Consider the following 57,671-nt stretch of genomic DNA (forward strand, 5'->3'; position numbering starts at 1 on the left):
TCAAGCACCATGCTGGCAGCGTGCAGCTTGAACTCGCGGGTATAGACCTTTCTTTCGTTCATGGAACCTCCAAGTTGGCGAAATCATATCGCCCTTAAGAGGTGTCCGGAATTATTAGGCCAGTTCAAGCTCGCTCCCACAGGTTTTGTGAACGACACAGAACCCCTGTGGGAGCGAGCTTGCTCCGGGCGGCGATCCGACGATGCTTCTGACTTAGCCCTGGACTGGAACGCCCTTGAGGTACGGCGCCGGCTCGGCCCCCAGGTTGTTGAGCATGCGCTCGCTGTACCAATCGACGAAATTCACCACGCCGAACTCATAGGTCTTGGAGTACGGGCCTGGCTGGTAGGCGGTGGAGTTGATGCCGCGCTGGTTTTCCTCGGCCAGGCGACGGTCCTGGTCGTTGGTGGCGTCCCAGACCTGGCGCATGCGCTCCACGTCGTAGTCCACGCCTTCGACCGCGTCCTTGTGCACCAGCCACTTGGTGGTGACCATGGTTTCCTGGGCGCTGATCGGCCACACGGTGAAGACGATGATGTGGTCGCCCATGCAGTGGTTCCACGAGTGCGGCAGGTGCAGGATGCGCATCGAGCCCAGGTCCGGGTTCTTGATGCGACCCATCAGCTTGGCGCAGCCCTGCTTGCCGTCCATGGTCATCGACACGGTGCCCTTGAGCAGCGGCATGCGCACGATGCGGTTGCGCAGGCCGAAACTGGCGTGGGCGTAAGGGATCTTCTCGGCTTCCCAGGCGGCGGCGGAGGCGGCCACGTGGTCCTTGAACGCCTGGTCGGCCCGTGGGTCGGTGACGTCGTCCCATTCCAGCAGGGTCTTGAGCAATTCAGGGTGCGAGGCGTTGCAGTGGTAGCACTCGCGGTTGTTTTCCAGCACGAGCTTCCAGTTGGCCTTTTCCATCAAGGTGGTTTGCACCGCCACCTTGGTGTTTTCCATGTCGTACGGTTCCATGTAGTGGTTCAGTGTCGACAGGAAGTCATCGATCGCCGGCGGGTTCTCGGCCAGGCTGATGAAGATGTAGCCGCCAGCAGTCTTCACGTTCACAGGCTTGAGGCCGTACTGCTTCATGTCGAAGTCGGCGCCCATCTCGGTACCGGCGAACAGCAGGCGACCGTCCAGTTCGTAGGTCCACTGGTGGTAGTGGCAGACCAGCTTGGCGACCTTGCCCTTGTCGCTGGTGCACAGCCGCGAACCGCGGTGGCGGCAGACGTTATGGAACGCATGCACCACGCCCTCGGCGCCGCGAATCACGATGATCGGGTTCTTGCCGATCTGCAGCGTCAGGTAGTTGCCCTTGGCCGGGATCTCGCAGGTCATGCCGGCGATCAACCATTCTTTCTGGAAGATTTCCTGCATGTCGATATCAAACAGGCGCTCGTCACTGTAGAACGGTTGCGGCAGCGAAAAGGTACGCTCGCGCTCTTGCAGCATTTGCGCGGTGGCCTTGCGTGCGGGTTCCTGCGGATCGCCCAGGCTCAGGGTAGTGGTGACGTCCATCGTTTTGTCCTCATGGTCCTCTACGTGACCATCAAAAAAGTGGCTGATCGGTTGTGCTACGCAAGGCAAAAAAATCTGTTTGTCTGTTGGGGCGAGTGTGGGGCCGCGCAGGGGCGCAACCTTATCCATGGGCGACATGGCCCAATCTGTTCCCGACGCGCAAGCCCCGGTCGTTGGGGGCTGGTCGCGATAAGTATGTGAATGTCGCAGATAGGTAAATGGTCACTCAGGTGCCTGCGCACAATCGCCCTCATGAAGGCCGACAGTCGGCCGTGGAGATCAGCATGTCCAATAATTTCCTGAACCCGGTCACGACCCAGACCTGGGCCAATGGCCGACATATCGTGCGTTGCGTCAAAGTCATCCAGGAAACCTGGGATGTGCGCACCTTTTGCTTCATGGCCGACCAGCCAATCATGTTCTTTTTCAAGCCGGGGCAGTTCGTCACCCTGGAGCTGGAAATCGAAGGCCAGCCGATCATGCGCTCCTACACGATCTCCAGCTCGCCGTCGGTGCCCTACAGTTTCTCCGTGACGATCAAGCGCGTGCCGGGGGGCAAGGTTTCCAACTGGCTGCACGACACCCTGCACGAGGGCCAGGAACTGGCGGTACATGGGCCGGTGGGGCTGTTCAACGCTATCGATTTCCCGAGCCCGAAAGTGCTTTACCTCAGTGGCGGCGTGGGCATTACGCCGTGCATGTCCATGGCGCGCTGGTTCTACGACACCAACGCCAATGTCGACATGACTTTCATCCACAGCGCCCGCTCGCCCAAGGACATCATCTACCACCGCGAGCTGGAGCACATGGCGTCGCGGATCGACAACTTCAGCTTGCACCTGATCTGCGAAAAGCATGGCCTGGGCGAGCCGTGGGCCGGGTATCGCGGCTACCTGAATCACAAGATGCTGGAACTGATGGTGCCCGACTTCCTCGAGCGCGAGGTGTTCTGCTGCGGCCCGACCCCGTACATGACTGCGGTCAAGCGCCTGCTGGAAGCCGCTGGCTATGACATGAAGCGCTACCACGAGGAGTCCTTCGGCGCGACGCCGCCGGAAGCCCGTGCCGACGCGGTGGAGCAGGCCGAGCAGGCTGCCGACGCGCCAGAAGTCGATGCGGCTGACCTGCACCTGGTGGAGTTCACTTCATCGGGCAAGAGCATTCGCGTGGGGCCGGGAGAAACCGTCCACGCCGCTGCCGCCAAGCTCGGCATGATGATCCCCAAGGCCTGCGGCATGGGCATCTGCGGCACCTGCAAAGTACTGAAGCTGGGCGGGGAAGTGGAGATGGAGCACAACGGCGGCATCACCGAGGACGACGAGGCCGAGGGTTATATCCTGTCGTGCTGCAGCGTGCCGAAGGGGGATGTGCGGATCGATTTCTGATTTGCTCGCTCAGGCAGGTGTAAATCCCTCTGTACCTGGAGGGATTTACTTGTGCCTAGAGGGATTTCCTGTGGCGAGGGGATTTATCCCCGTTGGGCTGCGAAGCAGCCCTAAAACCTGCAATCGCGGTGTTTCAGGCAGACCGAGTTGACTGCTTTGGGGCTGCTTCGCAGCCCAGCGGGGATAAATCCCCTCGCCACGGGTGTCCCGGCCCGGTCTTGAGTGTATTTCTACTTAGCCCGCCATCACTTCCCGAATATCCGCCGCCAATTCCCGCACCCGCGCTTCCTCGGTATCCCACGAGCACATGAAGCGTGCGCCGCCCTTGCCGATGAAGGTGTAGAAACGCCAGCCCTTGGCCGTCAGTGCGGCGATGGCCGGTTCCGAGAGTTGCAGGAACACGCCGTTGGCCTGGACCGGGAACATCAGTTCCACGCCGTCGATGTCGCTGACCAGTTCTGCCAGCAGTTGCGCGCAGCGGTTGGCGTGGCGGGCGTGCTTGAGCCACGCGTCGTCTTGCAGCAAGCCGACCCACGGTGCGGAGAGAAAGCGCATTTTCGACGCCAACTGCCCGGCCTGTTTGCAGCGATAGTCGAAGTCTTCGGCCAGGTCGTGGTTGAAGAACAGGATGGCTTCACCCACCGCCATGCCATTCTTAGTGCCGCCGAAGCACAGCACGTCGACGCCGGCTTTCCAGGTCAGGTCGGCTGGGGTGCAGCCGAGGAAGGCGCAGGCGTTGGAGAACCGTGCGCCGTCCATGTGCAGGTTCAACCCCAGTTCCTTGCAGGTGGCGCTGATGGCGCGGATTTCATCCGGCGTGTAGACGCTGCCGACTTCCGTGGCCTGGGTCAGGGTCACGACGCGCGGCTTGGGATAGTGGATGTCCTGGCGCTTGAGGGCGACCTCGCGGATCGACTCGGGGGTCAGCTTGCCATTCTCGGTGCGCGCCACCAGCAGCTTGGAACCGTTGGAAAAGAATTCCGGTGCGCCGCATTCGTCGGTTTCGACGTGGGCGGTTTCCGAGCAGATCACGCTGTGATAACTCTGGCACAGCGACGAAAGGGCCAGGGAGTTGGCAGCCGTGCCGTTGAACGCAAAGAACACTTCGCAGTCGGTTTCGAATAGCTCCCGAAAGCCATCTGCGGCGCGGTGGGTCCAATCGTCATCACCGTAGGCACGCTGGTGGCCCTGGTTGGCTTCTTCCATGGCGGCCCAGGCTTCGGGGCAAATACCGGAATAGTTGTCGCTGGCGAATTGTTGGCTCTTGTCGGTCATGGCCTTGCTCCTTGAATAGAGAGTCCTGGGTAAGAGATCCCTGGCGGAATGCCCCGGATGAGGGGTTCCATGGTTCGGCGTGCTTGGGTCCACAACGCCGTGATCGATACTGGTGCGCACTTTACCCAAGATTGGCGGAGGAACATAAGGGATGTTTCTGTCAGAAAAAGACCAAGTAACTGGGCCGATATAAACATGAGACGACGTGATGGTGCCCTGGACTTGCTCAAATGGTTGGCACTGTTGTCGATGATTCTCGATCATCTGCGATATGTCGGTTTTTCCGTCGATTGGCTATATGTGCCGGGGCGGCTGGCGTTTCCGTGGTTTTGCCTGGCGATGGCGGCAAACCTGGCGCGCGGCGGGCCAAGTGCCGGCTCGTGGCGCTACCTGGGCTGGCTGTTGCTGTTCAGTGCCGTCAGCGAAATCCCTTATCGCTTGTTCATTCCCGACCCCTCCACGCTGAACGTCATGCCAACGCTGGTGCTCGGGTTGCTTGTGGCGCGCGGTTGGCAGGCGTCCACCCTCGAGGCCCGATGCCTGGCCGCGGTGGCGCTGCTGTTGGCGGCGCTGTTTTCGTCGAATTTGATGTTCGGTTTCTTCGGCGTGCTGCTGCCGCTGGTGATGTTGCTGCTGTTCAAGCATTCCTTGTATCTGGCCTTGTTGCCGGGACTGGTCTGTGTCGCGGCCAACCAATGGCGGGTGTTGTATGGCGCAGCATGGCTGGGGGATGCGGTGGCGTTGTGGGGGCTGGTGGCTTGCCTGATCGCGCCATGGCTGGGGCTGGTGCTTTTGCGACAGGCCGGTCGTTTTCGTCCATTGCCGATGCGGCGCTGGGCGTATGCGCTATATCCCGCGCATTTCTTGGTGCTGCTCGCGGTTCGCCAGATTGCCGCATAGCCCTTGTGGTGAGGGAGCTTGCTCCCGCTGGGCTACGTAGGAGCTGTCGAGCGAAGCGAGGCTGTGATCTTTCCGCTGCTCATTGAATCAAGAGTGAAAGATCAAGATCAAAAGATCGCAGGCTTCGCCAGCTCCTACAGAGTCTGGCGGGAGCAAGCTCCCTCGCCACAGTGCCGGTGTTCGATTCCATTTGATCCCATGTCGTAAACGCACCTTTGCGTGGCGTCCATAGGCATTTGACCTGCCTGCGCCGGCCATACCATCGCATCCAAAGGGCACGACCGAAACGGTCCGTGCCTCACCGAGACGAAAGGCGCACCGCCGCCGCTGGGAGAGACGCGATGTTCAGCAAGCAAGACCAAATCCAAGGCTACGATGATGCACTGCTGGCGGCGATGAATGCCGAGGAGCAACGCCAGGAAGATCACATCGAACTGATCGCGTCGGAGAACTACACCAGCAAGCGTGTGATGCAGGCCCAGGGCAGCGGCTTGACCAACAAATACGCCGAAGGCTATCCGGGCAAGCGCTACTACGGTGGCTGCGAGCACGTCGACAAGGTCGAGGCCCTGGCCATCGAGCGCGCCAAGCAATTGTTCGGCGCCGATTACGCGAACGTCCAGCCGCACTCCGGTTCGTCGGCCAACAGCGCCGTCTACCTGGCCTTGCTGCAAGCCGGCGACACCATCCTGGGCATGAGCCTGGCCCACGGCGGTCACTTGACCCACGGTGCCAAAGTGTCGTCCTCGGGCAAGCTCTACAACGCGGTGCAATACGGCATCGACACCACCACCGGCCTGATCGACTACGACGAAGTCGAGCGCCTGGCGGTCGAGTGCAAGCCGAAGATGATCGTCGCCGGTTTCTCCGCCTACTCCAAGACCCTGGATTTCCCACGCTTCCGCCAGATCGCCGACAAGGTCGGTGCCTTGTTGTTCGTCGATATGGCCCACGTCGCTGGCCTGGTTGCCGCCGGCCTGTACCCGAACCCGCTGCCGTACGCCGACGTGGTGACCACTACCACTCACAAGACCCTGCGCGGTCCACGTGGCGGCCTGATCCTGGCCAAGGCCAACGAAGAAATCGAGAAGAAGCTCAACGCCGCGGTATTCCCCGGCGCCCAGGGCGGCCCGCTGATGCACGTGATCGCCGGCAAGGCGGTGTGCTTCAAGGAAGCGGCGGAGCCTGGCTTCAAGGCGTACCAGCAGCAAGTGATCGATAACGCCCAGGCCATGGCTGGCGTGTTCATCAAGCGCGGCTACGATGTAGTGTCCGGCGGCACCGACAACCATCTGTTCCTGGTCAGCCTGATTCGCCAAGGCCTGACCGGCAAGGACGCCGACGCCGCCCTGGGCCGTGCCCACATCACCGTCAACAAGAATGCCGTGCCGAACGACCCGCAATCGCCGTTCGTGACCTCGGGCCTGCGCATCGGCACCCCGGCGGTGACCACGCGTGGTTTCAAGGTTACCCAGTGCGTCACGCTGGCCGGCTGGATCTGCGACATCCTCGACAACCTCGGCGACGCCGATGTCGAAGCCAATGTCGCGCAGCAAGTGGCGGCCCTGTGCGCGGACTTCCCGGTTTATCGCTGAGTCGGTTTTGGAGTAAATGACTATGCAACGCTATTCAGGCTTCGGCCTCTTCAAACACTCACTCAGCCATCATGAAAACTGGCAGCGGATGTGGCGCACGCCGACCCCGAAAAAGGTCTACGACGTGGTCATCGTCGGCGGTGGCGGGCACGGCCTGGCGACCGCCTACTACCTGGCCAAGGAGCACGGCATCACCAACGTGGCCGTGGTCGAGAAGGGCTGGTTGGGCGGCGGTAACACCGCGCGCAATACCACCATCGTGCGCTCCAACTACCTGTGGGATGAATCGGCCCACCTGTACGAACACGCGATGAAACTCTGGGAAGGCCTGTCCCAGGACCTGAACTACAACGTGATGTTCTCCCAGCGTGGCGTCTACAACCTGTGCCACACCCTGCAGGACATCCGTGATTCCGAGCGTCGCGTCAGCGCCAACCGCCTCAACGGCGTGGATGGCGAGCTGCTCAACGCCAAGCAAGTGGCCGACGAGATCCCGTACCTGGATTGCTCGAAAAACACCCGCTACCCGGTGATGGGCGCCACCGTCCAGCGTCGCGGCGGCGTGGCGCGTCACGATGCCGTGGCCTGGGGCTTTGCCCGGGCGGCGGACGCGTTGGGCGTGGACTTGATCCAGCAGACCGAAGTGATCGGTTTCCGCAAGGAAAACGGTGTGTGCATCGGCGTGGAAACCAACAAGGGCTTCATCGGCGCCAAGCGCGTCGGCGTGGTCACTGCCGGTAACTCCGGGCACATGGCCAAGCTCGCGGGCTTCCGCCTGCCGGTCGAATCCCACCCGCTGCAAGCGCTGGTGTCCGAGCCGATCAAGCCAATCATCGACAGCGTGATCATGTCCAACGCCGTGCACGGCTACATCAGCCAGTCCGACAAGGGCGACCTGGTGATCGGCGCCGGTATCGACGGCTACAACGGCTACGGCCAGCGTGGTTCGTACCCGGTGATCGAGCACACCATCCAGGCCATCGTCGAGATGTTCCCGGTGTTGTCCCGCGTGCGCATGAACCGCCAGTGGGGCGGCATCGTCGACACCACGCCGGACGCCTGCCCGATCATCTCCAAGACCCCGGTGCCGAACATGTTCTTCAACTGCGGTTGGGGCACCGGTGGCTTCAAGGCCACACCTGGCTCGGGCAACGTGTTTGCCGCGAGCCTGGCCAAGGGTGAAATGCACCCATTGGCCGCACCTTTCTCCATCGACCGTTTCCACAACGGTGCGTTGATCGATGAACACGGCGCTGCTGCGGTTGCCCACTAACAGGAGAAATCCCCATGTTGCATATCTTCTGTCCTCACTGCGGCGAACTGCGCTCCGAAGAGGAATTCCATGCATCCGGCCAGGCGCATATCCCGCGTCCACTGGATCCGAACGCCTGCACCGACGAGCAGTGGGGCGACTACATGTTCTTCCGTGACAACCCACGCGGGTTGCACCATGAACTGTGGGATCACGTCGCCGGTTGCCGCCAGTACTTCAACGCGACCCGTGACACCGTGACCTACGAGATTCTCGAAACCTACAAGATCGGCGAAAAGCCGCAGTTCACCGACAAGGCTGACAGTCCGAATGCGGCTGCACAGGCTCTGGGAGAGAAGGTATGAGCCAGATCAATCGCCTGTCCAACGGCGGACGGATCGACCGCAACAAAGTGCTGACATTCACCTTCAACGGCCAGACCTACAAAGGCTTCGAAGGTGACTCCCTGGCCGCCGCGTTGCTGGCCAACGGTGTCGACATCATCGGTCGCAGCTTCAAGTATTCCCGTCCGCGCGGCATCTTCGCCGCCGGCGCCGAAGAGCCGAACGCGGTGCTGCAGATCGGTGCCACCGAAGCCACGCAGATTCCCAACGTGCGCGCCACGCAACAGGCGCTGTACCAAGGTTTGGTCGCCACCAGCACCAACGGCTGGCCGAATGTGAACAACGACATGATGGGGATTCTCGGCAAGGTCGGCGGCAAGCTGATGCCACCGGGTTTCTACTACAAAACCTTCATGTACCCGCAATCGTTCTGGATGACCTACGAGAAGTACATCCGCAAGGCCGCAGGCCTGGGCCGCTCGCCGACCGAGAACGATCCGGACACCTACGACTACATGAACCGTCACTGCGACGTGCTGATCGTTGGCGCCGGCCCGTCTGGCCTGGCTGCCGCGTTGGCCGCTGGCCGCAGCGGTGCCCGAGTGATCCTGGCCGATGAGCAAGAAGAGTTCGGCGGCAGCCTGCTCGACTCCCGCGAAAGCCTGGACGGCAAGCCGGCGACCGAGTGGGTCGCGGCCGCAGTGGCTGAGCTGCGCTCGATGCCGGAAGTGGTGCTGTTGCCTCGCGCCACCGTGAACGGTTATCACGACCATAACTTCCTGACCATCCATGAGCGGCTCACTGATCACCTGGGTGACCGCGCACCGATCGGCCAGGTTCGCCAGCGCATCAACCGGGTTCGCGCCAAGCGCGTGGTCCTGGCGACCGGCGCCTGCGAGCGCCCATTGGTCTACGGCAACAACGACGTGCCGGGCAACATGCTGGCTGGCGCAGTTTCTACCTACATCCGCCGCTACGGCGTGGCGCCGGGCAAGAAACTGGTCCTGAGCACCAACAACGACCACGCCTATCGCGTGGCCCTGGACTGGTTCGATGCCGGCCTGCAAGTGGTCGCCGTGGCCGACGCCCGCAGTAACCCACGGGGTGCGCTGGTGGAAGAAGCCCGCGCCAAGGGCATCCGCATCCTCACCGGCAGCGCCGTGATCGAGGCCCGTGGCAGCAAGCGCGTCACCGGGGCACGTGTGGCCGCGATCGACGTCCGTGCCCACAAAGTCACCAGCCCCGGCGAATGGCTGGACTGCGACCTGGTGGCCAGCTCCGGCGGCTACAGCCCGGTGGTCCACCTGGCTTCACACCTGGGCGGCAAGCCGATCTGGCGTGAAGACATCCTCGGTTTCGTACCGGGCGAAGCACCGCAAAAACGTGTCTGTGTCGGCGGTATCAACGGCGTCTATGGCCTCGGCGATAGCTTGGCCGACGGTTTCGAAGGCGGCGTGCGTGCGGCCAGCGAAGCCGGCTTCAAGGCCGTCGAGGGCGTGTTGCCTAAAGCGCTGACCCGTCACGAAGAACCGACCCTGGCGCTGTTCCAGGTGCCCCACGAAAAAGCCACTGCACGGGCGCCGAAGCAATTCGTCGACCTGCAGAACGACGTCACTGCCGCCGCCATCGAGCTCGCCACCCGCGAAGGCTTCGAGTCGGTGGAACACGTCAAGCGCTACACCGCACTGGGCTTCGGTACCGACCAGGGCAAGCTGGGCAACGTCAACGGCCTGGCCATCGCGGCCCGCTCGCTGAACGTGAGCATTCCGCAGATGGGCACCACCATGTTCCGTCCGAACTACACGCCGGTGACTTTCGGCGCGGTGGCGGGCCGGCACTGCGGGCACATCTTCGAGCCGGTGCGCTTCACCGCGCTGCATGCCTGGCATGTGAAGAACGGTGCCGAATTCGAAGACGTCGGCCAGTGGAAGCGCCCTTGGTACTTCCCGAAGAACGGCGAAGACCTGCATGCCGCGGTCAAGCGCGAATGCCAGGCCGTGCGTGACAGCGTCGGTCTGCTCGACGCTTCGACCCTGGGCAAGATCGACATCCAGGGCCCGGATGCCCGCGAGTTCCTCAACCGCGTCTACACCAACGCCTGGACCAAGCTCGACGTGGGCAAGGCCCGCTACGGCTTGATGTGCAAGGAAGACGGCATGGTCTTCGACGACGGCGTAACGGCCTGTCTGGCGGACAATCACTTCCTGATGACCACCACCACCGGCGGTGCCGCGCGCGTGCTGCAATGGCTGGAGATCTATCACCAGACCGAATGGCCGGACCTGAAGGTGTACTTCACCTCGGTCACTGACCACTGGGCGACCATGACCCTGTCGGGGCCCAACAGCCGCAAGCTGCTCGGCGACGTTACCGACATCGACCTGGACAAGGACGCCTTCCCGTTCATGACCTGGAAGGAAGGCCTGGTGGGCGGCGTCCCGGCGCGGGTGTTCCGGATCTCGTTCACCGGTGAGCTGTCGTACGAAATCAACGTGCAGGCCGACTACGCCATGGGCGTGCTCGAGCAGATCGTCGAGGCCGGTAAGAAGTACAACCTGACCCCATACGGCACCGAGACCATGCACGTATTGCGGGCCGAAAAAGGCTTCATCATCGTCGGCCAGGACACCGATGGCTCGATGACCCCGGACGACCTGAACATGGGCTGGTGCGTTGGCCGGACCAAGCCGTTTTCGTGGATCGGCTGGCGCGGCATGAACCGGGAAGATTGCGTGCGTGAAGACCGCAAGCAACTGGTGGGCCTCAAGCCGATCGACCCGAATGTCTGGCTGCCGGAAGGCGCGCAACTGGTGTTCAACCCCAAGCAGGCGATTCCGATGTCGATGGTCGGCCATGTCACCTCCAGCTATGCGCATAACTCCCTGGGTTATTCGTTTGCGATGGGCGTGGTCAAGGGCGGCTTGAAGCGCCTGGGCGAGCGAGTGTTCGCGCCATTGGCCGACGGTAGCGTGATCGAGGCAGAGATCGTTTCTTCGGTGTTCTTCGATCCGAAGGGGGATCGGCAGAACATCTAAGGGACTTTGGTCCTGTGGGTGGGCAGCTTCACCGAGTCGCCTGATTCGCGAGCAAGCCCGCTCCCACAGGATTGAAGTCGCCAAAGGAATTTGAGCCAGGCATCAATCCAATGTGGGAGCGGGCTTGCTCGCGAAGACGGCAGGACAGCCACCACAAAGGCCGGAACTACAGAATTCAAGACAGGTGCTCCATATGACCGCAGTCAACGTGTACCAACAACGCCCAACCACCGGGGCCAAGGCCGAGTCGTCGCTGCACCATGCCGACCTCGCCAGCCTGGTCGGCAAGGGCCGCAAGAATGCCGGCGTGACCGTGCGCGAGAAAAAACTCCTCGGCCACCTGACCCTTCGTGGCGATGGCCACGACCCGGCGTTCGCCGCCGGCGTACACAAGGCCCTGGGCCTGGAATTGCCGGGCGCCCTGAGCGTCATCATCAAGGGCGAGACCAGTCTGCAATGGCTCGGCCCGGATGAATGGCTGCTGGTGGTGCCCACCGGCGAAGAGTTCGCCGCCGAGCAGAAGCTGCGCGAAGCCCTGGGCGACCTGCACATCCAGATCGTCAACGTCAGCGGCGGCCAGCAGATCCTCGAACTGTCCGGCCCGAACGTACGCGACGTGCTGATGAAATCCACCAGCTACGATGTACACCCAAGCAACTTTCCGGTGGGCAAGGCGGTGGGCACGGTGTTCGCCAAGTCGCAACTGGTGATCCGCCACACGGGTGAAGACACCTGGGAGCTGGTGATCCGTCGCAGCTTCTCCGATTACTGGTGGCTGTGGTTGCAGGATGCGGCGGCTGAGTATGGGTTGAGCGTGCAGGCCTGACTAAGGTCGGACACTGTCTTTTTGTGGCGAGGGGATTTATCCCCGCTGGGCTGCGCAGCAGCCCCAAAAGCTTGATGTGATCAACCTGACACTCTGAAGTTGCAGGTCTAGGGGCTGCTTCGCAGCCCAGCGGGGATAAATCCCCTCGCCACAGGGTTCTGTGCTTAGCGGGGGATTTGTCCATAACAAACAGGAGTCACCGCAATGAGCCGCGCCCCAGACACATGGATCTTGACTGCCGACTGCCCCAGCGTGCTCGGCACGGTGGACGCGGTGACCCGCTTTCTGTTCGAGCAGGGCTGCTACGTCACCGAGCATCATTCCTTCGACGACCGGCTCTCGGCGCGCTTTTTCATTCGCGTGGAGTTTCGCCAGCCTGATGGTTTCGATGAGCAGAGCTTTCGCGCCGGCCTGGCCGAGCGTGCGCAAGCCTTCGGTATGGTCTTCGAACTGACGCCGCCGAACTACCGGCCCAAAGTGGTGATCATGGTCTCCAAGGCCGATCACTGCCTCAACGATTTGCTCTACCGCCAGCGCATCGGCCAGTTATCCATGGACGTGGTGGCCGTAGTCTCCAACCACCCGGACCTCAAGCCGCTGGCCGACTGGCACCAGATTCCCTACTACCATTTCCCCCTGGACCCGAACGACAAGCCGGCCCAGGAGCGGCAGGTGTGGCAGGTGATCGAAGACACCGGCGCCGAACTGGTGATCCTTGCCCGCTACATGCAAGTGCTGTCTCCGGAGCTGTGCCGCAAGCTCGATGGCAAGGCGATCAACATCCATCACTCGCTGCTGCCGGGCTTCAAGGGCGCCAAGCCGTATCACCAGGCCTACAACAAAGGCGTGAAGCTGGTGGGCGCCACGGCGCACTACATCAACAACGACCTGGACGAAGGCCCGATCATCGCCCAGGGCGTGGAGGTGGTGGACCACAGCCACTATCCCGAAGACCTGATCGCCAAGGGCCGGGACATCGAAGGGCTGACCTTGGCCCGGGCGGTGGGGTATCACATTGAGCGGCGAGTATTTCTGAACGCCAATCGTACCGTGGTGCTTTAGCCACAAGCTTCAAGCTTCAAGCCGCAAGAAAAGGCGGTATGCGTGCTTCTTGCGGCTTGTAGCTTGCCGCTTGAAGCTCAGGCATCAACCCGAGCAATCAACGCGCTGCCTGCCTGGGCAACGCAGTTCCACAAAAACAACAGCGAGGTGAAAGCATGTCTGGTAATCGTGGTGTCGTGTATCTCGGCAACGGCAAGGTCGAAGTACAGAAAATCGACTATCCAAAAATGCAGGACCCGCGCGGCAGGAAGATTGAGCACGGTGTCATCCTGCGCGTGGTCTCCACCAACATCTGCGGCTCCGACCAGCACATGGTGCGCGGCCGTACCACTGCCCAGACCGGTCTGGTCCTGGGTCACGAAATCACCGGTGAAGTGATCGAAAAGGGCAGCGACGTCGAGAACCTGAAAATCGGTGATCTGGTGTCGGTGCCGTTCAACGTGGCTTGCGGGCGCTGCCGTTCCTGCAAAGAGCAACACACGGGCGTGTGCCTGACCGTCAACCCGGCCCGTGCCGGCGGTGCCTATGGTTACGTGGACATGGGCGACTGGACCGGCGGCCAGGCCGAATACGTGCTGGTGCCGTACGCCGACTTCAACCTGCTGAAACTGCCGGACCGCGACAAGGCCATGGAGAAAATCCGTGACCTGACCTGCCTGTCCGACATCCTGCCGACCGGCTACCATGGCGCCGTCACTGCCGGCGTTGGCCCTGGCAGCACCGTCTACATCGCCGGTGCCGGCCCGGTTGGCCTGGCCGCTGCTGCTTCCGCTCGTCTGTTGGGCGCGGCCGTGGTCATCATCGGCGACGTCAACCCGGTTCGCCTGGCCCACGCCAAGGCCCAGGGTTTTGAAATTGCCGACCTGTCCCAGGACACCCCGCTGCACGAACAGATCGCCGCGCTGTTGGGCGAGCCTGAGGTCGATTGTGCGGTCGACGCGGTTGGCTTCGAAGCCCGCGGCCACGGCCATGACGGCGTCAAGCACGAAGCCCCGGCCACCGTGCTCAACTCGCTGATGGGCGTGGTCCGCGTGGCCGGCAAGATCGGCATCCCCGGCCTCTACGTCACCGAAGACCCGGGCGCCGTCGATGCAGCGGCGAAGATGGGCAGCCTGAGCATCCGCTTCGGCCTTGGCTGGGCCAAATCCCACAGCTTCCACACCGGCCAGACCCCGGTAATGAAGTACAACCGCCAACTGATGCAGGCGATCATGTGGGACCGCATCAACATCGCCGAAATCGTTGGCGTGCAGGTCATCAGCCTGGACGACGCGCCGAAAGGCTACGGCGAGTTTGATGCGGGCGTGCCGAAGAAGTTTGTGATCGATCCGCACAAGTTGTTCAGCGCGGCATAAGGCTGTAGGCAAGACGGAAAAAGGGCGACAGTGATGTCGCCCTTTTTATTTTGTGCTTTCTCTCAGTTCCAAGTTCGCGAACCATCTCGTGCAGGCTCGTATCCGAAGGGTGTGGCAGGAAAATTCAAGAAATAACGGCTTGCCCTTGCTAATCAGGTAACTGCCGTAGCGGTCATGGCTTGCGCCTGTAGCCTGCGTCCGATTACATCCAGTAAGTCGCATCCGTCGCGCAGCGGAATGGATAACAACAAGGCGAAATCGTGGAGCACGACCGCGTCCGAGCTAAGCTCTTCGCGAAATGCGATGTTTTCCCGCAGTGGGTCACGGCGCGAATACGGTTCCGATGCAGTCGTGGCGAGGGAGCTTGCTCCCGCTGGGGTGCGAAGCGGCCCTCACTTTTCAAAACGGGAGGGCGAGCTTTGCACTCGCCACGGTCATTCAGGGGCCTTCGGTGGCAGGACCCGCTCGCAGAACTCAGGATAAAATCCACGGGCGCTAGGGCCACGGCAATAATCCTGGGCCTGGGTCAAGGCCTCGCGGCTGAACACCATGCTTCGCGGCATGCTGGCGAACGTCACGTAGCCGCCCTGTCGCGTCTTGATGGCGTCGAACCCCGGCATGTCGTAGACCAGTTCCACGTCATCATCGACAAGCATCCGTGCCTTGATCGTGACCTGCGTGTATTGCTTGCCGCCGGGGGCGCCATTGAGTGCGGCCAGGCCATGGCCAACCACACGCAGCATGTGATCGACCCAAGGTTCTGACGCCTGCGTCGCAGCGTCTGGACGGTAGAGCACGATCAGGGCTTGCTGGTCGCGTATGACTTCGGTCAGGGCCGGGTCCGAGCGCTTGATGCGATGTTCAACAGTCAGCCAGGACTTCTGTTCCTCACTGGTGTCGTCGGCAATGTCCGGGTTGAGGGGGCCGCGTTGGCATTCGTTGACACCCAGGACGATGAGCATGCCTGTCAGGATAACGGCGAGTGTCGCACCGCCAATTTGTACGTTCATAGGCGAACTCTGGGAGAAGAAACCGCACTTTACGGGAACTGCGCCGGGAAGGGCAGGCCGAAAGCTGAAGCAGGTGGACCATAACCCAATCGACCCTAATCAAAGTTGACTTGGAAATAATCGGCGGTTATCAATTGGCACTGGTTGACGTCCTGGTTGTTGCAGGTGTTATCCAGCCACGCAGAGTAGGCCGGTTCTTGAACGCTCGAATATTCAAGTATCAAGTTTATTTCGCCGTATCTGCATGTGACGGTCGTAAGCGTGGGAAGTCCCTCGCCATTATTTTCAACATGCAATGCATAATTAGCACCCTTGAATGACAGCGATTGTGGGTCAACTGCATCCACAACGGATTGGCTCTGCCACTCGAACGCATTTTGTTCGTCGACAAAATAGATGTCTTCTACCGCTTCGATGTTTCGATGTATGTCCGCGGCGGAAGGGCAGGTTATTTCACTCGCATGAACCTGAACCATAATCAACGATAATAGTGCGGTGCTGCCGGTCCATAAGATTTTTAACATCGCGCGCCTCCTGGCTCGGTCCGTAGCCATTATTGCGGCTGTCTCCGGGGCGGGCTACTGTCAGAGTTGACAGGTCGTCATGTCAATTTTGAATTATGTATGAATATTTAACAGCTAATTGCTCAGGTTATGAGTTGTTTAAGTTAAAAGCTAAAACTTTCCGAATTGTCTGTAGGAAGTTTCTGAAGATGCTGTTGAAGCTTATTAAGTTAATGATGGAACAATTCCCCGATGCCCCAGTCCAACCCTCGGTTTTCGCGCCGCTTCCTACGAAGCGGCTTTTTAATGGCAAGAGGGTATGTCCGGATGAAGGTTTCACGCGGTTTTGCACTGTCTTGCCTGCTGTCGTTGGCGGCCAGCCCGGTCTTTGCGCAGTTCAGCCTTGGAGATGCGGCCAATATGATCACGGCCATCCAGGGCGACGAGCAGGAGGGCGCCGTGGCCGCTGCGCCGAAAGCGGCCGGGCTGCTCAATTCCCTGGGCTCGGAACTCGATATAACCCCTGAGCAGGCCATTGGTGGTGCCGGAGCAATGCTGGGGCTGGCGAAGAACCGCCTCAGCGAACCGCAGTTCTCCGAGTTAAGCAAAAGCGTGCCGGGGCTGGACCAGATCGCCGGCAACAGTGCTATCGGCGGGTTCAACGGCTTGGGCGGCTTACTGGGCGGCGGGTCGGAAAAGAACGCCTTGCTCGACGGCCTGCTGGGGAATGTCAAGGACACCAACGACCTGAACAATGCCTTCGGCGCCCTGGGCATGGACAGTGGCATGATTGGTCAATTCGCCCCGATTATCCTGCAATACCTCGGTCAACAAGGCGTAGCCAGTTCGTTGTTGCAGAACCTGGGCGGCATCTGGGGGAACGGCGCCGGTCTCTGATCATTCGGGCTCGTTGCGCAACGTGGCGATGCGTTGGTCTTTCTCGGCCCAGAGCTGGTTGACCCAATCCTGGACGTGTTGGCGAAACACCGGGTCGTTTTCGTAGTCGCCTTGCCATAGCGTGGGGTCCAGCTCGCGAGTCTTGATGTCGATGATGACCCTGGGCACGGCGCCGCTGATCAAATTCCAGAAGCCGGGGATTCGTTCCTGCGGATACACCACCGTCACATCGAGCACCGCGTCCAGTTGCTCGCCCATTGCCGCGAGCACGAACGCCACGCCGCCGGCCTTGGGCTTGAGCAGGTGGGTGAAGGGCGATTGCTGCGCCTGGCTCTTGGCTGCCGTGAAGCGTGTGCCTTCGAGGTAGTTCACCACGGTGACCGGCTGGCGCTTGAACAACTCGCAGGCGGCCTTGGTGATTTCCAGGTCGCGGCCAGCCAGTTCCGGGTTCTTCGCCAGGAAGGCCTTGGTGTAGCGCTTCATGAAGGGGTAATCCAACGCCCACCAGGCCAACCCAAGAAAGGGCACCCAGATCAGTTCTTTCTTGAGGAAGAACTTGAAGAACGGCGTGCGCCGGTTGAGGGTCTGGACGAGGGCGGGAATGTCGACCCAGGATTGGTGATTGCTGATCACCAGGTACGAGGTGTCGCCGCGCAGCCCTTCGCCACCGCGAATGTCCCAGCGAGTGGGGATGCACAGGGCGAAGATCAGCTTGTCGATTTCAGCCCAGGTCTCGGCGATCCACATCACCGCCCACGAGGCGTAGTCGCGAAAGCGCCCGGGCAGGATCAGCTTGAGCAGTGCGAACACCATGAGCGGCCCGAACAGCACCAGGGTGTTGAGCAACAGCAACAGGGTGACGAGACAGCCGGTGAGCAGGCGGCGCATAGACGACTCTTGAAAGCGGGTGGGCGGGCCATGATAAGCAAGCTTCGGGTGGTAGGCCAAATTGCGATGGACGAATGTTTCACCTTTTGGCCGGTATGCTGGGTGTGCTCTGTGGCGAGGGGATTTATCCCCGTTGGGGTGCGAAGCGCCCCCGAAACCTGATATTCGGTATGCCAGACTGATTGAGCTGACTGCTCTGGGGCTGCTTCGCACCCCAGCGGGGATAAATCCCCTCGCCACAGAAGTAGTGCTTGGCTGGAGTTTCTCCTAGCCATTGCTACCGAAGTCAACCGAACGAATTCATCAGCCACGGTCTAAAAAACCACCCACACAGGAAGCCCTATTGCATGAAATCCCTTCTAGCCCTGCTTTCCCTGGTGGCCCTTCCTGCATTGGCCGCCGAACCCACGCTGTACGGGCGCTATGAATACATCGCGCTGCCGGAAATGGGCGGCGAAGTGCTCAAGGCAAAGATGGATACCGGTGCGCTGACTGCCTCGCTGTCGGCCAAGGACATCGAGACGTTCACCCGTGACGGCGATGATTGGGTACGGTTCCGCCTGGCGACCAAAGGCGCGAGCAACAAGATCTATGAGCACAAGATCGCCCGGATCAGCAAAATCAAGACCCGGTCCGAAGAGGACGAGGACGACGATGAAAAGATCGCACCCACCAAGCGTCCTGTGGTTGACCTGGAATTGTGCCTGGGCAACGTCAAGCGCACCGTCGAGGTCAACCTGACCGACCGCAGCAGTTTCAATTACCCATTGTTGATCGGCGCCAAGGCCCTTCGCGAGTTCGGCGCAGCGGTCAACCCGGCGCGGCGGTTTACCGCGGATAAACCGGACTGTTGATTTCCCCGATTGACGTGCCCCGAGGCTTGGGGCACCGTTCCGGCAACTTTCCTGTCGGGCTCGGACGCCATGCCGCATATTCTGATTGTCGAAGACGAAGCCGCCATCGCCGATACGCTGGTGTTCGCCCTGCAGGGCGAGGGCTTTGACACCACTTGGTTGAGCCTTGGCGCCGCCGCCCTCGAGCACCAGAAGCACACCCCGGCGGACCTGATCATCCTCGATGTGGGCCTGCCGGATATCAGTGGATTCGAGACGTGTAAGAATCTCAGGCGTTTCAGCGACGTTCCGGTCATCTTTCTTACCGCTCGGGATGGCGAGATCGATCGGGTCGTGGGTCTGGAAATCGGTGCCGACGACTATGTGGTCAAGCCTTTCAGCCCTCGGGAAGTGGCCGCCAGGGTCCGCGCGATTCTCAAGCGAGTGGCGCCGCGACCGGTCGTCGAGACGGGAGCCGCGTTGTTCCAGGTCGATCATGATCGCGTGCAGATCAGCTATCGCGGCAAACCGTTGAACCTGACTCGCCACGAATTTCGCCTGTTGCATTGCCTGCTGGAGCAGCCCGAGCGGGTGTTCAGCCGCGAACAGCTGCTGGATGCACTTGGCGTGGCCAGCGACGCCGGCTACGAGCGCAGTATCGACAGCCACATCAAGAGCCTGCGCGCCAAGTTGCGCCTGGTCAGGGCCGAGGCCGAGCCGATCCAGACCCACCGGGGCCTTGGCTACAGCTACAGCCCGGGGCACAGTTGATGTCCCTGGGAATCCGTATTTTCCTGGTCTACGTGCTGTTTATCGGCTTGACCGGCTATTTCGTGCTCAACACGGTGATGGAAGAAATCCGCCCTGGCGTGCGCCAATCCACCGAAGAGACCTTGGTGGACACGGCCAACTTGATGGCCGAAATCCTGCGGGACGATTTCAAGGCCGGGACGCTCGGCCAGAATCGCTGGCCTCAATTGCTCAAATCCTACGGAGATCGGCAGCCGGCGGCGACGATCTGGGGCCTGCCGAAAAACCAGGTCAGCCATCGTATCTACGTCACCGATGCCAAGGGGATCGTGGTGCTGGACTCTAGCGGCGTGGCGGTGGGCCAGGATTATTCGCGCTGGAACGACGTCTACCTGACCCTGCGCGGCCACTACGGCGCCCGCTCGACCCGCAGCGATCCGGATGACCCGGCGTCTTCGGTGATGCACGTCGGGGCGCCGATCCGTGACAACGGCCAGATCATCGGCGTGGTCACAGTCGCCAAGCCCAATAGTTCGCTGCAGCCTTATATCGACCGTACGGAGCGGCGGCTGCTGATCTACGGCGCCGGGTTGGTCGTGCTGGGCCTGTTGCTGGGCGCCCTGTTGTCGTGGTGGCTCAGCGCGGCGTTGCGCCGCTTGACGGTATATGCCCAGGCGGTCAGCCAGGGCCGTCGGGTTGAGGTGCCGCATTATCGGGGGGGGGAATTCGAACAACTGGCCGGCGCTGTCGAGCACATGCGCACGCAACTCGAAGGCAAGGCGTACGTCGAGCGATACGTCCATACGCTGACCCACGAACTCAAGAGCCCGCTGGCTGCGATCCGTGGCGCCGCCGAGCTGCTGCAGAGCGACATGCCCGCTGCCCAGCGACAACGGTTCGTCAGCAACATCGACAGTGAAAGCGTGCGCATGCAGCAACTGATCGAACGCTTGCTCAACCTGGCCCAGGTCGAGCAGCGCCAGGGGCTGGAAGAAGAAGTCCCGGTGCCGCTGGCGGCGTTGCTGGACGAAGTGTTGGAAGCGCGTGGTGGCTGGATCGAAAGTCGCCAGTTGAGGATCGAGCAGCAAATCGCCGCCGATCTGGCGCTGACCGGAGAGCCGTTCCTGTTGCGCCAGGCCTTGGGCAACCTGTTGGAAAATGCCCTGGATTTCACGCCTGCCAACGGGCTGCTGCGGGTCAGCGCCGAGCGCACCGGCAACCGCGTCGAATTGCACCTGTTCAACCAGGCCGAGCCGATTCCCGACTATGCCTTGCCACGCCTGAGCGAGCGTTTTTACTCTTTGCCTCGCCCGGGTACCGGCCGCAAGAGCACAGGCCTTGGGCTGAATTTCGTCGAGGAAGTGGTGCAGTTGCATGGTGGTGAGTTCAGTATCGGCAATGTCGAGGGCGGGGTGGAAGTGGTGCTGCGGTTGCCCTGAAACCCTGTTCTAGGAAATGAAATACAGTTGTGGCGAGGGAGCTTGCTCCCGCTGGGCTGCGTAGCGGCCCCGTTTGCGACTGCTTCGCAGCCGAGCGGGAGCAAGCTCCCTCGCCACAGGTTTCTCTTTGGGTCGGATAACTTCTACTCTCCACACAATCTCCACATTCGCCCCATAAACCCCCCACACTGCCGCGCCAGACTCTCCCCCATTCGAACAGGGAGAGCCTCACATGAACCGCAGTCTCGCTATAAAACTGGGCATGATCGCCCTCTTGATTCTCTTGCTGATGATCCCGCTGTTGATGATCAACGGCCTTATCGACGAGCGCCAGGAATTGCGCGATGGGGTGTTGCAGGACATCGCCCGCAGTTCCAGCTACAGCCAGCAATTGGTCGGGCCGATGATCGTGGTGCCGTATCGCAGGGATGTAAAAGTCTGGAACACCAACGAAAAGACCGGCGTGCGTTTCCTGGAAACCGTCCAACGAAGTGGCGAGTTGTACTTCTTGCCGGAGCAATTCGAACTCGACGGTCAGATCCGCACCGAAACCCGCGCCCGGGGCATCTACGAGGCGCGTCTGTTTCATGCCGACAACCGGATCGATGGCCGCTTCAAGGTGCCGGAGCACTATGGTGTCGCCCCCAAGGATTTCGCCGACTACCGCTTCGATGAACCGTACCTGAGCGTTGGCATCAGCGACATTCGCGGTATCGAGAATGCGCTGACCCTCACGCTGAACCAGAAGACCGTTGATTTCCTGCCTGGCTCGCGCCTCAGCTGGTTGGGCCAGGGCGTGCACGTGCCGTTGCCGATGATCACTGCCCAGGGCAGCCCCGAGCTGACTTTCGGCTTCGACCTGCGCTTGCAAGGCACTGGCGACCTACAGATTCTTCCGGTGGGCAAGACCACCAAAGTGCACCTGTCCGCCGACTGGCCGCACCCCAGCTTCATCGGCAACTACTTGCCAGTCAATCGCGAGATCAACGAGCAGGGTTTCAATGCCGATTGGCAGACGTCGTTTTTCTCCACCAACCTCCTGGAGACGCTTCAAGCCTGCGTGCCCACCGATGGCTGTGAAGCGTTCCGCAGTCGTGCGTTCGGTGTGAGTTTCGTCGATCCGGTGGACCAGTACCTCAAGAGCGATCGAGCGATCAAATATGCGCTGCTGTTCATCGCGTTGACCTTCGCCGGGTTCTTTCTCTTCGAAGTGCTCAAGAGCCTGGCAGTGCACCCGGTCCAGTATGCGTTGGTGGGCGTGGCCCTGGCGTTCTTCTATCTGTTGCTGCTGTCGCTGTCGGAACACATCGGCTTCACCTTGGCGTACCTGGTGTCGGCCAGTGCCTGCGTGGTGTTGATCGGATTCTACGTCTGCCATGTGCTGCGTAGCGTGGGCCACGGCCTGGGCTTTTCGGCGGGATTGGCGGGGCTGTATGGCTTGCTTTATGGCTTGTTGAGCGCTGAGGACTACGCGTTGCTGATGGGCTCGCTGTTGCTGTTCAGCCTGCTGGGCGTGTTCATGGTGCTGACCCGCAAGCTGGACTGGTACGGCGTGGGCGCGAAACCTGCGGCGGCGATGAGCTTCGATCTGGGAGAGGTGAAATGAGCCGGTCGTTGGGGCTGCGTGAGGATCAGCGAGAGGGGGAAAAGTTGGTGATGCTCATTACTGGGTTGTTTCCTCTGGATCCGGTGCGCTGCCATCGCGAGCAAGCTCGCTCCCACAGGGGATCCCGGTGGTCAAAACAAAGCAACCCAATGTGGGAGCGAGCTTGCTCGCGATGAGGCCGGATCAGTCAATGCCAAACTAAACCCTGGGCACCGTCTCGGCCATTGAAGGTCGCAGGCTCACCTCGGCAAACCACGCCGCCAACTGCGGATTGGCCTTGCGCCATTCCAGGTCCGGGTGGCGCAGGTCCAGGTAACCCAGGGCACAGGCGACGCTGATGGCGGCGATGTCGAAATGGCTCGCCAGTTCGGCAATCGCCTCGGCTTCGAGCATGCCCACGGCGCGGCGAATCTTGTCCCGTTGCGCATCGAGCCATTCGTCCCAGTGTTTTTCCGCAGGGCGCAGCGCGGTCTCATAACGGATCATCACCGCCGCGTCCATGATCCCATCGGCCATTGAGGCCAGGGTCAGGCGCCGCCAGCGTGCCGCGCCATCCCGAGGGATCAGCGGGTTGCCGACGTGCTGGTGGTCGAGGTAATCAAGGATCACACGGCTGTCATGGATCACCGTTCCGTTGGCCAGGCGCAGGGCCGGGATCTTGCTCAACGGGTTTTCATCGATCAACGCGCGGTCCGGCTTGACCGGCGTGAGTTGGCTCAGTTGCAACGCCACGCGGTCTTGCTGGCCGGTTTCGTGCAGCAGCACCAGGACCTTGCGGACGAAGGGCGAAGCAGGGTTGTGAAACAGCGTCATGCTGGGGGTGGACATGTGGGGCATCCTCGATTAACGGGCTGGGCCTAGACTAGTCAGTTACGGAACGGCTGGCGAGTGCTCGGTTGAGTGGTGAACCCTAGTGTGGCTGGGGCTATCCGCGCTTGATCAAGCCCCAAGTCCCCAGCACCGTAGGGACTCCCAATCCAACCCAACTCACGGCATCCCACGCGCCATCGCCCAACAACGCCGAAAACAGCCCCGCCGCGCTCAATGCGCCAATGACCACGGGAATACCAAACACCTTCCAGAAATTCGACTGTCGAGGCCTCACGGAGCGACCTCCGCGCCGACGGTTGCGTGCTTGGCGGCCTTGCGCCGAACGACCCACAGATAAACGCCACTGCCCAGGACGATGATGGTCAGGATGTCCAGGGTCGCCCAGAAGATCTGCATCGGTCGGCCGCCGTAGTCGCCGAAATGCAGTGGCAGGGACAGGCTCATCATGTCCATGTACCACGGCCGTTCGGCCACGGCGGTGACGTCCAGGGTGCTGGCGTCGATCAGCACCGGCGTCAGCAGATGGGAGGTCAGGTGGGTGCTGCCTTTCATGAACACGCTGTAATGGTGTTCGCTGGAAAACAGCGTGCCGGGGAACGCGATGAAGCTCGGCTCCATGCCAGGCGCGACGTCCTTGGCGATGTCCAGCAAGCGGGTTGCCGGTGCCAGTTCGGTCAATGGCGGGGCGTTGCGATAGGGTTCGACCATGGCGCTGAGGCTGTCGTTGCGCCACGCGGCGATGATCAAGTCGGCGCAGGCGGCGATCACGCCGGTGACGCCAACGGTCAGCGCCCACACCAGCGTGACGACGCCGATCAGGTTGTGCAGGTCGAGCCAGCGCAGGCGCGTGGATTTGTCCTGGCGCACCGTGGCGAATTTCAAGCGGCGCATGAATGGTAAATACAGCACCACGCCGGAGACGATGGCGATCACGAACAGGAAACCCATGAACGCCAGTAGCAACTTGCCCGGCAAGCCAGCGAACAGGTCTACGTGCAGGCGCAGCATGACCATCATGAAGCCGCCGTTGGCCGAAGGCATTTCGAGGGCTTCGCCGGTGCGCGCATCGAGCATGAACGTGTGGGATGAGTTGGGTTCGGTGCCCGGCGTCGGCGCCATGATGGTGATGATGCCGTTGGGGTCGTCCTCGTCCCAGCCAAAATACTGGACCACCTCGCCCGGGCGATGGGCCTTGGCTTTTTCCACCAGTTGTTGCAGGTCCAGCGGCGGCGTGCCGGCCGGCATTTCCCGAAGTTCCGGGGCGTCGCCCAGCAGATGCTCGATTTCGTGATGGAAAATCAGCGGCAAGCCGGTGATCGCCAGCATCAGCAGGAACACCGTGCAGATCAGGCTGGTCCAGGTGTGGACGAAGGACCAGCGGCGGATGGTTTTGCTTTTCATGATCGGTCCGAATGCAAAAGGGCACCTGTAGTAATAGCGCGGTTCGCTTGGCGGGTACTCATTGTGGCGAGGGAGCTTGCTCCCGCTGGATCGCGGAGCGGTCCCAAGCTTTTTGGGGCTGCTACGCAGCCCAGCGGGAGCAAGCTCCCTCGCCACGGTTTTGTGCCCTTACATGAACCGTGTTGCATCCAGCGGGTGCCTCTAAATAGGTTTACGCAAATGCTAACCGTTTACCATTTGTAATTCACGCTGGCGACGACGTTGCGTTGGTCGCCGTAGTAGCAGTAGGAGCCGTCACAAGTGGACAGGTAGTCCTTGTTGAAGAGGTTCTTCGCGTCCACCGCGACCGTGACGCCCTTGAGGGTCTTGTTCAAACGACCGAGGTCGTAATGGGCCGAAGCGTCATACACCGTGTAGGACCCGACATGCCCCCAATCGGTGTTGGTGGTGTTGCCGTAGGTATTGCCGACATAACGCACGCCGGCACCGACGCCAAAACCGTCCAGCGGGCCGTTGTGCCAGGTGTAGTCGGCCCACGCGGTGGCCTGGTGGCGCGGTACCTGGGCCATGCGCTTGCCTTCTTCGGCCGCGGTGCCCTTGGTGATCTCGCTGTCGTTATAGGTGTAGGAACCGATCAGCTTCAGGTTGTCGGTCACGTCGCCGGAGGCTTCCAATTCGACGCCGCGTACGCGAACTTCGCCCACTTGGCGGGTGATGTTGTTTTCGGTGACGGAGTTGTTTTTTTGCGTCAAGTCGAACACCGCGGCGGTCAGCAAGGTCTTGGTGCCGGGTGGCTGGTACTTGATACCCGCTTCGTATTGTTCGCCTTCGGTGGGCTTGAACGCTTGGGTGCTGTTGACGGTAGAACCCGCTGCCGCCTGGAACGATTGCGCGAAGGAAATATAAGGCGTCACGCCGTTATCGAAGACATAGCTCAGCGCCGCGTTGCCGCTGAATTTCTTGTCGCGCAGGGTGTCGGTCGCGTTGTTCTGGTTGTGGAATTCGGTGCTGGTGTGAATCCAGTCTTCACGGCCGCCGAGGGTCAGGCGCCAATTGTCCAGGGCGATCTGGTCCTGGATATACAGGCCAGTCTGGTTGGTCTTCTGGTTATAGTCGTACATGGTGAAGTACTGGACGTTGGAAAAGTCCTGCCCGTAGATCGGGTTGTGGATGTTGCTGTCGGGAACGCCGTTGGAGCCCCAGAGCCATTTTGAATTTGCATTGGAGCGCTGGTGGTCCAGGCCCAGTAGCAAGGTGTGGCTCACTGCTCCGGTCTGGAAGTCGGCTTGAAAGTTGTTATCAACGGCAAACTGGCTGACATCTTCGTTGACGATACCGGCGCTGCGCTTGACTGTCCCGTCGGGACTCACTGCCTGATCAGGTGGGAACGTCCCCGCTGTAATTCCCTGGAACTCGAGATCACTCTTGGTATAGCGCAGGTTCTGGCGGAACTGCCAGGTGTCGTTCAGGCGGGTTTCAAAGGCATAGCCCAACGCGTAATAAGTTCGATCGTAGAATTCCCAGTCCGGATCGCCCAGGTTCTTGTGATGGGAAATCTTGCCCGCCGGCGAGGACAGCTTGGTGCCTTGCAGCGGCAGGAACTGCCCGGTGATGCCGGTATCGTCGCGGGTATATTGCGACAGGAAGGTCAGGCGCGTGTCGTCATTGATATTCCAGGTCAGGCTCGGGGCGATGTTGTAGCGCTTGTCCGGGATGTGATCGACCTGGGCGTTGCTGTCGCGCACGGTGCCGCTGAGTCGATAAAGGAACTGGCCGTCGTCATCGACCTTGCCGGTGCTGTCGAAGTTGATCTGCTTGTGCTCGTAGCTGCCGGCCTGCAATTCGACTTCATGGCTGCTTTCAGATTGTGGGCGACGGCTGACCATGTCGAGCATGCCGCCAGGCGGCGTCTGCCCGTAGACCGAGGAGGCCGGGCCACGCAGCACGGCGATGCGCTCAAGATTCCAGGTTTCGATTTTCGGCGTGACGTAGTTGCCCTTGGGCAGCGGCAGGCCATCGAGGAATTGGGTCGGCACGAAGCCGCGCACCAGCAGCCAATCGTTACGTGAGTCCGAACCGTAGCCGCTGCTCTGCACGCCGGCGGTGTAGCGCAAGGCGTCGTTCAGGTTGAGGACGGAGCGGTCGTCCATCTGCTGGCGCGTGACCACCGAGACCGAGCGCGGCAGCTCGACAATCGGCGTATCGGTCTTGGTGCCGGCGGCGGTGCGGGTAGCGGCGTAGCCCTCGGTCGGTCCCCACGCGGTTTCGCTGACGCCTGCGCCGATCACGCTGGTTTCCGGCAGCATCAGCACTCCTTCAGGCGCGGCCACCAGGCTGAAGGTGCCGGCGCTGCTTTGTTCCAATTGCAGGCCGGTGCCCCGCAAGGCTTCGCGCAGCGCGCCAGTGGCGTCGAACTGACCCTGGACCGGCGCCGACGTCTTGCCGGAAGCCAGGGATGGATCCAGGCTCAGGGCGAGGCCGGCCTGGCTGGCGATCTGGGTCAGGGTGCTGGCCAATGGCGCAGCGGGCAGGTTGTAGGCGCGCAAGCTTGAGGCCTGCTCGGCGGCCAGCAGCGTGGCGCTGGTCAACGGGGCGGCAAGGGCAATGGCAACGGCCAGCAGGCTGGGGCGCAACAGGGTCTCAAGCGGGCGGGACATACGGCGGCTCCTGAATGGAAATATTTCTCAATTGCCTGTGTGCCGGATGAAGTTCGGAAAGTGATAGGGCTGGATGAAAATAATTTAGATTAAGATTGATATCGGTGGCTTTGTGCTGGCATCTATGGCTCCTTCGCGAGCAGGCTCGCTCCCACATTGGAATGCAAACCCTTGTGGGAGCGAGCCTGCTCGCGAAGGGGCCATTACTGGCGCAACATCTTTCAGCGTTTGGCGTCGACCCGTGGCCCCACCATCACCCACCACCGCGTGTGATGCTCGACCTGCACCGGCAAGGTTGGCAGCAGGGCGGTCAGGGCCAGATCGGTATCGTGCAACGGGAAGCTGCCGGTGATCCGCAGGTCAGCCACTTGGGGCTCGACGCCGAGATAACCACGTCGATAGCGCCCCAGCTCCTGGACCAGGTCTTCAAGGCGCGCGTTATCCACCACCAGCATGCCGCGGGTCCAGGCATCGGCGCCGGGCTTCAACGCCAGGGTTGGCCCGAGGCCATTCCGGCGCATCAGCACTTGCTGGCCTTCACGCAGGATCTGTTCTTCATCGGTGGCCTGCGGATGCGCCGCCACCGCGGACTTCAGCACGCTCAGGCGCGTGCCCTGGTCTTCGAGCCTCACTAGGAAACGCGTGCCCAGCGCGCGCATGCTGCCTTCGCGCGTCTCGACGATGAAAGGACGCGGATCGTTGTGGCCGGTTTCCACCAGGATCTCGCCTTCCTGCAGGACGATACGCCGCTGCTTGTCGTCGAAACGTACGTCCAGCGCACTGTGGGTGTTGAGGTTGATCAACGTGCCGTCCGCCAGGCGCAACGTGCGCTGTTCACCCGTGGCGGTACGCTGGTCGGCCAGCCAATAATCCAGTGGCAGGTAACGATCACCGGCGAACAGCGCCAAGCCGATGACCGCGACGATGCTGGCCAGTCCGCTGCCAACCTTGCGCAGGCGTCGGCGGATGCTGACCCGCGATTGCAGCAACACGGCGCGCGCCGGGCCGCTGGCGACGTTGAAGCGCTGGTCTAGCATGCCCAGTTGTTGCCAGGCGCGAGCATGTTCCTCATCGGCGGCATGCCATTGGGCGAATGCTTCGCGGTCCTGACGGCTGCTCGAGTCCAAGGACAACTGCCAGGCGATGGCCGCGTCCAGAACGCGGGCCGAAACCGGTTTTCCGTGGGCCGCGGTCATGTCGGCTCACCATAAAGCGCGATGTAGCACTGCCGCATGCCTTGGGCCAGGTATTGCCGTACCCGTGGAACCGAAACCCCCAGGCGCTCGGCGATTTCAGCGTGGCCGAGGCCGTCGAGGCGGTTATAGAAGAAGGCTGCGCGGGCCTTGCTGGACAACTTGCCCAACAGGCGATCGATGTTCTTGAGATCTTCGAGGATGAGTTGTTGCTCTTCTACTGATGGTTGCTCGTCTTCTGGAATCAGCATCAGTTCGGTCAGGTAGGCCTGTTCGAGGGCGGCCCGACGGAAGTAGTCGAACAACAGCCCCTTGGCGATCGCCACAAGGAATGCACGAGGTTCCCGGGGCGCCTTCAATTCCTCGCGACCCAGCAAGCGCACAAACGTGTCCTGGCTCAGGTCCTCGGCCCGCTGCGCGCAGGCCACGTTGCGCCGTAGCCATGCCAATAGCCAGCCGCGATGGTCACGGTACAACGCACCAACCAAATCACTATGAGGAGTAGTGCCCGGTCTCACAAGTACCGTTCCTTTTTGACGGTGTCTGCTGCCGTCATGCTGTGTTGCCGCTCCTCGCCATAGCGGGCTATGACTCGTCGCGGCGCCTTGCCTGACGACAGCAGCCACTCGTCAAAAAAGGGACGGTACTTGTGAGACCGGACACTAGGGACTGACGACACGGAACATCACCGACGTTTTAAGTAACGAGAATTGTTCGCGATTGTGGCAGAGGCGGGGGAGGGAAAGCAATTGGCGCTGGTCGGGGTATGCAATACCCCTGTGGGAGCGAGCTTGCTCGCGATAGCGGTGGGGCAGTCGCATTGGGGGGACTGATGCTGCGCCATCGCGAGCAAGCTCGCTCCCACAAGGGCTAGGTGTCCTCAAGGTCTTGGATTAAAGCGAAGGCGCCTGCTGCCGCCGCTTCCATTGTCCCAGGCGCTGTTGCAGGGCGAGGGGGCTGTGGATGTCCTGTTGACCAGCGCGACTGAACAGGATCAAAGCCAGCTCCGCCGTGGCCAAGGCGTCGGCGCTGGCGTTGTGGCGTTCGAAGACTTGCAGCTTGAACCAGTCGATCCATTCGTCCAGGCCGGACTTGCGCAGGTTGGCTTGCGGGCAAAGCATCGGCGCCAGGTCGGCCACGTCCAGGAATGGATGCTGGAGTCGGTAGCCCAGGTAATCTTTCGTGGCGCGCCCGAGCATGTGGGAATCGAATGGCGCATGAAACGCCAGCAGCGGACTGTCGCCGACGAATTCCATGAACGCCAGCAGGGCTTCGGCCGGGTCGCTGCCAGCGGCGATGGCACTCGGCGCCAGGCCGTGGATCAGCACGCTTGGCCCGAGCTTCTGCTTGTCGCATTGCAAGGTCCGCTCGAATTGCTGGCTGAAGTCGATGGCACCGTCTTCGATCACCACGGCGCCGATGGACAACACCTGGTCTTTGTTCAGGTTAAGGCCGGTGGTTTCCAGGTCGACCACCACCCAACGCTGTTTCCGCAAGGTGCATTCAGCCAATGGGGCGGGGGCGGGCAGGTTGGCCAGGCGTTGCTGCAAGGCGTCGCCAAGCGTTGGCTGGACCGGGCGCAGCCAGGAAAACAGGCTCACAGTTGATACCTCAACGTCAGGCTGCTCTGCAGGCGTTGGGCCTGGCGCAAGGATTCGCGCAGGATCCGCCGGTCCAGATGATTGAGGCTGTCGGGGTCGACACGGTTGGAATAGGGCAGGTTTTCCCGGGTCTGCAATTGATGTTGCTGCATCCGGGTCTGCTGGATGAAGTGGTAGGCCTCTTCATAAGCCGCGCCGTCCAGCGGTTCGATGACTTCCTTGACGACCAGTTGCCGCAAGCGTTCGAGGGTGTTGTTGGCCTCGATGCCGTTGGCCAATGCCAGCAATCGAGCGCCGTCGACGAAAGGCGTCAGGCCTTGCACCTTCAGGTCGAGGGTGGCTTTTTCGCCGTTCTTCCTGCTCAGCACGAAATCCCGGAAGCGTCCAACGGGCGGGCGATGGCGAAGGGCATTCTCGGCCATCATGCGCTGGAACAAGCGGTTGTCGGCCACTTGATCGAGAATCTGCTGGCGCAGTTGCTCGCAGCCTTGCTCGTCGCCCCAGACCACTCGCAGATCGAAATAGATGCTCGAACCCAGCAGGTTCTCGGGCGTCGCTTCGCGAATGAAGGCCGCGAAGCGCCGTGCCCATTCAGCTCGGGATAGGCACAGCTCGGGGTTGCCGGCCATGATGTTGCCTTTGCACAACGTGAAGCCGCACAGCGCCAGGCTCTGGTTGATCTGTTGGGCGATGGGCAGCAGCAGGCCACGGACCTGCGCAGCGTGGGCGGCATCGCGGGCTTCGAAAAGAATGCCGTTGTCCTGGTCGGTGTGCAGGGTCTGCTCGCGGCGGCCTTCGCTGCCGAAACACAGCCAACTGAACGGCACGCCCGGGTCGCCTTTGTCGGCCAAGGTCAACTCGATGACCCGGCACACGGTGTGGTCGTTGAGCAAGGTGATGATGTGGGTGATCTGCGTTGAGGACGCGCCGTGGGCCAGCATGCGCTCCACCAGTTGGCCGATCTCGCCGCGCAGCGTCACCAGGTTTTCCACCCGGGGGGCGTTGCGAATCGTCCGGGCCAGGTGCACCAGGTCGACGCGTTGGAGGGAAAACAGATCCCGCTCCGACACCACGCCACACAGGCGCTGGTCCTTGACCAGGCAGACATGGGCGATGTGGCGCTCGGTCATGGCGATGGCCGCGTCGAAGGCGCTGTGGTCCGGTGACAGGAAAAACGGCGCCTGGGTCATGTGCATTGCGATCGACTCGGAAAAATCCCCGCTGCCGTCGGCCACGACTTGCCGCAAGTCGCGCAGGGTAAATATCCCCATCGGCGCTTTATGTTCATTGACCACGACGATGCTGCCGACCTGTTGGTCGTGCATCAGCTTCACGGCCTCGCGCAGCGGCGTTTCAGGGCTGCAACTGACCGGGTGACGCATCGCCAGCTCACCCAGGCGCGTATTGAGGGAATATTGCGTGCCCAGGGTCTGCGCGGATTTTTGCTGCACTTGCTGGTTGACCTGGTCGAGCAGGCTGCTGACCCCTCGCAGGGCGAAATCGCGAAACGGGCCGGACAGGGCGAACAGCTTGATGAAGGCCAGCTTGTTCAACTGCAGGCAGAACGTATCTTCACCGGCCCGATGCTCGGTGCGGGTGGCTCGCTCGCCCAACAGCGCGGCGAGGGGAAAACATTCGCCCGTGGTGATTTCAAAAGTGGTCTCGGTGCCGCCCTTCGCTGAATGGGGACGTTCGCCCACCACGCGGCCTTGCTTGACGATATAGAAGTGCTCTACCGGACCGTCGGCCGGCTTGATGATCGTTTCGCCCGGCGCGTAGAAACGCAGCAGGCATTGCTCCACCAGATAGGCCAGGTGGGCGTTTTCCATTTGGTTGAACGGGGGGAAGCGTTGCAGGAACTGCAAAGTGCCCTGGATGTTCTGCAACACCGCGGTTTTCCCTGCCTGGATAAAGGCGTCCGCTTTTTTCATCACCATGGCGCAATCTTTTTCGATTTGTTGTGGTCGGATCTGTTCGCCATGGTCGGCCTCTGAACGTGGAGTGCCCATTGGACGTAAGTCTAGGTCGCCACTATCAGGCCGGAACTACAGAAATATCCTACGCTTCGCCTCGGAAAATTCTTCCTCGAATGCTCTTGGAAAAAAATCCGACGAAGTGCACATTGAAGCGCCGCAGAACGATGTCTGACCACTGTGCCAGGGGATCGATTCAAGGAACGTAGAGAGCATCATGTCCGACCACGATATTTTGAGTGACGCCGAGCGCGAGGCGCTGAGTGCCGTCATGCTGGAACCCGACCTGCCGCCGCAGCGTGTATTGATCGTCGATGACGACAAGGACGCCCGCGAGCTGCTGTCGGAGATCCTGGCATTGGACGGCATCCGCTGCATGACCGCCGCCAGTGGCGAAACCGCACTCAAGATGCTGGAGACCAAGCCGTCCATTGGCCTGCTCATCACCGACCTGCGCATGGGCAACGTCGATGGCCTGGAACTGGTGCGCCTGGTGCGTGAGTCGGAGCGGGCCGCGTTGCCGATCATCATCGTGTCGGGCGACGCCGATGTGAAGGACGCCATCGAAGCCATGCACCTGAGCGTGGTGGATTTCCTGCTCAAGCCGATCGACACCGAAAAGCTGCTGGGGTTGGTCAAGCATGAGTTGGGGATGGATCTTTAGCCCATCTTCTTCAATCGTGCCGAAGTGCTTTTGTGGCGAGGGAGCTTGCTCCCGCTGGGCTGCGAAGCAGACCCTTTTCCAGACCTGGGAATCTCCATTGAGCTGTATCGCGGTCGCTGCGCAACCGAGCGGGAGCAAGCTCCCTCGCTACAAAGGCTGTCAGGTGTTGCAAATGAAAAAGCCCTGATCGAGAGATCAGGGCTTTTTTGTGATGCGCTCTCTACCGCTCAATCACAACCCATTGGCGGCCTTGAACTCGCGACGACGACGGTGCAGCACCGGCTCGGTGTAGCCATTCGGCTGCTTGGTGCCTTCGACCACCAACTCGACCGCCGCCTGGAAGGCGATGTTGCTGTCGAAATCTGGCGCCAGCGGGCGGTACAGCGGGTCGCTGGCGTTCTGGCGGTCGACCACCGGCGCCATGCGCTTGAGGCTTTCCATCACCTGATCTTGCGTGACGATGCCGTGGCGCAGCCAGTTGGCGATGTGCTGGCTGGAAATACGCAGCGTCGCCCGGTCTTCCATCAGGCCGATATCGTTGATGTCCGGCACCTTGGAACAGCCGACGCCCTGGTCGATCCAACGTACCACGTAACCGAGGATGCCCTGGGCGTTGTTGTCCAGTTCGTTCTTGATCTGCTCCGGCGTCCAGCTCGGGTTGACGGCCAGTGGGATGGTCAGGATGTCGTCCACCGAAGCGCGGGCGCGCTTGGCCAGTTCGGCCTGGCGGGCGAACACGTCGACCTTGTGGTAATGCAGCGCGTGCAGCGCGGCGGCGGTCGGCGACGGTACCCACGCGGTGTTGGCGCCGGCCATTGGGTGAGCGATTTTCTGTTCGAGCATCGCCGCCATCAGGTCGGGCATCGCCCACATGCCCTTGCCGATTTGCGCGCGACCTTGCAGGCCGGTGCTCAAGCCGATGTCGACGTTCCAGTTTTCATACGCGCCGATCCACTTCTCGGCCTTCATGTCGGCCTTGCGCACCATCGGGCCGGCTTCCATGGAGGTGTGGATTTCATCGCCGGTGCGGTCGAGGAAACCGGTATTGATGAACACCACGCGCTCGCTGGCTGCCTTGATGCAGGCCTTGAGGTTGACCGTGGTACGGCGCTCCTCGTCCATGATCCCGACCTTGAGGGTGTTGCGCGGCAGGTTCAGCACGTCCTCGACGCGACCGAACAGCTCGTTGGTGAACGCGGCTTCTTCCGGGCCGTGCATCTTCGGCTTGACGATGTACACCGAGCCGGTGCGGCTGTTGCGGCGCGAGGTGTTGCCGTTGAGGCTGTGGATCGCTGCCAGGCTGGTGACCAGGCCGTCGAGGATACCTTCCGGCACTTCGTTGCCGTCCTTGTCCAGGATCGCGTCGATGGTCATCAGGTGGCCAACGTTGCGCACGAACAGCAGCGAGCGACCGTGCAGGGTTACGCTCGAACCGTCTGCGGCGGTGTAGACGCGGTCCGGGTTCATGGTCCGGGTGAAGGTCTGGCCGCCCTTGGCGACTTCTTCCGACAAATCACCCTTCATCAAGCCAAGCCAGTTGCGGTAGATCACCACTTTGTCATCGGCATCGACGGCGGCGACCGAGTCTTCGCAGTCCATGATAGTGGTCAGCGCCGCTTCCATCAGGATGTCTTTGACGCCGGCGGCATCGGTCTGGCCGACCGGGGTGCTGGCGTCGATCTGGATTTCGAAGTGCAGGCCGTTGTGTTTCAGCAGCACCGCGGTCGGTGCCGAGGCATCGCCCTGGAAGCCGATCAGTTGGGCATCATCGCGCAGGCCGCTGTTGCTGCCGCCCTTGAGGGTGACCACCAGTTTGCCGTCGACGATTTTGTAGGCGGTGGAGTCAACGTGGGAGCCGGCGGCCAGCGGGGCTGCTTCGTCGAGGAAGGCACGGGCGAAGGCGATGACCTTGTCACCGCGGACCTTGTTGTAGCCTTTGCCTTTTTCCGCGCCATCGGCCTCGCTGATGGCATCGGTGCCGTACAGCGCGTCATACAGCGAACCCCAGCGGGCGTTCGAGGCGTTGAGGGCGAAGCGGGCGTTCATCACCGGCACCACCAGTTGCGGGCCGGCCATGCGGGCGATTTCGTCATCGACGTTTTGGGTCGTGGCCTGGAAGTCCGCCGCTTCTGGCAGCAGGTATCCAACGTCTTGCAGGAAGGCTTTGTAAGCCACGGCGTCGTGGGCCTGGCCGGCACGTGCCTGGTGCCAGGCGTCGATCCGCGCCTGGAAATCGTCGCGTTTGGCGAGTAGGGCTTTGTTCTTCGGAGCCAGGTCATGAATGACCTTGTCGGCGCCGGCCCAGAATGCGTCGGCGGTGAGGCCGGTTCCGGGAATGGCTTCGTTATTCACGAAGTCGAACAGGACTTTGGCGACCTGCAGGCCACCGACTTGAACGTGTTCAGTCATTGCTTGCCTCACTCTGCTCAGCTATTTCGCTTTTCAGCTCTTCGATTTTGACAATGAAGCCTCGGGACATTTAAACCACAAACCCCTGAACCAGTACATGCCATCGCTGGCGGCTGGGTGATCAAGCCTTGCTGACGGGGCTTTACAGGGATGCGACCGGCCTGGGCAGACATCGGTGGAACATCTCGCAGTACGATTATGTAGTGCGCGCTGCGGCATACTACATGATCAATTGCGCTTGTGAAAATTAGACTAATTGCGTCGTTCTGCGACCGACTAAAGCAGTACAGTCACAGCGCGGAACGGAATGTTCTCAAAAAACAGATGGATTGTTCCAGATAAATCTACAGTTCGTACACATGTCCGTGGCGAGGGAGCTTGCTCCCGCTTCAGTGCGCAGCACTGATACAAACATTCTGGGACCGCTACGCGGTCCAGCGGGAGCAAGCTCCCTCGCCACAAAAGCGTGACCGTACTGATTGTCTCTCTTGCCTATACTGTCCCTTCCCCAACAAGAGGACTGCGCCATGGACCACCTCGTCATCACTGTTTTCGCCCCGGACAAACCCGGGCAGGTCGAGCGCATCGCCGATTGCATCGCCGCGCATGGCGGTAACTGGCTGGAAAGCCGCATGTCGCACTTGGCCGGGCAATTCGCCGGGATCCTGCGCCTCAGCGCCCCGGCCGAGGCCCATGAAGAATTGATCGAAGCCTTGCAGGGATTGTCGGTCCACGGCATTCGCGTGTTGATCGCGGAAAGCGCCGTTGAAGAGTCCTGCACCTGGAAACCCATTGCCATGGAGTTGGTGGGCAATGATCGTCCTGGCATCGTGCGGGATATCACCCGCTTGTTGAGCGAGCAGGGCGTCAATGTCGAGCGTCTGGTGACCCACGTCCGGCCAGCGCCCATGAGCAGTGAGTTGCTGTTTCATGCCGAGGCGATTCTCGGGGTGCCCCTGACCCTGTCGCTGGAAACACTGCAGGAACGCCTGGAGACCTTGGCCGATGAGTTGATGGTTGAGCTGAAACTCAGCGACGAAGCCTGACAAGGTTATCCAAGGAAAAACTGCGCCTGCCTGTGGATAACCTGTAGAAACCCGGCCCCAGCCCAAGCCCGCCGGGGCTCAGCGGTCGATGATCAAAAAACCACCAGTTTTCAAGGGCTTGTGCACAAACGGCGGGGATCACGCTGTGGATAACCTTGGGAAGGAAACGCGCAGGCCACGCCGGACGTGGCCTGTAGAAGGTTGTGCGTTTTTTGATCAGTTGCGCCGACGCATGCTGATCACGGCATCGATGCTGTACACCGCCAGTCCGGCCCAGATAAAGATGAACGCCACCAACGTGCTGGACGACAGATGCTCACCGAACAGCAGCACTGCGAGCAGGAGCACGAGCGTCGGGGCGATGTACTGCAAGAAACCCAGCGTGGTGTAAGGCAAATGCCGCGCCGCGGCGTTGAAGCACACCAGTGGGACCAGCGTCACCGGGCCGGCCGCCACCAGCCACCAGGCTTCGGAGGTGGTCCAGAACGCGGCTTGGGCGCTGGTGGCCGATGGATTGAACAGCAACCAGGCGATGGCGATCGGCACCAGCATCCAGGTTTCCACCACCAGCCCGGGCAAGGCCTTGACCGGCGCCTGCTTGCGGATCAATCCGTAGAAGCCAAACGTCAGCGCCAGTGCCAGCGACACCCACGGCAGGCTGCCCACTTGCCAGACCTGCTGGGCCACGCCGACTGCCGCCAACCCCACCGCCAGCCACTGCATGCGGCGCAGGCGCTCGCCGAGGATCAGCATGCCCAGCAATACGTTGATCAGCGGATTGATGTAGTAGCCCAGGCTGGCTTCGAGCATCCTCCCGTTGTTTACCGCCCAGACGTAGGTCAGCCAGTTGGCCGCGATCAACGTGCCGCTCAAGGCCAGGATCGCCAGGCGACGCGGATTGTCCCGCAACTCGCGCCACCAGCCTGGGTGTTTCCAGACCATCAGTAACGCCGCACCGAACAGGGCGGACCACAGCACCCGGTGGATAATGATTTCCACCGACGGCACGCTGGCGATGGCTTTGAAATAGATCGGGAACAGACCCCAGATGATGTAGGCACTCAGGCCCAGGATGTACCCGCGACGCGGGTTGGCGGCTTGCATGCAGAATCCTTGCTTAGGCAGCTAACAAAGGAGTGATTGTAAGGAGATTTGTCTGGTTGTGCTGTGAACCTTTGTGAGCGTTCCACTGCGAACCCTGTGTGGGAGCGGGCTTGCTCGCGAAGGCGGCTGCACATTCAACATCCATGCAAGCTGATCCACCGCTTTCGCGAGCAAGCCCGCTCCCACAGGGGATTCGCAGTGACTGGTGGAACCCAATCCAATCAAAAAAGCTTCAACGGCTCTTCATTGAGCGCCGCCAATTGCTCGCGCAACGCCAATATCTGGTCGCCCCAGTAACGCTCACTGCCAAACCACGGGAAACTCCGCGGAAACGCAGGGTCGTCCCAGCGGCGGGCCAGCCAGGCGCTGTAGTGCATCAGGCGCAGGGCTCGCAGAGGTTCGATCAGTGCCAATTCCCGCGGATCGAAATCGTGGAATTCCTGATAACCGTCCATCAACTCCGACAGCTGGCCCAGGCATTCCTGGCGGTCCCCTGCAAGCATCATCCACAGATCCTGCACCGCCGGCCCCATGCGGCAATCGTCCAGGTCGACGATGTGGAACACCTCGTCGCGGCACATCATGTTGCCGGGATGGCAGTCGCCGTGCATGCGGATGTTCTGGTGGGGCGTGGCGGCGTAGGCATCCTCGACGCGCTTGAGCAAGTCCCTGGCAACCGATTCGTAGGCCGGCAGCAGGCTACGAGGGACGAAGCCGCTTTGCAGCACAGTGTCCAGCGAGTCGTGGCCGAAATTCTTCACGCCCAGCGCTTCACGGTGTTCGAACGGACGGGTCGCGCCGATCGCGTGCAGGCGCCCGAGCAACTGGCCCAGGCGATAAAGCTGATCGAGATTGCCTGGCTCCGGCGCGCGGCCGCCGCGGCGGGGAAACAGGGTGAAACGAAACCCGGCATGTTCGTGCAGGCTGGCGCCGTTATGGATCAACGGCGCCACCACCGGCACTTCACGGTCGGCCAGTTCGAAGGTGAATTGGTGTTCTTCCAGAATGGCTTCGTTGGTCCAGCGCTGGGGGCGATAGAACTTGGCGATCAGCGGCTCGGCGTCTTCGATGCCGACCTGATAGACGCGGTTTTCGTAACTGTTGAGGGCCAGCACGCGGGCGTCGCTGAGAAAGCCGATGCTTTCAACGGCATCGAGCACCAGGTCGGGCGTGAGGGTTTCGAACGGATGGGACATGCTGACTCCTGCGCAGCGGCAGGGCTGCCGCGTCCGGCCCAGCATGGTAGCGCAAAGCAGTCGGGATTGATCGTTGAGACTTTGTGGCGAGGGAGCAAGCTCCCTCGCCACAAAGTGTCAGGCGCCGATGACGCCGCCGTCTTCGCGGGTAATCACCATCACCGAAGACCGCGGCTTGCCATTGGGCAGGTGCTCGGGGAAGGTCGAACCGCCGTTTTCACCCGGGTGCTGAATGCCCACGAAAAGGGCCTTCTGGTCCGGTGCAAAACTGATCCCGGTCACTTCACAGCCCACCGGCCCGACCATGAAGCGGCGGATTTCGCCACTGTCGGGGTCGGCGCAGAGCATCTGGTTGTTGCCCATGCCGGCGAAGTCCCCGGCGTTGCTGGAGTCGCCGTCGGTGAGGATCCATAGCCGGCCGGCCTTGTCGAAGCCCAGGCCGTCGGGGCTATTGAACATGTTCTGTGCAGTGACGTTGGACGACCCGGCTTTCGGGGTGCCGGCATGTACCGTCGGGTTGCCCGCGACCACGAACAGGTCCCACTCGAAGGTGTTGGAGGCGTGGTCGTCGCGGTCGGTGCGCCAGCGCAGGATCTGCCCGTAGACGTTCTTGGCCCGTGGGTTTGGCCCGTCCACCGGTTGGCCGTCTTCGCCGCGCTTGGCGTTGTTGGTCAGGGTGCAATAGACCTGGCCGTCTTTCGGGCTGACCACGATCCACTCAGGGCGGTCCATGCGAGTCGCGCCCACGGCACTGCCGGCCAGGCGCGCGTGGATCAGCACCTCGGCCTGGCCATTGAAGCCCTTGCTGGCGTCGAGGCCGTTCTTGCCGTGGCTCAGCTCGATCCACTGGCCCTTGCCTTTCGGATGGTCCGGGTTGCCATCGCCGGCGTCGAAGCGCGCCACGTACAGGGTGCCATGGTCCAGCAAGTCGCGGTTGGCCTTGGCGTTGCGGTGGTCGATGCGATCCCGGCTGACGAATTTGTAGATGAATTCGCCGCGTTCGTCGTCGCCCATGTACACCACGGCGCGACCGTCATGGGTTTGTGCGAGGGCGGCGTTTTCGTGTTTGAAACGGCCCAGGGCCGTGCGTTTCACCGGAGTGGATTTTGGGTCGAATGGATCGATTTCCACCACCCAGCCATGGCGATTGAGTTCGTTGGGGTTCTTCGCCAGGTCGAAGCGCGGGTCATGCGGGTGCCAGTTGATCTCGCGGCTGGTGACGGTGGCGCCGTAGCGCTTTTGCGCGTCATCGAATTTCAGGTCGGCCTTGCTGCTGCCGAAGCAGTCGGTGAAGTTTTCTTCACAGGTCAGGTAAGTGCCCCACGGCGTCATGCCATTGGCGCAGTTCTGGAAGGTGCCCAGCACTTTCTTGCCGCTTTTGTCGGCACTGGTTTTCACCCAGTCGTGACCGGCAGCCGGGCCGCTCAGGCGAATCGGCGTGTTGCCATGGATCCGGCGGTTGTAGCGAGAATCCTGGACGAACTGCCATTGACCGCGACGACGTTCGATCTCGATCACCGACACGCCTTCGCAGGCCTGGGCCTTGTGCACTTCTTCGGCCGACTGCGGCTGACCGCCATGGGGGAAGAGATAGCGATAATTGGTGTATTCGTTGTTGATTGCCATCAACGCACGGTTTTCGTCCCCTGGCATTGGGAACAGGCTCATGCCGTCGTTGTTGTCGCCAAATTGCACTTCCTGCGCGCGGGCGGTGCCGTTGCCGCTGGGGTCGAATGCCGGTGCGTTTTTTTGCAGTGGCTGGCCCCAACTGATCAACACCGAGGCTTTGTAGCCTGGCGGAAGCGTAATGGTGTCTGTCGTCGCGGCGGCGATGCCGTCGAAGCCCAGCATGCGTTTGTTGCCTTCGCTCACGGCGGCGGCCATGACGCTGCGGCTCAGCAGGTTGCCGCCCAGGAACATCGCTGCACCGCATAGGGCGCCGGCACCAATGAAGCGGCGACGGCTCAAGCCGACGATGTTTTCCAGGTCGGTGGATTGGTTATCTTCTAATAGGCTCATCATCAGGCTCCCTGCTGGTTTTGGCAGTCACCTTAAAGCGGGTCGATGAAGCTTTTGTTTCAGTGGGCTACAACGGTGTGCCCAGCAACACATTCGACGGCGAAAAACACACTTGCACCGGTGAGCCGGCGTCAAGGTTTCGCTCTCTGAGCGGCGATGGATCAGCCAGGGCACACAAGGTCTGGCCATTGGGCAGGCCGATGCGCACCTCGCTGGGGCCGTTTTCGGCGGCGGCGATGTCTTCGATTACCCCGCGCAGCGTATTGACCCCCGGATGCTCTGGCTGATCAGCGGGGTACAGCTCCAGCCAGCCGGCCTTGATCAAGGCGACCACTTCGGTACCGGTTTCCAGTTCCAGGCGCAACGTGCTGTCGTGGGTGATCTGCGTGTCGATGACCAGGCCGCGCGCCAGCTCCACGCGCACCCGGTCGTTGTGACCTTGGGCGTCGATGCCGAGGACTTTGCCATGCAACTGGTTCCGGGCACTGGTGCGCAGCATCAGTCGGCTGAGCAGCCCCAGGTCCCCTGCGTCCTCGCTCGCTTCCAGCAGTTGCGCCTGCAAGGTTTGCAAGCGCTGATAGAGGCGCAGGACACGTTGGCCTTCCTCCGACAGTTTTGCGCCACCACCGCCCTTGCCACCCACGCTGCGTACGACCAGCGGTTGGTCCGCCAGGTTGTTCAGTTCGTCAATCGCGTCCCATGCGGCCTTGTAGCTCAGGCCCGCGCTCTTGGCGGCGCGGGTGATCGAGCCCTGTTCGGCGATGTGCTGCAACAGGGCGATGCGCTGTGGTCGGCGGACGATGTGCTGGGTCAGGAGCGTAGGCAATGACATGACGAAAACTGCGCGCATGGATTTGATGCCCGGACGTTGGCGCCTCGGCGGCGGCGCGTCAAGCGGGGTCGCCGGGTTTTGGCGTGCGGGCCAGGCAATACACATCGACCCGGGCGGCGCCAGCATCGAGTAACAGGCGTGCTAGCGTCTGGGCCGTGGCACCCGTGGTGAGAACATCGTCCACCAGGGCCAAGTGGCGGTTCATCAATAAAGCGTCAGGTGCCAGGGCAAAGGCTTGGCGAAGATTGCGACGTCGCGCCCGGGCATCAAGGGCCTGTTGCGCGGGGGTGTCCTGGACGCGCAGCAGCAGATTCTCGTCGCAAGGAATCTGCAACGGCTCGCTGAGCCAGCGGGCCAGCAGCGCCGCCTGGTTGAAACCGCGCTGCCGGAGGCGTCGAGCCGCCAGTGGCACCGGCACCAGCGCGTCGGGACGCTCCAGCCCTTCATCAAAATGATGTTGGATCGACTGCGCCAACAGTTCGCCGAGTAAGCGCCCAAGCGGCCACTTCGCCTGATGCTTGAAGCGGGTGACCAGCGTGTCCACCGGGAAGTCATAGATCCACGGCGCCACGACCCGTTCGAAAGCCGGCGGTCGCGTGGCGCATTGTCCGCAGCGGAGCCCTGACATGGGCAGCGGAAGCGCGCAGACATTGCATTGATAGCCAAGCCAGGGCAACTCACTTTCACAAGGCGTGCAGATTGGCTGCGGTGTGTCCGTGGGTTCGCCGCATAACAGACAGGATTGTTTGTTTTTTAACCAGATGTAAACCGGCCATTTGTATCGAGGTTGACAGCGCATGACACTTCCTTAAATATGCCGAACATCCGTGTCGCGCCTGTGGGTATTGAGTGTCCCAGGCGCCAGCCAAGCATAATCAAGGAAATGCCCATGAGCGCCAGCACCACTGCCAACCTGCGTCATGACTGGTCTTTGGCCGAAGTCAAAGCACTCTTCGTCCAGCCATTCAACGACCTGCTTTTCCAGGCGCAGACCGTGCACCGCGCGCACTTCGACGCCAACCGCGTCCAGGTTTCCACGCTGCTGTCGATCAAGACCGGCGCTTGCCCGGAAGATTGCAAATATTGTCCACAGTCCGGCCACTACAACACCGGGCTGGAAAAAGAGAAATTGCTGGAAGTGCAGAAGGTCCTCGAAGAGGCGGCTCGGGCCAAGGCCATCGGTTCGACCCGATTCTGCATGGGCGCGGCGTGGAAGCACCCGTCGGCCAAGGACATGCCTTACGTGCTGGAGATGGTCAAGGGTGTGAAGGCCATGGGCCTGGAGACCTGCATGACCCTGGGCCGCCTCGACCAGGAACAGACCGAAGCGCTGGCCCAGGCCGGCCTGGATTACTACAACCACAACCTCGATACCTCGCCGGAGTTCTACGGCAGCATCATCACCACCCGCACCTACAGCGAGCGCCTGCAGACCCTGGCCTACGTGCGTGATTCTGGGATGAAGATCTGCTCCGGTGGCATCCTCGGCATGGGCGAATCCCTGGACGACCGCGCCAACCTGCTGATCCAACTGGCAAACCTGCCGGAGCACCCGGAGTCGGTGCCGATCAACATGCTGGTGAAAGTCGCGGGCACGCCGCTGGAGAATGCCGAGGATGTCGATCCGTTCGATTTCATCCGCATGCTGGCCGTGGCGCGGATCCTCATGCCGACATCCCACGTGCGCTTGTCCGCCGGCCGCGAAGCGATGAACGAGCAAATGCAGGCCCTGGCGTTTTTCGCCGGCGCGAACTCGATCTTCTACGGCGACAAGCTGCTGACCACCGCCAACCCGCAGGCTGACAAGGACATGCAACTGTTCGCGCGCCTGGGCATCCAGCCGGAAGCCCGTGAAGAACATGCCGATGAAGTGCACCAGGCGGCCATTGAACAGGCGCTGGTGGAGCAGAAGAGCAGCGAGCAGTTCTATAACGCCGCTGTTTGATCACGCACCGATTCCCTGATTGGAATGCAAGACCCTGTGGGAGCGAGCTTGCTCGCGATGGCGATGGAACATTCAACATTTATGTCGACTGGCTCACCGCTATCGCGAGCAAGCTCGCTCCCACAAGGGGCTTTGGCCAGTCTTTAAACAGTTGAGGCCAGCATGCCCTTCGATCTCGCCGCACGCCTGGCTGCCCGTCGTGCTGAAAATCTCTATCGCCAGCGCCCGCTGCTCGAAAGCCCCCAGGGTCCGGAAGTGGTGGTCGACGGCCAGCCGCTGTTGGCGTTCTGCAACAACGATTACCTGGGCCTGGCCAATCACCCGCAAGTGATCGAGGCCTGGCGCGAAGGTGCCGCGCGTTGGGGCGTCGGCGGCGGGGCCTCTCATCTGGTAATCGGCCACAGCGGGCCGCATCACGCCTTGGAAGAAGCATTGGCCGAGCTGACCGGCCGCCCGCGGGCGTTGCTGTTCACCACCGGCTACATGGCCAATCTCGGCGCGGTCACGGCGTTGGTCGGGCAGGGCGACACCGTGCTGGAGGATCGCCTCAACCACGCTTCATTGATCGATGGCGGGTTGTTGTCCGGCGCGCGTTTCAACCGTTATCTGCACAACGATGCCCAGAGCCTGGCCCAGCGCCTGGAAAAAGCGGCTGGCAACACCTTGGTGGTCACCGATGGGGTGTTCAGCATGGATGGCGACATCGCCGACTTGCCGGCCCTCGCCCGTGAAGCCAAGGCCAGGGGTGCCTGGTTGATGGTCGATGATGCCCACGGTTTCGGCACGCTGGGCGCCACCGGCGGCGGTGTCGTCGAACATTTCGGTCTGAGCCAGGAAGACGTTCCCGTGCTGGTCGGCACGCTGGGCAAGGCGTTTGGCACCGCTGGCGCCTTTGTGGCGGGCAGTGAGGAACTGATCGAAAGCCTCGTCCAGTTCGCGCGTCCCTACATCTACACCACGAGCCAGCCACCGGCTTTGGCCTGCGCCACGCTCAAGAGCCTTGAACTGCTGCGCAGCGAACATTGGCGGCGTGAGCATTTGCAGCGACTGATTCGCCAGTTCCGCCAGGGCGCCGAGCAGATCGGTTTGCAATTGATGGACAGCTTCACGCCGATCCAGCCCATCCTGGTCGGCGCTGCCGGGCGCGCGATGCAACTGTCACGGATGCTGCGTGAACGGGGGCTGATGGTGACCGCGATCCGTCCACCGACCGTCCCCGCCGGCAGTGCTCGCCTGCGTGTGACCCTGACCGCCGCCCACAGCGAAGCCCAGGTGCAACTATTGTTAGAGGCACTGGCAGAGTGTTTTGTCCAACTGGGACCGGAGCCGAGTCATGCGTGATCGACTGATATTGCTGCCTGGTTGGGGCCTGGGCGTTTCGCCTCTCGAACCGTTGGCCGCTGCGCTGCAGGGGCTCGATGAGCACTTGCGGGTGGAAATCGAGCCCTTGCCGGTGCTGGCTTCGAGCAATCTGGCGGACTGGCTCGATGAGTTGGACGCGACGTTGCCCCAGGATGCCTGGCTCGGAGGCTGGTCCCTGGGTGGCATGTTGGCCTCGGAACTGGCGGCGCGCCGGGGCGAGCGCTGCTGTGGCGTGCTGACGTTGGCCAGTAATGTGTCTTTCGTGGCGCATGATCAATGGCCGAGCGCGATGGCCGGCGAGACCTTCGATGGGTTTCTTGCCGGGTGTGCTGCGGATCCGCGCCAGACGCTCAAGCGCTTCAGTTTGCTGTGTGCCCAAGGTTGCGGCGACCCACGGGGGTTGTCGCGATTGTTGCTCGGCGGTGCACCGAATACAGCGCCTGAAGTGCTGATGGCCGGGCTCGAGTTGTTGACGCTGCTCGACACTCGTGTGGCATTGCAGGGGTTTCGCGGCCCGCAATTGCATTTGTTTGCCGGGCTCGATGCCTTGGTGCCAGCCGAAGCGGCGGGCGAGTTGTTGGCGCTGTTGCCGGATGTCGAAATCGGCCTGATTGAACAGGCCGGCCACGCATTTCTTCTGGAAGACCCCCACGGCGTGGCGGGGGCGATCCAGGCTTTCTTGCATGAGTCTGGTGATGACTGATTTGTCCGTGAAGCTACCTGGCGCCTTGCCCGACAAACGTCAGGTCGCGGCCTCGTTTTCCCGGGCGGCGGCCAGCTATGACAGCGTCGCTGAACTGCAGCGTGACGTGGGGCAACAATTGCTCGGGCGACTGCCTTCGTCGCTCGATCCGCAGCGCTGGATGGACCTGGGCTGTGGCACCGGTTATTTCACCCGGGCCTTGGGTGCTCGTTTCGGCGAGGAGACCGGCTTCGCGCTGGATATCGCCGAGGGCATGCTCAACCATGCTCGCCCAAGAGGCGGGGCCGCGCATTTCATCGCCGGTGATGCTGAGCGGCTGCCTTTGCAGGCGGCGAGCTGTGAGTTGGTTTTCTCCAGTCTCGCGGTGCAATGGTGCGCCGATTTTGCTTCGGTGCTGAGCGAGGCCCATCGCGTATTGAAGCCGGGCGGCGTGTTTGCCTTTACCAGCCTTTGTGTCGGCACGCTGTACGAATTGCGTGACAGTTGGCGTCAGGTGGATGGCTGGGTGCATGTCAACCGTTTCCGTGATTTCGAGACATATCAACAGTTGTGCGCAAGCAGCGAATTGAATGTCCTCGGCCTGGAAAATAAGCCCCACGTATTGCACTACCCGGATGTACGTAGCCTGACCCACGAATTGAAAGCATTGGGCGCTCATAATCTGAACCCGGGCCGACCCGGAGGATTGACGGGCAGGGCGCGAATCCTCGCGCTGGTCGAAGCCTACGAGCAGTTCCGCCAGGCCCAGGGCCTGCCCGCGACCTATCAGGTGGTCTACGCCGTGTTGGAGAAACCGCTATGAGCCAGGCTTATTTCATCACCGGCACCGATACCGATGTGGGCAAGACCACCGTTGCGGCGGGCCTGCTGCACGCGGCGCGACAAGCCGGCATGAGCACGGCTGCCGGCAAACCGGTGGCCTCCGGCTGCGAGGTGACGCCCAAGGGCCTGCGCAATGCCGACGCCTTGGCGTTGCTGGCCGAGTGCTCGGTGCCGCTGACTTATGCACAGGTCAATCCGGTGGCATTCGAACCAGCCATTGCACCGCACCTGGCCGCCCGGGAAGCCGGTGTGGCATTGACGGTGCAGTCGCTGCTGGGGCCGATGCGCGAGGTGCTGGCGTTGGACGCCGACTTCACCTTGATCGAAGGCGCGGGTGGTTGGCGTGTACCGTTGGCCGGCCAGGACAATCTTTCCGATTTGGCGATAGCGCTGGGGCTGCCGGTGATCCTGGTGGTGGGCGTGCGCCTGGGGTGTATCAGCCATGCGTTGTTGACCGCCGAGGCTATTGCCCGTGACGGTTTGCAATTGGCCGGTTGGGTGGCAAATATCATCGACCCGGCCACCTCGCGCCTCGAAGAAAACCTGGCAACCCTGGCCGAACGCCTGCCAGCGCCCTGCCTGGGCCGGGTGGCGCGGATCCAGAGCGTAACGGCTGAAGCGGTGGCCGAGCACCTGCAATTGGATTTGCTGGACTGAAAACCCGCCAAGGTTTTGCCTATGACGAGGCACTGTGCCATTAGTGTTTTTGTCGGGTGTTTTTCCAGGGCTTCTGTTTCAATGCCGGTGTCGACCCCTTCAAGTAGACGAGCCCTGCCATGGAAATCTCAGGAAACACCGCGTTCTATGCCGGTCTGAGCACGATTCAGACAGGGCAGAACCGTGTCGATCAGGCCTCCAGCCAGATCGCCAACAATACAATCGAGCGTTCGGTCACCAGCCAGTCGTCCGAAGTCCAGGTCGATCGCCTGCGTTCGGTGGATCGCAGCCAGCAATCGGATGTGGCCAGCAACATGGTCGAAATGGCCCAAGGCAAGTTTCAAGTACAGCTGGGCGTGAATGTCGCCAAGGCTTCCGATGAGATGCTTGGTACGTTGATTGATACTTTCGCTTGATACAAGCACCTGAGATTTATGAGAACGCCGCGATTATTCGCGGCGTTCTTGTCTCTGGTGTCTTATTGCTCGACTAATCTTTTTTTTGCAGGCATCGCTGATTTTTCAACGCGATGGTTTTTCTGTGTCCGATATTTTCCAGGGGTCGATGACGAACGGCGAAGGATCGACGCTTGACAAGGTTTGGGCGTAAACGTATGTTTCAAACACCTGTTTGACCGCTACAACAATTCGCCGCGGTCGTTCATCCCCGGTTACATCAGCAGAGGTTATCGCTATGCCTGACTACAAGGCCCCCTTGCGTGATATTCGCTTCGTTCGTGACGAACTGCTCGGCTACGAAGCGCATTATCAGAGCCTTCCGGCTTGCCAGGACGCAACTCCGGACATGGTTGACGCCATTCTCGAAGAAGGCGCCAAGTTTTGTGAGCAGGTGCTGGCGCCGCTGAACCGCGTGGGTGACATCGAAGGTTGCACCTGGAGCGAGTCCGGCGTGAAAACCCCGACCGGCTTCAAGGAAGCCTACAAGCAGTTCGTCGAAGGCGGCTGGCCAAGCCTGGCCCACGATGTCGAGCATGGCGGTCAAGGCTTGCCGGAGTCCCTGGGCCTGGCAGTCAGCGAGATGGTCGGCGAAGCCAACTGGTCGTGGGGCATGTACCCGGGCCTGTCCCATGGTGCGATGAACACCATTTCCGAACACGGTACGCCCGAGCAGCAAGAGGCTTACCTGACCAAGCTGGTGTCCGGCGAATGGACCGGCACCATGTGCCTGACCGAACCTCACTGCGGCACCGACCTGGGCATGCTGCGCACCAAGGCCGAGCCTCAGGCCGATGGTTCCTACAAAGTGACCGGCACCAAGATCTTCATTTCGGCCGGTGAACACGACATGGCCGACAACATCGTCCACATCGTGCTGGCACGCCTGCCGGACGCACCGGCCGGCACCAAGGGCATTTCGCTGTTCATCGTGCCGAAATTCCTGCCTAACGCCGATGGCACCGTCGGCCAGCGCAATGCCGTGAGCTGTGGTTCCCTGGAACACAAGATGGGCATCCACGGCAACGCCACCTGCGTGATGAACTTCGACGCGGCCACCGGTTTCCTGATCGGCCCGGCGAACAAGGGCCTGAACTGCATGTTCACCTTTATGAACACCGCACGCCTGGGCACCGCGCTGCAAGGCCTGGCCCACGCCGAGATCGGCTTCCAGGGCGGCCTGAAATACGCCCGTGATCGCTTGCAGATGCGTTCCCTGACTGGCCCGAAAGCGCCGGACAAGGCCGCTGACCCGATCATCGTCCACCCTGACGTGCGCCGCATGCTGCTGACCATGAAAGCCTTCGCCGAAGGCAACCGGGCGATGGTCTACTTCACCGCCAAGCAGGTCGATATCGTCAAGTATGGTGTGGACGAAGAAGAGAAGAAGAAAGCCGACGCGCTGCTGGCGTTCATGACGCCGATCGCCAAGGCCTTCATGACCGAAGTCGGCTTCGAATCGGCCAACCATGGCGTGCAGATCTACGGCGGTCACGGTTTCATCGCCGAGTGGGGCATGGAGCAGAACGTGCGCGACAGCCGTATCTCGATGCTGTACGAAGGCACTACCGGCATCCAGGCCCTCGACCTGCTGGGTCGTAAAGTGCTGATGACCCAGGGCGAAGCGCTCAAGGGCTTCACCAAGATCGTCCACAAGTTCTGCCAGGGCAACGAAGGCAACGAAGCGGTCAAGGAGTTCGTGGAACCCCTGGCTGCGTTGAACAAGGAATGGGGCGAGTTGACCATGAAGGTCGGCATGGCCGCCATGAAGGATCGCGAAGAAGTGGGCGCGGCCTCGGTGGATTACCTGATGTATTCCGGCTATGCCTGCCTGGCTTACTTCTGGGCCGACATGGCGCGCCTGGCGGCGGAGAAACTCGCAGCCGGCACCAGCGAAGAAGCGTTCTACACCGCCAAGCTGCAGACTGCGCGCTTCTACTTCCAGCGCATCCTGCCGCGCACCCGCACTCACGTTGCGGCCATGCTGTCGGGCGCCAACAACCTGATGGACATGAAAGAAGAAGACTTCGCGCTGGGCTACTAAGCCTTACGCGGTTCTTCACAAAGCCGCTGCTTCTTCGGGAGCAGCGGCTTTTTCATGGTCACCACAATTTCTTTGTGGGCATCAACTGTGATCCTGAAACAATATTCATCCAACCCAACCCTAAGAAAACTTCCCCACCTGCCGTTACAGCGATGGCAGTGTGACATCGGTCACACCTCGCATGCACAATGCCATCTTTGATCAGCCGGGTCGGAGCTTTACCCTTGCCGCGTTCTTCCGCTGTACGTCTGAGCCATTTCCTACCGTCACTGCTGCTGTTGTTGTCGGGGCTTGCGGCTGCCTACGTCAAGGATCTCAACGTCTTCTTCACCTCCCTGTTCAATGTGCTGCCTACATTGGTGCTGCTTCTGGGAGGCGCGTATTGCGCCGTCTACCGCCGTCAGCGCGAGCTGTTTCTGATGGTCACGGTGTACATCGCCTACTTCCTGCTGGATACCCAGACCGATTTTTACCGCGATAACGGCAAGGTGCGTGAAGACGCGGCGGTGGTCTTCCATCTCGTCTGCCTGCTGCTGCCGCTGTTGTTCGGGCTGTTCGCCGCGTGGCAGGAGCGCACCCATCTGTTCCAGGACATGGTGGCCCGGTTCGCGGTGTTGCTGGTCTTCGGCAGCGTGGCCCTGGCGCTGGAGCAAAGTTTCCCCCAGCCGTTGTTGTTGTGGCTTTCGGAGATCCGCTGGCCCGCGTTGCACGGCGCCTGGATGAGCCTGATCCAATTGTCCTACCCAATGTTCGCGGCTGCGTTCCTGCTGCTGGCCTGGCAATACTGGCGCAACCCCCGGCCGCTGCACGCGGCGCAATTGGTGGGCTTGCTTGGCTTGTTCTGGATGCTGCCGAAAACCTTCATCCTGCCGTTCACCCTGAACATCATGTGCAGCCAAGTGATGTTGATGATCGCCGCCGCGGTTGCCCACGAGGCTTATCAAATGGCCTTCCGCGACGAACTCACCGGCCTGCCGGGACGTCGGGCGCTGAACGAACGCATGCAGCGCCTGGGGCGCAATTACGTGCTCGCAATGAGCGACGTCGACCATTTCAAGAAATTCAACGACACCCACGGCCACGACGTCGGCGACCAGGTGCTGCGCCTGGTGGCCAGCAAGCTGTCGAAGATCGGCGGTGGCGGTAGGGCGTATCGCTACGGCGGCGAGGAATTCGCCTTGGTGTTCGCAGGCAAGACCATTGATGAGTGCATGCCCCATCTGGAAGTCATCCGCCAATCCATCGAGACGTACGCGATTCAACTGCGCAATCCCGACAGCCGCCCCCAGGACGATCAACAAGGGCGCCAGCGTCGCGCCGGCGCTGGCGCCTCCAGCGTATCGGTGACCGTCAGCATCGGCGTGGCCGAGCGCATCGAGCAGCGTACGCCCGAAGAAGTGCTCAAATCGGCAGACCAGGCGCTCTATAACGCCAAGGGCGCGGGTCGAAACTGTGTGATCGCCTTCGGCCAGAATCGTCGCGGCGCGGTGCGCATGGAAGCCGCCGCGGGTTGAGTGATGATGGCGCATTCAGCGTCTGGACTGTGATTGTGAGGCTTGATGGCCGGCAGTAGGTTGGAACGATCTGCTACCGGAGAAAACCACCATGCCCGAGTACAAAGCCCCCCTGCGTGACATGCGCTTTCTGATCGACCACGTCTTCGATTTCCATGGCCGCTATGCCGAACTGGGTGCCAGCGATGCCAGTCCGGATATGGTCAGCGCCATCCTCGAGGAAGGCGCCCGGTTCTGCGAGCACGTGCTGGCGCCACTCAATCGCCCAGGTGACGAAGAGGGCTGCCATTTCGACAATGGCGTGGTGACTACGCCTACAGGTTTCAAGCAGGCTTTCGCACAGTATGTGGAAAGCGGCTGGCACGGCCTGGCGGCGGATCCGGCGTATGGTGGCCAGGGCCTGCCCAGTTCCCTGGGGTTGGTCATCAGCGAAATGATCGGGTCGAGCAACACGTCCTGGGGCATGTATCCCGGCCTGACCCACGGGGCCATGTCGGCCATCCACGCCCACGGCACCGAGGAGCAGAAGCAGACCTATCTCAGCAAACTCACCGCCGGCCAGTGGACCGGCACCATGTGCCTGACCGAAGCCCACTGCGGCACCGACCTTGGGATCATCAAGACCCGCGCCGTGCCTCAGGCTGACGGCAGTTACGCAGTGACTGGCAGCAAGATCTTCATCAGCGCCGGCGAGCACGACATGAGCGACAACATCATTCACCTGGTGCTCGCCAAGCTGCCGGATGCGCCGGCCGGCACCAAGGGTATCTCGCTGTTCATCGTGCCGAAGTTCCTGCCGGACGCCACGGGCGAGGCCGGGGGACGCAATGGCGTTTCCTGCGGGTCGATCGAGCACAAGATGGGCATCAAGGCCTCGGCCACCTGCGTGCTGAATTTTGACGGCGCCAAGGGTTTCCTGATCGGCGAGGCGAACAAGGGCCTCAATTGCATGTTCATCATGATGAACCACGCCCGCCTCGGCACTGGCATGCAGGGCCTGTGTTTGGGCGAGGCGAGTTTCCAGGGCGCGATCAAGTACGCCAACGATCGTTTGCAGATGCGTTCGCTGACTGGCCCCAAGGCACCGGAAAAAGTCGCCGATCCGATCATCGTCCATCCCGACGTGCGTCGAATGCTGTTGACGATGAAGGCCTTCAACGAAGGCAACCGGGCGCTGACGTATTTCACTGCGCAATTGCTCGACACTGCGCACCTGAGCAGCGACGAAACCGCCCGCCAGGAGGCCGAAGACTTGTTGGCTTTTCTCACGCCAATCTGCAAAGCCTTCATGACCGATACCGGACTGGAGGTGACCAACCACGGCATGCAGGTGTTTGGCGGCCACGGTTTTATCCGCGAATGGGGCATGGAGCAACTGGTGCGCGACTGTCGGATCGCGCCGATCTATGAGGGCACCAATGGCATCCAGGCCCTGGACCTGCTGGGGCGCAAGATCCTGGGCAGTCAGGGCAAGTTACTGCGCGGCTTCACCAAGGTCGTCCACAAGTTCTGCGCCGCCAATGCCGGGCATCCGCAGCTCGACGGATACGTTGCGCAGCTCGATGGCCTCAACCGGCAGTGGGGCGAACTGACGACCCAGGTTGGCATGGCAGCCATGAAAAACCCCGATGAGGTAGGGGCTGCCTCGGTGGATTACCTGATGTACAGCGGCTACATCATCCTGGCCTATCTGTGGCTGCGGATGGCGTTGGTGGCCCAGGCACAGCTCGACAGTGGCGACGGCGATGGAGATTTTTGCCGGGCCAAGCTGGCGACCTGTGAGTTTTATTTCAAGCGCCTGCTGCCGCGCACGACCGCTCATCGGGCCGCCGTCGAGGCTGGGAGTGAATGCCTGATGAAGTTGCCGGCGGAGTTGTTTGCGCTTTGATGGGCTGAGACATTCTCCGTGGCGAGGGAGCTTGCTCCCGCGTGACCGGGCTGGCGCTCCAGTGCGTAGCGCTCAAAAGAGGGCTGCTGCGCACCCCAGCGGGAGCAAGCTCCCTCGCCACGGTAAAACATCAACTTTTGGCCGTGACTAAAAATAACAAAACAGTCATGGGTTGACCCTATGTGTCGCAAAAGTTGTTGGGGTACACTCTGGCCCATTGCGAAACCGCTTTCCTACGAACCAATTGTTTAGATCTTGCGAGGTTTGCCATGGCTGACTACAAAGCGCCCCTGCGCGATATGCGCTTCGTCCTCAATGAAGTGTTCGAGGTCGCAAAACTCTGGGCCCAACTGCCGGCGCTGGCCGAGACCGTGGATGCTGAAACTGTCGAAGCGATTCTGGAGGAAGCCGGAAAGGTCACCAGTAAAAGCGTCGCCCCCCTCAGTCGTGCAGCTGACGAAGCAGGTTGTCACTGGTCGGACGGCGCTGTCACCACGCCGGCAGGTTTCCCACAGGCCTACAAGACTTACGCCGAAGGCGGTTGGGTCGGCGTTGGCGGTGATCCGGCTTATGGCGGCATGGGCATGCCCAAGGCCGTTTCGGCCCAGGTCGAGGAAATGGTCAACTCGGCCAGTCTGTCCTTCGGCCTGTATCCGATGCTGACCGCCGGGGCTTGCCTGTCGATCAACGCCCATGCAAGCGAGGAATTGAAAGCGGCGTATCTGCCGAACATGTACGCCGGTGTCTGGGCCGGTTCCATGTGCCTGACCGAGCCTCACGCCGGTACCGACCTGGGGATCATCCGCACCAAGGCGGAGCCCCAGGCTGACGGTTCCTACAAGGTCAGTGGTACGAAGATTTTCATCACTGGCGGCGAACACGACCTCACCGAAAACATCATCCACCTGGTGTTGGCGAAACTCCCGGACGCCCCGGCCGGGCCGAAAGGCATCTCGCTGTTCCTGGTGCCGAAATTCATGGTCAATGCCGACGGCAGCCTGGGCGCGCGGAACGCGGCCAACTGCGGGTCGATCGAACACAAGATGGGTATCCAGGCGTCCGCCACGTGCGTGATGAACTTCGACGAGGCCGTGGGTTATCTGGTCGGCGAGCCGAACAAAGGCCTGGCGGCGATGTTCACCATGATGAACTACGAGCGCCTGGGCGTCGGTATCCAGGGCCTGGCCACCGGCGAGCGCTCCTACCAGAACGCCATCGAATACGCCCGTGACCGCCTGCAAAGCCGCTCGCCAACCGGCGCGCAGAACAAGGACAAGGTCGCCGACCCGATCATCGTCCACCCGGACGTGCGTCGCATGCTGCTGACCATGAAAGCCTCGAACGAGGGTGGCCGCGCGTTCTCCACCTACGTCGCGATGCAACTGGATACCGCGAAGTTCAGCGAAGACCCCGCCACCCGCAAGCGTGCGGAAGATCTGGTCGCGCTGTTGACCCCCGTCGCCAAGGCCTTCCTCACCGACCTGGGTCTGGAAACCACCGTTCACGGCCAGCAGATTTTTGGCGGTCACGGCTACATTCGCGAATGGGGCCAGGAGCAACTGGTGCGCGACGTGCGCATCACACAAATCTACGAAGGCACCAACGGTATCCAGGCGCTGGATCTGGTGGGACGCAAGATCGTCGGCAGTGGCGGGGCGTTCTATAAATTGTTCGCCGATGAGATTCGCCATTTCACCGCCACGGCAAGCAGCGAGTTGTCGGAGTTCACCAAGCCGTTGAACGATGCCGTCGGCACGCTGGACGAACTGACCGAATGGCTGCTCGATCGGGCGAAAAACAACCCGAACGAAATCGGCGCGGCGTCGGTGGAATACCTCCAGGCATTTGGCTACACCGCATACGCCTACATGTGGGCGCTCATGGCCAGGGCGGCCCTGGGCAAGGAAAGCCAGGATGGTTTCTATGCCAGCAAGCTGGGCACGGCGCGATTCTACTTCGCCCGCCTGTTGCCGCGGATCCATTCCCTGAGCGCTTCGGTGAAGGCCGGCAGTGAGTCGTTGTTCCTGCTGGAACCCGGCCAATTCTGAAACATGCCGTCATGTAAGCAAATGCTTACATGACGTGCTGGCGATTTCCCTCTATCGTCCGATTGGATCCAGGGCTAATCTAGCTTCCATGGACGTAGCGCAGGACGCGCAAAAGTAACAACACGGACACGTAGGATTCTGCCAGGAAGGCGGAGTGAAATGGATGTCAGGGAAACAGTCTGCAAAGCCCCGCTTCGGCGGGGTTTTCTTTTGTCCGCGTTTTTTATCGGCGGACGCTTTCGAGGCCTCCCGCGAGCAATTACTGAACCCCGACGAGCGGGCAGGTGTCCATGGCTATGGCAACGTGGCCATCGCTCATCAGGGAGTCATCCATGGATTTCATTCGCATCATCATCGCCATCCTGCTGCCACCGCTGGGTGTGTTCCTGCAAGTCGGTTTCGGCGGGGCTTTCTGGCTGAATATCCTGCTGACGCTGTTGGGTTATATCCCCGGCATCGTGCACGCGGTGTATATCATCGCCAAGCGCTAGAGTCCTGCAGTCAAAGGATTCCCTTATTTGAGGATCCCTTTGTGGCGAGGGAGCTTGCTCCCGCTCGATTGCGCAGCGTTCGCAAAAAGCTTGGGGCCGCTTCGCGACCCAGCGGGAGCAAGCTCCCTCGCCACAAAAGCGCGCCGCTTTTTTTATAAGCAAGCCCCTATTACCTTTCGATAAAACAACCACTCATGCTCCAGCGCATGTGCCTGGTTCACGGCCTTGCGAAAGCCGTGGCGCTCGTCGGCGTAGTAGTGCGCCTCCACTGGAACACCTTTGTCCTCCAATGCCTTGACCATATCGCGGGTCTGCTGCGGCACGACCACGGCATCCAGCTCGCCTTGGAAAAAAATCATCGGCGCGCGGATCCGGTCTGCGTGAAGCAACGGAGTACGGGCCCGGTAACGCCCGGCATCTACGTGCGGGTCGCCGATCAGCCAGTCCAGATAGTCGCCTTCGAACTTATGCGTGGCGCGGCCCAGGGCAAGCGGGTCGCTCACGCCGTAGAGGCTGGCTCCGCCACGGAACACATCCCGGAACGCCAAGGCGCAAAGGGTCGTATACCCACCGGCGCTGCCGCCACGAATGAAGGCGCAGCGGCCATCGACCAGGCCTTGCTCATCCAGGTACGCAACGACGGCGCAGGCATCCTCGACGTCCACCACGCCCCAATTCAGATGCAATGCCTGCCGGTAGGCGCGGCCATAACCACTGCTGCCGCGGTAGTTGAGATCGGCCACGGCAAAGCCGCGCTGGGTCCAGTACTGGATGCGCGGATCAAATATCGGATAACAGGCGGAAGTCGGCCCGCCATGGATGAATACCACCAGCGGCGGTTTCGGGTTGGCGTCCATGGCCGGATAAAAGAACCCGTGGGCTTCACTTGAAGCAACGGGGTAGCGCAGGGTCTGTGGACGGCTGATCTGTTCGGCCAATAGCGGCGCAATGCCGCCAGCCAGCACGGTGATGTCGTGGCCCTGTCGTTCGATGGCAATGACCGCCGACGGGCTGGTTGGCGAGGCGGCAATGGCGTAGATGAAACGCCCATCCAGCGCCAGGCTGCGAAAGCGGCTGTAGGTCCCGGTGAAATCCTCGGTTGCGTCGCCATGGCACAAGCCCAGCCGACCAAAACCGCCCTCGGTCCAACTCGCCAGGTAAGTTTCTTCGTCGACGGGCAGCCAGGTACAACCGCCCAATTGCCAAGGCGCGGGGGCATGATCGACTTCGGCGGCAGCCAACGGTTTCAGGACACCCGCGTTCTCACCCCAAGGCTGCCAGTAACCACCTCGATCGGTCAGGCAATAAAGACGATTGGAAGCGTCGAAGCGCGGTTGCTGGATGGACTCCTCCGCCCCGTGACCCGCCACGCAGACCGGTTCGCCCCAACCTGCATCGTTGCGCTCGGCCAGCATCAGCCGCGTGGCCGTCCAGGACTGGTGCGGGCGACTCCACTCGATCCAGGCGAGACGATTTTGATCCGGACTCAGGATCGGCGCGGCATAGAAATCCGCGCCTTCGGCCAATACGCATCGCTGATTATCGGTCAGCCCGATCGACACCAGACGATGCTGGTTGGCCTGTTCTTCGACCGCTAGCACATGCCCTGCGGCGAAGTGCAGATCGCCATATCGACGCTCACCCGAGGTCAACGCCACGGGGCGCGGGTCTCCCAGCGATTGGTGATACAGCTGTTGGTCGGCCTCGTTGACAAACAGCACGCCGTCATCGCTCAGGCAGAACGACCCGCCGCCATACTCATAGACCCGGCTGCGCACGCTGAAGCCATCCGGGGTCAGGCAATGCGCCTTGCCATCTCGCCAATGCCAGATCCGACAGGCTCCGTCAGCGGGGCGGTATTCATTCCAGAACAGGCCCAGGGGCCCGAGTTGCAGTTCGGCAAAGTCGATGCCTGCCGCGACAGCCTGGGCGGCGCTGAGCGGATCAGCCTTTAACGATGAGGCGTGAGTTTCGTTCATTACGAAAGGCCATTTGCTCAATGGTTTGCGTGGCGTGCTCGGCGTCTTCGCGAGCCTGAAGAATTATCCCATGGTGTTCGGATTTACTGCACACCGGGTCGGCATTGCTGGCATCGCCCGTGAGCATGAACGCCTGGCAACGGCAGCCGCCAAAGTCCTTTTCCTTCTCATCGCACGAGCGGCAGGGCTCGGGCATCCAGTCGTAACCGCGGAAACGGTTGAAGCCGAACGAGTCGTACCAGATGTGCTGCATGCTGTGGTCGCGCACATTCGGGAACTGCACCGGCATCTGCCGGGCGCCGTGACACGGCAATGCCGTGCCGTCCGGCGTGACGGTGAGAAAAATGCTGCCCCAGCCGTTCATGCAGCCCTT

General features: G+C 61.4%; 48 protein-coding genes and 1 pseudogene (1 of these 49 running past the window's edge). 27 read left to right on the top strand and 22 right to left on the bottom strand.

Annotated elements, in window-relative coordinates; translation table 11 throughout:
* Positions 1-213 precede the first annotated feature (213 nt).
* The gene (gbcA, locus tag JMN22_RS18495; RefSeq protein ID WP_202334983.1) at positions 214-1,509 is read right to left on the bottom strand and encodes a glycine-betaine demethylase subunit GbcA; all 1,296 of its coding nucleotides are present in this window, start codon (positions 1,507-1,509) and stop codon (positions 214-216) included.
* 284 nt (positions 1,510-1,793) lie between these two features.
* On the opposite strand from gbcA, the gene gbcB reads away from it, so the two are divergent.
* A complete protein-coding gene (gene gbcB, locus JMN22_RS18500) occupies positions 1,794-2,894 on the top strand; it encodes a glycine-betaine demethylase subunit GbcB (protein ID WP_030139297.1) in 1,101 nt (366 codons plus the stop codon).
* Positions 2,895-3,128: 234 nt separating this feature from the next.
* Here gbcB and JMN22_RS18505 read toward each other — a convergent pair whose 3' ends face one another.
* Positions 3,129-4,169, bottom strand: coding sequence for a threonine aldolase family protein (locus JMN22_RS18505; RefSeq protein ID WP_030139296.1), 1,041 nt, complete (start codon positions 4,167-4,169; stop codon positions 3,129-3,131).
* Between the two features lie 195 nt (positions 4,170-4,364).
* On the opposite strand from JMN22_RS18505, the gene JMN22_RS18510 reads away from it, so the two are divergent.
* From JMN22_RS18510 to fdhA, 8 genes are all read left to right on the top strand, one after another.
* Positions 4,365-5,069, top strand: a complete 705-nt coding sequence (locus tag JMN22_RS18510) for a TraX family protein (protein ID WP_030139295.1) — start codon at positions 4,365-4,367, stop codon at positions 5,067-5,069.
* A gap of 341 nt (positions 5,070-5,410) precedes the next feature.
* Positions 5,411-6,664: a serine hydroxymethyltransferase gene (gene glyA / locus JMN22_RS18515; protein ID WP_030139294.1), complete on the top strand. Its 1,254-nt coding sequence runs from the start codon at positions 5,411-5,413 to the stop codon at positions 6,662-6,664.
* A 22-nt stretch (positions 6,665-6,686) separates the two neighbouring features.
* The gene (locus JMN22_RS18520) at positions 6,687-7,937 is read left to right on the top strand and encodes a sarcosine oxidase subunit beta (RefSeq protein WP_030139293.1); all 1,251 of its coding nucleotides are present in this window, start codon (positions 6,687-6,689) and stop codon (positions 7,935-7,937) included.
* 14 nt (positions 7,938-7,951) lie between these two features.
* Positions 7,952-8,281 carry a sarcosine oxidase subunit delta gene (locus tag JMN22_RS18525; RefSeq protein WP_202334984.1) on the top strand — a complete coding sequence of 110 codons (330 nt, stop codon included), beginning with the start codon at positions 7,952-7,954 and terminating at the stop codon, positions 8,279-8,281.
* Positions 8,278-11,295 carry a sarcosine oxidase subunit alpha gene (locus JMN22_RS18530; RefSeq protein WP_202334985.1) on the top strand — a complete coding sequence of 1,006 codons (3,018 nt, stop codon included), beginning with the start codon at positions 8,278-8,280 and terminating at the stop codon, positions 11,293-11,295. The genes JMN22_RS18525 and JMN22_RS18530 overlap by 4 nt, the downstream gene beginning before the upstream one ends.
* A gap of 193 nt (positions 11,296-11,488) precedes the next feature.
* Positions 11,489-12,121, top strand: a complete 633-nt coding sequence (locus JMN22_RS18535; protein ID WP_202334986.1) for a sarcosine oxidase subunit gamma — start codon at positions 11,489-11,491, stop codon at positions 12,119-12,121.
* Positions 12,122-12,325: 204 nt separating this feature from the next.
* Positions 12,326-13,183, top strand: a complete 858-nt coding sequence (gene purU, locus JMN22_RS18540; protein WP_072389895.1) for a formyltetrahydrofolate deformylase — start codon at positions 12,326-12,328, stop codon at positions 13,181-13,183.
* Between the two features lie 155 nt (positions 13,184-13,338).
* Positions 13,339-14,538, top strand: coding sequence for a formaldehyde dehydrogenase, glutathione-independent (fdhA, locus tag JMN22_RS18545; RefSeq protein WP_003206297.1), 1,200 nt, complete (start codon positions 13,339-13,341; stop codon positions 14,536-14,538).
* 152 nt (positions 14,539-14,690) lie between these two features.
* Here the strand turns inward: fdhA and JMN22_RS26895 are convergent.
* From JMN22_RS26895 to JMN22_RS18555, 3 genes and pseudogenes are all read right to left on the bottom strand, one after another.
* Positions 14,691-14,875 (bottom strand): annotated as a pseudogene (locus JMN22_RS26895) (hypothetical protein); the annotation flags it as partial.
* A gap of 97 nt (positions 14,876-14,972) precedes the next feature.
* A complete protein-coding gene (locus JMN22_RS18550) occupies positions 14,973-15,548 on the bottom strand; it encodes a hypothetical protein (RefSeq protein WP_202334987.1) in 576 nt (191 codons plus the stop codon).
* Positions 15,549-15,643: 95 nt separating this feature from the next.
* Positions 15,644-16,072 carry a DUF3757 domain-containing protein gene (locus tag JMN22_RS18555; protein ID WP_202334988.1) on the bottom strand — a complete coding sequence of 143 codons (429 nt, stop codon included), beginning with the start codon at positions 16,070-16,072 and terminating at the stop codon, positions 15,644-15,646.
* Positions 16,073-16,378: 306 nt separating this feature from the next.
* Here JMN22_RS18555 and JMN22_RS18560 point away from each other — a divergent pair, with 306 nt between their 5' ends.
* Positions 16,379-16,948 carry a DUF2780 domain-containing protein gene (locus JMN22_RS18560; protein ID WP_202334989.1) on the top strand — a complete coding sequence of 190 codons (570 nt, stop codon included), beginning with the start codon at positions 16,379-16,381 and terminating at the stop codon, positions 16,946-16,948.
* Here JMN22_RS18560 and JMN22_RS18565 read toward each other — a convergent pair whose 3' ends face one another.
* Positions 16,949-17,836: an acyltransferase gene (locus JMN22_RS18565; protein ID WP_030139285.1), complete on the bottom strand. Its 888-nt coding sequence runs from the start codon at positions 17,834-17,836 to the stop codon at positions 16,949-16,951. It abuts the gene before it with no gap.
* Positions 17,837-18,183: 347 nt separating this feature from the next.
* On the opposite strand from JMN22_RS18565, the gene rloA2 reads away from it, so the two are divergent.
* The 4 genes from rloA2 (at position 18,184) to creD (ending at position 22,464) form a co-directional block, all read left to right on the top strand.
* The gene (gene rloA2 / locus JMN22_RS18570) at positions 18,184-18,690 is read left to right on the top strand and encodes a retropepsin-like aspartic peptidase RloA2 (protein ID WP_202334990.1); all 507 of its coding nucleotides are present in this window, start codon (positions 18,184-18,186) and stop codon (positions 18,688-18,690) included.
* Between the two features lie 69 nt (positions 18,691-18,759).
* A complete protein-coding gene (creB, locus tag JMN22_RS18575) occupies positions 18,760-19,440 on the top strand; it encodes a two-component system response regulator CreB (protein WP_202334991.1) in 681 nt (226 codons plus the stop codon).
* Positions 19,440-20,858 carry a two-component system sensor histidine kinase CreC gene (creC, locus tag JMN22_RS18580; protein ID WP_202334992.1) on the top strand — a complete coding sequence of 473 codons (1,419 nt, stop codon included), beginning with the start codon at positions 19,440-19,442 and terminating at the stop codon, positions 20,856-20,858. Before creB ends, creC begins: the two co-directional genes overlap by 1 nt.
* A 232-nt stretch (positions 20,859-21,090) precedes the next feature.
* Positions 21,091-22,464, top strand: coding sequence for a cell envelope integrity protein CreD (creD, locus tag JMN22_RS18585; RefSeq protein WP_202334993.1), 1,374 nt, complete (start codon positions 21,091-21,093; stop codon positions 22,462-22,464).
* A gap of 198 nt (positions 22,465-22,662) precedes the next feature.
* Here the strand turns inward: creD and JMN22_RS18590 are convergent, their stop codons facing one another.
* The 8 genes from JMN22_RS18590 to JMN22_RS18620 all read right to left on the bottom strand — a co-directional run bounded on the left by JMN22_RS18590 (position 22,663) and on the right by JMN22_RS18620 (position 32,084).
* Positions 22,663-23,292, bottom strand: a complete 630-nt coding sequence (locus JMN22_RS18590; RefSeq protein WP_202334994.1) for a glutathione S-transferase — start codon at positions 23,290-23,292, stop codon at positions 22,663-22,665.
* A 97-nt stretch (positions 23,293-23,389) separates the two neighbouring features.
* Positions 23,390-23,569 (bottom strand): hypothetical protein, encoded by a 180-nt coding sequence (locus tag JMN22_RS26565; RefSeq protein ID WP_225936074.1) that lies wholly within the window; start codon positions 23,567-23,569, stop codon positions 23,390-23,392.
* Positions 23,566-24,696 carry a PepSY-associated TM helix domain-containing protein gene (locus JMN22_RS18595; RefSeq protein ID WP_202334995.1) on the bottom strand — a complete coding sequence of 377 codons (1,131 nt, stop codon included), beginning with the start codon at positions 24,694-24,696 and terminating at the stop codon, positions 23,566-23,568. The genes JMN22_RS26565 and JMN22_RS18595 overlap by 4 nt, the downstream gene beginning before the upstream one ends.
* A 230-nt stretch (positions 24,697-24,926) precedes the next feature.
* Complete coding sequence (locus tag JMN22_RS18600) at positions 24,927-27,353, bottom strand: TonB-dependent siderophore receptor (protein WP_202334996.1); 2,427 nt, start codon at positions 27,351-27,353, stop codon at positions 24,927-24,929.
* A 221-nt stretch (positions 27,354-27,574) separates the two neighbouring features.
* Positions 27,575-28,549, bottom strand: a complete 975-nt coding sequence (locus JMN22_RS18605; RefSeq protein ID WP_198797854.1) for a FecR domain-containing protein — start codon at positions 28,547-28,549, stop codon at positions 27,575-27,577.
* Positions 28,546-29,064, bottom strand: a complete 519-nt coding sequence (locus JMN22_RS18610) for an RNA polymerase sigma factor (RefSeq protein ID WP_080628536.1) — start codon at positions 29,062-29,064, stop codon at positions 28,546-28,548. Before JMN22_RS18610 ends, JMN22_RS18605 begins: the two co-directional genes overlap by 4 nt.
* A 375-nt stretch (positions 29,065-29,439) precedes the next feature.
* A complete protein-coding gene (locus JMN22_RS18615) occupies positions 29,440-30,147 on the bottom strand; it encodes a 3'-5' exonuclease (RefSeq protein ID WP_198797853.1) in 708 nt (235 codons plus the stop codon).
* Entirely contained in the window at positions 30,144-32,084 is a 1,941-nt protein-coding gene (locus JMN22_RS18620) for a putative nucleotidyltransferase substrate binding domain-containing protein (RefSeq protein WP_198797852.1), read from the bottom strand. The genes JMN22_RS18615 and JMN22_RS18620 overlap by 4 nt, the downstream gene beginning before the upstream one ends.
* Positions 32,085-32,337: 253 nt before the next feature.
* Here JMN22_RS18620 and JMN22_RS18625 point away from each other — a divergent pair, with 253 nt between their 5' ends.
* Positions 32,338-32,784 (top strand): response regulator, encoded by a 447-nt coding sequence (locus JMN22_RS18625; protein ID WP_030139271.1) that lies wholly within the window; start codon positions 32,338-32,340, stop codon positions 32,782-32,784.
* A 231-nt stretch (positions 32,785-33,015) separates the two neighbouring features.
* On the opposite strand, the gene JMN22_RS18630 is transcribed toward JMN22_RS18625, so the two are convergent.
* Positions 33,016-35,193, bottom strand: a complete 2,178-nt coding sequence (locus JMN22_RS18630; protein ID WP_198797851.1) for a malate synthase G — start codon at positions 35,191-35,193, stop codon at positions 33,016-33,018.
* A gap of 527 nt (positions 35,194-35,720) precedes the next feature.
* Here JMN22_RS18630 and JMN22_RS18635 point away from each other — a divergent pair.
* On the top strand, positions 35,721-36,239 hold the full coding sequence (locus tag JMN22_RS18635) for a glycine cleavage system protein R (RefSeq protein WP_030139269.1): 519 nt from the start codon (positions 35,721-35,723) through the stop codon (positions 36,237-36,239).
* Between the two features lie 216 nt (positions 36,240-36,455).
* Here the strand turns inward: JMN22_RS18635 and rarD are convergent, their stop codons facing one another.
* The 5 genes from rarD to JMN22_RS18660 form a co-directional block, all read right to left on the bottom strand.
* Positions 36,456-37,343 carry an EamA family transporter RarD gene (gene rarD / locus JMN22_RS18640; RefSeq protein ID WP_198797850.1) on the bottom strand — a complete coding sequence of 296 codons (888 nt, stop codon included), beginning with the start codon at positions 37,341-37,343 and terminating at the stop codon, positions 36,456-36,458.
* Positions 37,344-37,564: 221 nt separating this feature from the next.
* A complete protein-coding gene (locus tag JMN22_RS18645; RefSeq protein WP_030139267.1) occupies positions 37,565-38,539 on the bottom strand; it encodes a serine/threonine protein kinase in 975 nt (324 codons plus the stop codon).
* Positions 38,540-38,656: 117 nt separating this feature from the next.
* Positions 38,657-40,558, bottom strand: coding sequence for a PhoX family protein (locus tag JMN22_RS18650; protein WP_030139266.1), 1,902 nt, complete (start codon positions 40,556-40,558; stop codon positions 38,657-38,659).
* A 67-nt stretch (positions 40,559-40,625) separates the two neighbouring features.
* A complete protein-coding gene (locus tag JMN22_RS18655) occupies positions 40,626-41,390 on the bottom strand; it encodes a TOBE domain-containing protein (RefSeq protein ID WP_198797856.1) in 765 nt (254 codons plus the stop codon).
* Positions 41,391-41,448: 58 nt separating this feature from the next.
* The gene (locus tag JMN22_RS18660) at positions 41,449-42,189 is read right to left on the bottom strand and encodes a ComF family protein (RefSeq protein WP_198797849.1); all 741 of its coding nucleotides are present in this window, start codon (positions 42,187-42,189) and stop codon (positions 41,449-41,451) included.
* A gap of 90 nt (positions 42,190-42,279) precedes the next feature.
* On the opposite strand from JMN22_RS18660, the gene bioB reads away from it, so the two are divergent.
* From bioB to JMN22_RS18715, 11 genes are all read left to right on the top strand, one after another.
* Positions 42,280-43,335 carry a biotin synthase BioB gene (gene bioB, locus JMN22_RS18665; protein ID WP_030139263.1) on the top strand — a complete coding sequence of 352 codons (1,056 nt, stop codon included), beginning with the start codon at positions 42,280-42,282 and terminating at the stop codon, positions 43,333-43,335.
* A 162-nt stretch (positions 43,336-43,497) separates the two neighbouring features.
* Entirely contained in the window at positions 43,498-44,676 is a 1,179-nt protein-coding gene (gene bioF / locus JMN22_RS18670) for an 8-amino-7-oxononanoate synthase (RefSeq protein WP_030139262.1), read from the top strand.
* Entirely contained in the window at positions 44,669-45,400 is a 732-nt protein-coding gene (locus JMN22_RS18675; protein WP_198797848.1) for an alpha/beta fold hydrolase, read from the top strand. The genes bioF and JMN22_RS18675 overlap by 8 nt, the downstream gene beginning before the upstream one ends.
* Positions 45,393-46,202: a malonyl-ACP O-methyltransferase BioC gene (gene bioC / locus JMN22_RS18680; RefSeq protein ID WP_030139260.1), complete on the top strand. Its 810-nt coding sequence runs from the start codon at positions 45,393-45,395 to the stop codon at positions 46,200-46,202. Before JMN22_RS18675 ends, bioC begins: the two co-directional genes overlap by 8 nt.
* On the top strand, positions 46,199-46,879 hold the full coding sequence (gene bioD, locus JMN22_RS18685) for a dethiobiotin synthase (protein WP_198797847.1): 681 nt from the start codon (positions 46,199-46,201) through the stop codon (positions 46,877-46,879). Before bioC ends, bioD begins: the two co-directional genes overlap by 4 nt.
* 119 nt (positions 46,880-46,998) lie before the next feature.
* The gene (locus JMN22_RS18690) at positions 46,999-47,295 is read left to right on the top strand and encodes a hypothetical protein (protein WP_030139258.1); all 297 of its coding nucleotides are present in this window, start codon (positions 46,999-47,001) and stop codon (positions 47,293-47,295) included.
* Positions 47,296-47,572: 277 nt separating this feature from the next.
* Complete coding sequence (locus JMN22_RS18695; protein WP_030139257.1) at positions 47,573-49,378, top strand: phenylacyl-CoA dehydrogenase; 1,806 nt, start codon at positions 47,573-47,575, stop codon at positions 49,376-49,378.
* 224 nt (positions 49,379-49,602) lie between these two features.
* Entirely contained in the window at positions 49,603-50,892 is a 1,290-nt protein-coding gene (locus JMN22_RS18700) for a GGDEF domain-containing protein (protein ID WP_030139256.1), read from the top strand.
* A gap of 91 nt (positions 50,893-50,983) precedes the next feature.
* Positions 50,984-52,780 carry an acyl-CoA dehydrogenase C-terminal domain-containing protein gene (locus JMN22_RS18705; RefSeq protein ID WP_198797846.1) on the top strand — a complete coding sequence of 599 codons (1,797 nt, stop codon included), beginning with the start codon at positions 50,984-50,986 and terminating at the stop codon, positions 52,778-52,780.
* 269 nt (positions 52,781-53,049) lie between these two features.
* Positions 53,050-54,828: an acyl-CoA dehydrogenase C-terminal domain-containing protein gene (locus JMN22_RS18710; RefSeq protein WP_198797845.1), complete on the top strand. Its 1,779-nt coding sequence runs from the start codon at positions 53,050-53,052 to the stop codon at positions 54,826-54,828.
* Between the two features lie 332 nt (positions 54,829-55,160).
* Complete coding sequence (locus JMN22_RS18715; protein WP_003177654.1) at positions 55,161-55,319, top strand: YqaE/Pmp3 family membrane protein; 159 nt, start codon at positions 55,161-55,163, stop codon at positions 55,317-55,319.
* Between the two features lie 152 nt (positions 55,320-55,471).
* Here JMN22_RS18715 and JMN22_RS18720 read toward each other — a convergent pair whose 3' ends face one another.
* Positions 55,472-57,298, bottom strand: coding sequence for an alpha/beta hydrolase family protein (locus JMN22_RS18720; RefSeq protein ID WP_198797844.1), 1,827 nt, complete (start codon positions 57,296-57,298; stop codon positions 55,472-55,474).
* Positions 57,264-57,671, bottom strand: the 3' end of a protein-coding gene (pqqE, locus tag JMN22_RS18725; protein ID WP_206768638.1) for a pyrroloquinoline quinone biosynthesis protein PqqE. The gene runs 723 nt beyond the window's last position; 408 of the gene's 1,131 nt are visible here — the last part of the coding sequence; the start codon falls outside the window, past its right edge; the stop codon is at positions 57,264-57,266. The genes JMN22_RS18720 and pqqE overlap by 35 nt, the downstream gene beginning before the upstream one ends.

The sequence above is a fragment of the Pseudomonas sp. HB05 genome (genome assembly GCF_016756915.1).
In the GTDB taxonomy this organism is placed as follows: domain Bacteria; phylum Pseudomonadota; class Gammaproteobacteria; order Pseudomonadales; family Pseudomonadaceae; genus Aquipseudomonas; species Aquipseudomonas alvandae.

Coding starts and splice junctions, on each gene's coding strand:
- gbcA (WP_202334983.1), bottom strand. CDS start 1,509: ATGGACGTCACCACTACCCTGAGCCTGGGCGATCCGCAGGAACCCGCA.
- gbcB (WP_030139297.1), top strand. CDS start 1,794: ATGTCCAATAATTTCCTGAACCCGGTCACGACCCAGACCTGGGCCAAT.
- JMN22_RS18505 (WP_030139296.1), bottom strand. CDS start 4,169: ATGACCGACAAGAGCCAACAATTCGCCAGCGACAACTATTCCGGTATT.
- JMN22_RS18510 (WP_030139295.1), top strand. CDS start 4,365: ATGAGACGACGTGATGGTGCCCTGGACTTGCTCAAATGGTTGGCACTG.
- glyA (WP_030139294.1), top strand. CDS start 5,411: ATGTTCAGCAAGCAAGACCAAATCCAAGGCTACGATGATGCACTGCTG.
- JMN22_RS18520 (WP_030139293.1), top strand. CDS start 6,687: ATGCAACGCTATTCAGGCTTCGGCCTCTTCAAACACTCACTCAGCCAT.
- JMN22_RS18525 (WP_202334984.1), top strand. CDS start 7,952: ATGTTGCATATCTTCTGTCCTCACTGCGGCGAACTGCGCTCCGAAGAG.
- JMN22_RS18530 (WP_202334985.1), top strand. CDS start 8,278: ATGAGCCAGATCAATCGCCTGTCCAACGGCGGACGGATCGACCGCAAC.
- JMN22_RS18535 (WP_202334986.1), top strand. CDS start 11,489: ATGACCGCAGTCAACGTGTACCAACAACGCCCAACCACCGGGGCCAAG.
- purU (WP_072389895.1), top strand. CDS start 12,326: ATGAGCCGCGCCCCAGACACATGGATCTTGACTGCCGACTGCCCCAGC.
- fdhA (WP_003206297.1), top strand. CDS start 13,339: ATGTCTGGTAATCGTGGTGTCGTGTATCTCGGCAACGGCAAGGTCGAA.
- JMN22_RS18550 (WP_202334987.1), bottom strand. CDS start 15,548: ATGAACGTACAAATTGGCGGTGCGACACTCGCCGTTATCCTGACAGGC.
- JMN22_RS18555 (WP_202334988.1), bottom strand. CDS start 16,072: ATGTTAAAAATCTTATGGACCGGCAGCACCGCACTATTATCGTTGATT.
- JMN22_RS18560 (WP_202334989.1), top strand. CDS start 16,379: ATGAAGGTTTCACGCGGTTTTGCACTGTCTTGCCTGCTGTCGTTGGCG.
- JMN22_RS18565 (WP_030139285.1), bottom strand. CDS start 17,836: ATGCGCCGCCTGCTCACCGGCTGTCTCGTCACCCTGTTGCTGTTGCTC.
- rloA2 (WP_202334990.1), top strand. CDS start 18,184: ATGAAATCCCTTCTAGCCCTGCTTTCCCTGGTGGCCCTTCCTGCATTG.
- creB (WP_202334991.1), top strand. CDS start 18,760: ATGCCGCATATTCTGATTGTCGAAGACGAAGCCGCCATCGCCGATACG.
- creC (WP_202334992.1), top strand. CDS start 19,440: ATGTCCCTGGGAATCCGTATTTTCCTGGTCTACGTGCTGTTTATCGGC.
- creD (WP_202334993.1), top strand. CDS start 21,091: ATGAACCGCAGTCTCGCTATAAAACTGGGCATGATCGCCCTCTTGATT.
- JMN22_RS18590 (WP_202334994.1), bottom strand. CDS start 23,292: ATGTCCACCCCCAGCATGACGCTGTTTCACAACCCTGCTTCGCCCTTC.
- JMN22_RS18595 (WP_202334995.1), bottom strand. CDS start 24,696: ATGAAAAGCAAAACCATCCGCCGCTGGTCCTTCGTCCACACCTGGACC.
- JMN22_RS18600 (WP_202334996.1), bottom strand. CDS start 27,353: ATGTCCCGCCCGCTTGAGACCCTGTTGCGCCCCAGCCTGCTGGCCGTT.
- JMN22_RS18605 (WP_198797854.1), bottom strand. CDS start 28,549: ATGACCGCGGCCCACGGAAAACCGGTTTCGGCCCGCGTTCTGGACGCG.
- JMN22_RS18620 (WP_198797852.1), bottom strand. CDS start 32,084: ATGGTGATGAAAAAAGCGGACGCCTTTATCCAGGCAGGGAAAACCGCG.
- JMN22_RS18625 (WP_030139271.1), top strand. CDS start 32,338: ATGTCCGACCACGATATTTTGAGTGACGCCGAGCGCGAGGCGCTGAGT.
- JMN22_RS18630 (WP_198797851.1), bottom strand. CDS start 35,193: ATGACTGAACACGTTCAAGTCGGTGGCCTGCAGGTCGCCAAAGTCCTG.
- JMN22_RS18635 (WP_030139269.1), top strand. CDS start 35,721: ATGGACCACCTCGTCATCACTGTTTTCGCCCCGGACAAACCCGGGCAG.
- rarD (WP_198797850.1), bottom strand. CDS start 37,343: ATGCAAGCCGCCAACCCGCGTCGCGGGTACATCCTGGGCCTGAGTGCC.
- JMN22_RS18645 (WP_030139267.1), bottom strand. CDS start 38,539: ATGTCCCATCCGTTCGAAACCCTCACGCCCGACCTGGTGCTCGATGCC.
- JMN22_RS18650 (WP_030139266.1), bottom strand. CDS start 40,558: ATGAGCCTATTAGAAGATAACCAATCCACCGACCTGGAAAACATCGTC.
- JMN22_RS18655 (WP_198797856.1), bottom strand. CDS start 41,390: ATGTCATTGCCTACGCTCCTGACCCAGCACATCGTCCGCCGACCACAG.
- JMN22_RS18660 (WP_198797849.1), bottom strand. CDS start 42,189: ATGCGCTGTCAACCTCGATACAAATGGCCGGTTTACATCTGGTTAAAA.
- bioB (WP_030139263.1), top strand. CDS start 42,280: ATGAGCGCCAGCACCACTGCCAACCTGCGTCATGACTGGTCTTTGGCC.
- bioF (WP_030139262.1), top strand. CDS start 43,498: ATGCCCTTCGATCTCGCCGCACGCCTGGCTGCCCGTCGTGCTGAAAAT.
- JMN22_RS18675 (WP_198797848.1), top strand. CDS start 44,669: ATGCGTGATCGACTGATATTGCTGCCTGGTTGGGGCCTGGGCGTTTCG.
- bioC (WP_030139260.1), top strand. CDS start 45,393: ATGACTGATTTGTCCGTGAAGCTACCTGGCGCCTTGCCCGACAAACGT.
- bioD (WP_198797847.1), top strand. CDS start 46,199: ATGAGCCAGGCTTATTTCATCACCGGCACCGATACCGATGTGGGCAAG.
- JMN22_RS18690 (WP_030139258.1), top strand. CDS start 46,999: ATGGAAATCTCAGGAAACACCGCGTTCTATGCCGGTCTGAGCACGATT.
- JMN22_RS18695 (WP_030139257.1), top strand. CDS start 47,573: ATGCCTGACTACAAGGCCCCCTTGCGTGATATTCGCTTCGTTCGTGAC.
- JMN22_RS18705 (WP_198797846.1), top strand. CDS start 50,984: ATGCCCGAGTACAAAGCCCCCCTGCGTGACATGCGCTTTCTGATCGAC.
- JMN22_RS18710 (WP_198797845.1), top strand. CDS start 53,050: ATGGCTGACTACAAAGCGCCCCTGCGCGATATGCGCTTCGTCCTCAAT.
- JMN22_RS18715 (WP_003177654.1), top strand. CDS start 55,161: ATGGATTTCATTCGCATCATCATCGCCATCCTGCTGCCACCGCTGGGT.
- JMN22_RS18720 (WP_198797844.1), bottom strand. CDS start 57,298: ATGAACGAAACTCACGCCTCATCGTTAAAGGCTGATCCGCTCAGCGCC.